Below are 56076 nucleotides of genomic sequence, written 5' to 3' on the forward strand. Positions count from 1 at the left end.
TCGCGACGAACGAGAACACCGGGCCGCCCTGGCCGGCCGTATACATGCCGAGCGCGGCGATCAGCAGCACGCACGCGACCCACGCCTGCTGGAACTTGAAGCGTGCCGCGAGCATCGCGAACAGAGACATCGCGGCGATCGAGATCAGCCACGGAATCGAGTTGAACAGGCCGACCTGGAAATCGTTGAAATGGCCCATCTTGCGGATGATGCTGGGCAGCCAGAAGGTCGCGCCGTAAATGGTCAGCGACACTGCGAAATAGATCAGGCAAAAGATCAGGATTTGCGGATCGCGCAGCAGCGCGCCCAGCGATGGCTTGACCGGGTGTGCGGCGGCGCGCTGGCGTTGCTCTTCGTCGACAGTATCGAGAATCGCGTCCTGCTCGGCGCGGCTGAGCCAGGCGGCGTCGCGCGGCTTCGAGTCGAGCCACAGCAGGATGAAGCCCGCGAGCACGACCGAGAACATGCCTTCGATGATGAACATCCACTGCCAGCCGCGCAGCCCGGCGCCTTCGATCAGCATCAGCCCGCCGGAGATCGGCCCGGACAGCACCGATGCGAGCGCCGAGCCGCTCAGGAAGATCGCCATCGCCTTGCCGCGCTCGTTGCTCGGCAGCCATTGCGTGAAGTAGTAGATGACGCCGGGAAAGAAGCCCGCTTCGGCTGCGCCGAGCACGAGCCGCATCGCGTAGAACGACGTCTCGCCGCGCACGAATGCCATGCCTGCCGCGGCCAGCCCCCACGTGAGCATGATGCGCGCGAGCCACAGCTTCGCGCCGTAGCGCTGCAGCAGGATGTTCGACGGCACTTCGAAAATCGCGTAGCTGATGAAGAAGAGCCCCGCGCCGAGCCCATAGGCCGCCGCGCCGATGCCGAGATCGGCGCTCAGATGCTGACGCACGAAACCGATGTTCACGCGGTCGATGTAGTTGACGATGAACATCACGACGAACAGCGGCAGCACGCGCCACTTGATCTTACGCACTGCGCTCGCCAGCGCGCCGGCGAGCTCGGGCCGCGCCGTGGCGGCAATCGGGCTAGTCATGGGGGTTGTCTCCTTCGATTGCGACGCGCGTTGCGCGTCGCGGGCCTCGTTGGCTCGGATTGGAAGCGAGAATTAAAAGCGCGGATTCTTGCCGGTGAAGCCCGGCTCGTACTTGCGCATCTGCGACAGGTCATCGCGATTGCGCACGCCACACGACAGATACTGCGCATGCAGCTCGGCGAGGCGCTCGCGGTCGAGCTCGACGCCGAGGCCCGGCGTGGTCGGCACGCGCACCGAGCCGTTGTCGAACTTCACGCGGCCGCCCTTGATGACTTCTTCTTCCTGCCACGGGTAGTGCGTGTCGCACGCATAGGTCAGGTTGGGGATGCTGGCCGCGACGTGCGTCATGGCCATCAGGCTGATGCCGAGGTGCGAGTTCGAGTGCATCGACATGCCGAGATCCCACAGCTTGCACATGCGCGCGAGCGTCTGGGTGGCGCGCAGGCCGCCCCAGTAGTGGTGATCCGACAGCAGGACCTTGACCGAACCCATCTCGGCGCCGCGCCGGAAGTCTTCCATCGTCGTGATGACCATGTTGGTCGCGAGCGGCAGGCGCGTGTGCTTCGCCAGTTCGGCCATCCCTTCGAGACCCGGACACGGGTCTTCGTAGTACTCGAGCAGCTCGTCGAGTTCGGGGGCGGCGGCGATGCTCGTTTCGAGCGTCCAGTTGGCGTTCGGGTCGAGGCGCAGCGGCACGCCGGGGAATGCCTGGTGCAGCGCGCGCATGCAGGCGATTTCATGCGCCGGTTCGAACACGCCGCCCTTCAGCTTGATGCTCTGGAAGCCATACAGCTCGATCATCCGACGCGCCTGCGCGACGATCTGCTCGGGGCTCAGGCCTTCGCCCCACGCATCGGGCGCATAGGGCTTGTCGATGTGCTCGGCGTATTTGAAGAACAGATAGGCGCTGTAGGGCACGGCGTCGCGCACCTTGCCGCCGAGCAGGTCGACGATCGGCGCGCCGACGATCTGCCCTTGCAGGTCGAGCATCGCCACTTCGAGCGTGCTGATGACTTTCGGCGCGTTCTTCGCCGAGTGCGAGCCGGGCGCGAGTTCGAATTCGACCGCGCCGGGGCTCGCCTTGACCGTGGCGCGCACGCGCTCTTCCATGCGATTGAGGTCGAACGGCGACAGGCCGATCACCAGCGACTTCGCCTGCTCGAGCACGCGCAGCATCGGTTCGTCGCCATAGGTCTCGGAGATGCCGACGCGGCCGTCGCTCGTCTCCAGCTCGACGATGGCGCGCAGCGCCCAAGGTTCGTGGATTCCGGCGGCGTTGAGCAGCGGGCCGTCGCGGAAGGCGATCGGGGTGATGCGCACCTGCGTGATGGTGATGTCGCGAGTCATGATGGCAATCGGCATAAGAGGAGTTTGATGGGACGGATAGTAAAGCACTAATGTATTAGTGCGTCAGTGGGGTAAATACTCATGTCCACTTTGTGGCGAATTCCGCTCGCAAGCCCGCTGGAAGGGGCGGGCGTCGGCTATAGTACTAGTGCCTCAGCGGGCCGCCACACGGGTCCGCCTGCTTCCATGCTTCAGTTTCTGCCATGAAAAACCACGCTCACTCGTCGACGGTCACCCGGCTCGACCGCTCCCGCCACGCCGCGCCGCAAGTCTTCGAACGACTGCGCGAGATGATCCTTTCGCTCGAACTGACACCGGGCACGGTGCTGTCGCGCACCGAGCTGGCGAACCGGTACGGGCTCAGCCAGACGCCTGTGCGCGATGCGCTGATGAAGCTCGGCGAGGAAGGTCTCGTCGACATCTATCCGCAGCACGCGACCGTCGTCAGCCAGATCAACGTGACCTCCGCGCTGCAGGCGCACTTCCTGCGCCGCTCGATCGAACTCGAAGTGGTGCGCACGCTCGCGGAGCAGCGCGACGCCGCGCTGATCGCGCAACTGCGCGTCACGATCGCGCGGCAAACGGAATTGCTCGACCTGAAGAACTACGAACAGTTCTCGCTGCTCGATCAGGCGTTTCATCGGCAGATGTACGAGGCGGCGGGCGTGCCGCAGCTATGGGATCTGGTGCGCAGGCTGAGCGGCCATATCGACCGGCTGCGGCGGCTGAATCTGCCGGTGGAGGGCAAGACCATGGCAGTGGTGCGCGATCACACGGAGATCGTCGACGCGATCGACAACGGCGATGTCGCGGCCGCGCAGGCGGCGCTGCGCAAGCATCTGTCGGGGACGCTGAGTCAGATCGATCAGATTCGCACGAGTCATCCTACTTTTTTGGCGGACGAGTGAGGGCTCACTGAATCGCTGCGATGGCTCGATCACCGTCGTCCTGAATGGACCGACGGTGGCGGCCGCATCCGATACCGCTTCGTTGGCGTCGGATACATCCACTTGCCTCGCACTGTGACGACGACCCCGCGACGGTCCTAGGACCATGGTCCGATTGACTCGACATCCGCACGTGGCACCCTTGCACGAAGGGGCCAGCAATCTCAGGTATTGAGCGTTTGGGTTCGCGGGCGCCCGCTGGACACTGAACCAGCGACAGCACGGGAAGGCACACACCACGTCCATCAGATCGAGGGGAGAGCCGATGCGAGCCCGCCGATATGTAGCGCTTTGCATGTTGCCGTTCGTGATCGTCGGCTGCAACACGCCTCCGATCGCACCGGGCAAGCCGGTCGATATCCCGACTGCTCTCGAGCAGGTTCTCCAGGGCCTGTGCAATTTCCGCAAAGATCAAGCCGGCCGGAAGCAGGATCTCGGCGCTGCAATCGACTCGGTCACCGTGGAGCTCGACCTGACCGTCGATGGGTCGAGAAATCCGCCGGTGGCGGTCGCGCCGGATATCCAGTTCATTCCTACCGTTAGCTATGGTCAGATCATGACGGCAAACAGAGGGAGCAGACTCGTGATCACCCTGAAAAAAACGGGCAGCGGCGTTCAAGGCGGAGACTGCGATATCACTGCGCCGGCCAAGTAGGGACCGCTGCCGCTCGCCAATGGGCTGGCCTATGGCTTTGGTTTGCGATAGCGGTCTTTGCCAATGCAGACATCGCGAATCGAACAACCGGACGCGGTGTCAGCGCTGCACTTCAACCTTCAGCGATGCTCTCCCACGCGCCCGATTGAGCCGAGCGGAACACGGCATCGATCACCCGCATGTTCGCGCGCGCATCTTCCAGCGGAATAGCTTGCGGGCCTCCAGTCAAGATCGCCTCCGCAAACGTGGCCGCGGCTACGCCATATTGATCGCACACCGGAATTTCCAGCCAGCGATCAGTCGCGACACCGTCGCTATTGTGTTCACTGATCAACAGGCGCGTCGGTCGATCGTTTGGTGCATTGAATGGAATCTCGACTTCGATGCGCCCTTTGGTACCGTGAAATTGCATCCGTTGATAGGGATACGTTTGAGTCGAGTAAAAGAAGCTCGCCTGCACGCCGTCGAAGTCCATCAGCACCGAGCCGAGCCGGTCCACTTTGAATGCAGGATCCTGCTCCAACAGCGCCACTACGCGCCGTGGCTCACGGCCGATCGTGAAGCGCGAGGTCGTGATCGGATAGCAACCGATATCGAGCAGACCGCCGCCACCTAGCTCGCTCTTGTTGCGGATATTGTTTTCGTTCGTGTTGTGATAGGTGAAACCGCCTGTCACTGCCCGCAATTCGCCGATCGTACCTTCGTCGATCAAGGTCCGCACTTTCAACCACTGCGGGTGCGTGCGAACCATGAAGGCTTCCTGGATGTACCGGCCATTCGTGTCGCGAGCGGCGATCAGTCGTTCGACCTGTTGAGCGTCCAGGCTGATCGGTTTCTCACACAGCACGTGCTTGCCCGCCTCGACCGCTTTAATCGTCCATTCCACGTGGAGATGATTGGGCAATGGAATATAGACCGCGTCGATTTCCGGGTCCGCGAGGAGCGCCTCGTAGCTGTCGTATGCGACAGCCAGACCATATCTGGCCGCGGCTTCCCGCGCCTTCTCCAGGGAGCGTGACGCGATGCCTTTCACCCGACACTTCGGCGCGTTGTGGATGGGCACGACCACCTTGTCGTTGATTTTTGCGGCGCCCAAAATTCCCCAGACTATTTGATCCTTTGCCATGACATTCCTTTTTCCGATTGCGTATCCGATGAGTCGTGCAGGCTGACCATTCGCGTGAGCCCGCATATCGCGGGAGTCCGCGAACGATCAGAGGCTCGCGATCGTATCAGTTTAACCTTCGCCCGGCGTTGCTAGACCTCGGTCCGCCTGAGCAGATAGTCGAGGCCGCCCACCCGATACCACCGGTATCCGAACGGCTCGAGAACCACTGCGTGGCAGCCGTCATCGTTAGCGTCGCTGTGGTCGTCGGACAGAAGATTGATCAGCGACCCTCGGCCCGGTTCGTTGGAGCTTAGACGGAACTCGACGGTACACGCGTCGGCGCGGAAGTTATGCAGAAACAGCACGGAGTTGTTACGCCAGTGATAAATGAGCGCGAGCACATCGTTTCGCGAAGTGGGCAGCACTTCGAAGTCGCCCCAGCTGACTTCGGGCACTTCCCGGCGCATGCGAATCATCCGCTCCGTCCAGTTGAGAAACGAATTGGGATCGCGTCGCTGCTTCGCCACGTTGACCCGCTCGAAGCCATAAGCCCCGCCGGAGATCACCGGAACGGGCGGCTTTGGATGGCTGGTGAAGCCGCCTTGCGGCTCGCCCGACCATTGCATCGGCGTGCGCGCGCACTGACGCTCGGGCCTGCGCAGGTCGTCGCCCATGCCGATTTCATCGCCATACCGGAACACGGGCGTACCGGGCAAGCTCAGCATCAGGCTGTAGGCAAGTTCCAGACGGCGTCTGTCGCCCGCCAGCATCGGCGCAAGTCTGCGGCGGATGCCGCGCCCATACAGCTGCATGTCGCGGTCCGGGGCGAACGCGGCGAACACGGCGGCGCGCTGGGCGGGCGTCAGACGGCCCAGATCGAGTTCGTCGTGATTGCGCAGAAATACTCCCCATTGCGCACTGGGCGGCCGTGGCTTCGTCGCCAGCAGCGCGTCCTTCAACGGCTTCGTGTTGCCCGTCGCGAGCGTGTAGAACGTGTTTTGATTGACCCGGAAGTTGAACATCATCGGCAGGCGCTCGCCCGCGTCGCCGAAGTAGTGAAGATCCGTTTTGGGCAGCACGTTGGCTTCGGCCAGGATGATCGCGTCACCCTGGCGCCACTGCAGAAACTCGCGGAAGGTTCGCAACATGTCATATTGCTCGACCGGGCGGCGCACTTTCGGGCCCTTCGTCGCGATGACGAAGGGCACCGCGTCCATGCGGAATCCGGACACCCCCAGCTGGATCCAGAAGCCCATGATCTTCAGCAGTTCCGCCTGCACGTGGGGATTCGACGTATTCAGGTCCGGTTGAAAATCATAGAAGCGATGGAAGTACCAGCGTTTCGCCCGCTTGTCGAAACTCCACGTCGACTTCTGCACGCCCGGAAACGCCACGCCGCGTTGCGCATCGGGCGGTTTCGTATCTGACCAGACATACCAGTCGCGATATTTCGATGTAGGGTCGCTGCGTGCTTCGAGGAACCACGGATGCTGGTCGGACGTATGATTGACCACCAGATCGATGATGACGCGCAAGCCACGCTCGGCGCACGCATGGGTGAACTCGGAGAAATCGCCGAGCGTGCCGTACTTCGGATCGACGTTGTAGTAGTCGCAGACGTCGTAGCCGTTGTCGCGCCCGGGCGACGGGTGGATGGGCATCAGCCAGATCGTCGTCATGCCCAGCCCCTGAATGTAATCGAGCCTGCGCATCAGACCCTGGAAGTCGCCGACGCCGTCGCCGTTCGCGTCCATGAAAGTGCCCACCGAGAGGCAATAAATGATCGCGTTCTTGTACCAGAGGTCATTGAGCATAGATTTCGCGCGTAGCGCCAAAACAATCGATCGTGAAGGGGAACTGCAATGTCGGAACTGGCATGGTGGCAACGCGGCGTGATCTATCAGATCTATCCGCGCTCGTTTCAGGACAGTAACGGCGATGGCATCGGCGATCTGCCCGGCATTAGCGCGCGCCTGGAATACGTCGCGGCGCTGGGCGCCGATGCGGTGTGGATCTCCCCCATCTACCCGTCGCCGATGGCCGACTTCGGCTATGACGTCGCGGACTACTGCAACATCGATCCGATGTTCGGCACGCTGGACGGATTCAAGCAATTGATGGGCCACGCACATCGGCTCGGTCTCAAGGTGCTGCTCGATTTCGTGCCGAATCATTCGTCGAACCGGCATCCGTGGTTCGAGGAAAGCCGCTCGTCACGCGACAATCCGAAGCGGGACTGGTATCTGTGGCGCGATCCTGCGCCCGATGGCAGGCCGCCGAACAACTGGTTGAGCCGCATGGGCGGCTCGGCGTGGGAATGGGACGAGGCGACGGGGCAGTACTACTACCACGCGTTTCTGCGCGAGCAGCCTGACCTGAACTGGAGAAACCCACAAGTACGCCGCGCGATGGATCAGGTGCTGCGCTTCTGGCTCGATCTCGGCGTGGACGGTTTTCGCGTGGACGTGCTGTGGCTGTTGATCAAGGACGCTCAGTTTCGCGACAATCCGCCCAATCCCGGATATCGGCCCGGCGAGCCGGATCATCATCGGCTCTTGCAAAGTTACACGGAGGATCAGCCGGAAGTGCATGAAATCGTCCGCTCGATGCGAGCCACACTGGACGAGTACGGAGACCGCGTGTTGATCGGCGAAATCTACCTCGGTGTCGCGCAATTGGTGAAGTACTACGGCGTGAACGGCGATGGCGCGCACATGCCGTTCAATTTCCAGTTGCTCTACGCGAGTTGGAATGCGCAGGACATTGCCCGCATGATCCGGGACTACGACAACGCGTTGCCCGCATACGCATGGCCGAACTGGGTGCTGGGAAACCACGACAATCCGCGCGTTGCGTCGCGCGTGGGCACGGCGCAGGCACGCGTGGCCGCTGTGCTTTTGTTGACGCTCCGTGGGACGCCGACGCTGTACTACGGCGAAGAAATCGGCATGACGGATGGCTATATCCCGTCAGATCAGATTCAGGACCTGGCGGAGCTTCGGCAACCGGGCATCTGCCAGGGGCGTGATCCCGAGCGCACGCCTATGCAGTGGGATGGCTCGCTGCCGAATGCGGGCTTCACGGACGGCAAACCTTGGTTGCCGATTGCGACGGCGACGAGCGTGCGCGAACAGGACGGCGACATGTCGAGCATGTTGTCGCTGTATCGGCGGCTGTTGGCCTTGCGGCGCAGCAACGCCGCTCTTGTGCAGGGGACGTTAGAGAACGTCGTTGCTTACGGCGACGTGCTGACCTATGAACGGCGATACGGCAATCAAAGCGTCTTCATCGCGCTGAATATGGGCGTCGAAGATGCCACCGTGCAATCGCGTACGGGCATGGTGGCGCTATCGACGGTTAGCACGCGCATCGGTGCGAGCTTTGTCCAGGGTGCCAATCTGCTTGCCGCTAACGAGGCGGTCATCGTGATCGTTTGAGCATGCTTCTGGCGGCTTCACGCCGCGCTCGCGCTCGACCGTCGAAACCGATCACGCAGCGTTCATTGGTGCGGCGCCGGCACTTTCATCCATCGATTCCATCGATGAAACGGCGCTGCGGATGCGACCGGCGATTCGCGCGTCGAGCGGTGTGTACACGAGCATGCTCAGGTCCGGCCGACCATCGACGGCGAACAGCGAGTACTCCATTTCGATGCTCCCGAACACCGGATGCAGCAACCGCTTCACGTGCTGTACTTCGCTGTGGCCGAACACCTGGTTTTCGCGCCACATGCGTTCGAAGTCCGGGCTGGCGCGGCATAGATCGTCGACCAGATCGCCCACCTCGGAAGCGAGCCCCGCGCGCGCCACGTCCGCGCGGAACGTCCCCACGACGAAGCGCGCGACGCTCTCCCAGTCGTGCTGTTTTGCGCGCACGTCCGGGTCGCCGAACAGGAAGCGCAGGATGTTGCGCTGACCCGGCGGCAACGCGCTGTAGTCGGTCAGCACGACCGCTGCCGCGCGATTCCACGCGACGACGTCCCAAGTCGCGGTCTTGATGATCGACGGGCTGGCGTCGAGCGAATCGAGCACGCGCTGCAAGCGCGGGTCCACTGCGTCGGTGGACCGGTAGCGCACTTCCGGCGGCCGCCCGAGGCCCAGCATGAAAAGATGTTCGCGCTCGGTATTCGTCAGCATCAGCGCCGCGCAGATGCGCTCCAGCACCGCGGCGGAAGGCGCGCCGCCACGGCCCTGCTCGAGCCACGTGTACCACGTCGAGCTGATATTCGCGCGCTGCGCCACTTCTTCCCGGCGCAATCCGGGCGTACGCCTGCGGCCCGAGAAGCCGAAGCTGGCCGGATCGAGCCGGGTGCGCCGGCTGCGCAGAAAGTCTCCGAGGGATTGAGCGGGGGTGTTCACTACGATGATTAACCTGTTAGTCGCTTTACCGGGATAAGCTCACTACTTCAATAGCATATTGAATGATCGCATAGTGCGGGCGTGGCTATCCTGGAGACTTGACCATGCGAATCTTTCTGACGGGCGCAACCGGGTTTATCGGCTCGGCTTTGGTGCCCGAACTTATCGAAGCCGGACATCGGGTGATCGGCATGACCCGCTCCGATCAGGGTGCGCAGGCGCTCAGCGCAGCCGGTGCGGAGGTCCATCGCGGCACGCTCGAAGACACCGACAGCCTGCGCAGCGGCGCCGCGAAGGCGGACGCCGTCATCCACCTCGCGTTCGATCACGACTTCTCGCACTTCGTGGAGAACTGCGAGAAGGACAAGCGTGCGATCGCGGCACTTGGCTCGGCGCTGGCCGGCTCGGATCGGCCGCTTCTGATCACGTCTGGCACGGGCGTCGGCAGCCGCGATAACGGGCAGCCGGCCACCGAGGACGTGTTCAACACCAGTCACCCGAACCCGCGCATCGGCTCCGAGCTGGCGGGCAATGCGCTGCTGGAGGCCGGTGTCAACGTGTCGGTGATGCGGCTGCCGCAAGTGCATAACCCGTTCAGGCAGGGCCTCATCACGCCGCTCATCCAGATCGCGCGGGACAAAGGCGTGGTCGCCTACGTGGAGCAGGGACGAAACCGCTGGCCGGCGGGGCATCTGTCGGATGTCGTGCGGCTGTACCGGCTTGCGATCGGGAAGGGCGAACGCGGCGCGCGCTATCACGCGGTCGGCGAAGAGGGCGTTAGCGCCCGCGAGATCGCCGAGGCGCTGGGGCGTGGCCTGAAGTTGCCCGTGGTCTCGATACCGCGCGAGGAAGCGCAGGCGTACTTCGGATGGATGGCGATGTTCGCCGCGCTCGATATGCCGGCATCGAGCGCGCAGACGCGGGCTCGTTTGGGCTGGCAACCGACCGGCCCGACGCTGCTGGCCGATCTGAACGAAGCGCGCTACGTCAAGATGTTGGCGTAGCCTTCGCGGTCGCTGTCATGACGAGACGTTCGAGCAGTCGATCAGTTGTTTGAGGACAACCGAAACGGATTGACGGCCCACATTTCGCCGGCACGCAGATGCTGCCGTCTAAGCGCGAGCCATCGCGCAAGCGGCGTGAGACTGATGCCTGGCGGGACCGAGCCGCCGAACGACTCGGAGACGAACGGCGCGTCATCTTCCGGGCGACGAACGACCTGAACGATGTGCGTGATGCCGCGTGGACGGGGATGATTTATCGCCCACGCGGGTTCTCCCATTTTCAGACCGATGGTCGCGCAACGCGGGAGGGTAAGGGCGGTGATCTCTTGCCCTTCGAGAATGAACCCGGTTCGGGTCTCGATTTCCTGAATGATCCGGTCCGACCAAACCTGCAAGGCCTGCACCGCGTCAGCACTGAATACCGCGCGGCCAGCAGCTTCATTCTCCGCTTGCATCGCGCTCGTGACAAGGAGTCGGGTCCATCCCGAGCAGTCGATGACCGGAGGGTCGGCCGCGAGTCCATCCGACTTTGCGCCGCGCCGATATCCGACTCGCCCCGTGTGGAGCTGCACCAACCGCCACATCGTCATCTCGCCCGCGCTCAATGTCATGGCCCAGACCTTCTCGTTGTCAGCAACAGCCAGCAGCAGCCTCTAACTGCACGCAATCGCCATCATAGATGTCTCACCACACCGCTCGCCAGCTTGCGCAGCTCGTCGAATTGCGTGACGAGTTCGACACACAGAATGAAGGCCAGCATCGCCGAAGGTCCAGGGTAGCGTTCGATCCATCGCAGCAACGGCGTCGCGTAGCGCGTGCGGATCGCATCTCGCGTCATGATCAACGTGATCGCGATTCCCACCGCGGCGCCCACCAGCAAATCGGTCGGGTAGTGAAAGCCGAGCCAGGCGCGCGGAAGGCAAATGAACAGCACGGTATAGAGAAGCGCCAGCGCACCAATGCCTCGCCACACGAGGAAGATGCCGGTGGCGACCGCCATCCACAGCATCGCGTGATCACTGGGGAAGGAGCTCCAGTTGGTCAGCACCGCGTCCTTGAGATCGCCGCTGGCAAAGCGCAGATGCAGGTCGGTGTCATAGACGGGACGCACTCTGAACGGCAGCCAGTGCGTCAGCAGTCTTCCGACGAAGAGCGCCACGAGGCCGCTGACGATCGTGGCGAGAACCATTTCTCGCCGCCATTCGCGGTCCTCGTCTTCCTCGAACCACATCCACCACAGCACCGGGATGAGTACGAGGCCTTTGAAGGTGTACAGGTCGGCAACGGCTTGTATGGATAGGGTCGCGAAATGACCGAAGTGCAGGTGGGACAGATACGTTTCGATGGACGAATCGAAGCTATTCATTATTTTCTATTTCTAAGAAGATTTGAGCCGGTCGCGATGAGGCTCAGCATAATTCATTGCATGCACCGCGTTTTTGGGCGCTTACTTTCACTGACACTTTTTACTGCGGAATTTCATCGCTAACTTTCAGTGACCCGCTGACCGCCCACGACGATGGGATTCGTCAGTGAAAAGCGCCTTCGAAGTCGTCGTGCCGTACGCTGATTCACCGCGCATGACGCGGCGATACACTGTAGCCGGCTCTTTCAAGGAGGCCGTCATGAAGCTGGTCGACTGGAACATTCAGTGGGGCTTAGGCGTCGACGGCCGTGTCGACCTCGGCCGGATCGTGCGGGAAGCACGCGCGTTGTGCGACTTCGATGTCCTGTGTTTGCAGGAAGTCACGCGCGGCTTCAACGAAGAAGCGGTGGCCGGCGGACTGAAAGGCGCGCCATCGTCCGATCAGTTCGCCGAACTTGCCGCTCTGCTGCCGCGGATGACCGTGCTCGATGCGATCGGCTCCGATCTGCCCTCGCTGGGCGCGAGCCGTCATCGGCGGCAGTTCGGCAATGCCATCGCGACCCGCTTACCGGTTCGTCAGGTGCTTCGCCATTCTCTGCCGTGGCCCGCCGACCCAGCCAGGCCGTCGATGCTGCGCGTCGCGCTCGAAGCGGTGCTGGAAGCCGACATCGGTCCGCTTCGTGTGATCTGTACGCACCTCGAGTTCTATTCGGAGAAACAGCGGCTCGCGCAAGTGGAACGATTGCGCGAGTTGCATCACGAAGCGTGCGATCACGCGCGCTCTCCCGCGCGTGGTGAAAAGCCGGACAGCCCGTTTGCCGATACGGCGCGCCCGCTCAGCGCCATTGTCTGCGGAGATTTCAACAGCGCCTTCGAAGACACCGCCTATGGACGGATGCTCGAACCGATCGCCGACGCTCCGTCGTTCGTCGACGCGTGGACCTGCGCGCATTGCGGCGAGCCGCGTGCCGCGACGGTTGGCCTATACGATCACGAGCAATGGCCCGAAGGGCCATTCGCGTGCGATTTCGTTTTCGTCACGCAAGACCTGAGCACACGCGTTGCATTGTGCAATGTCGATCCGCACAGCCGCTCGTCCGATCATCAGCCGATGTGGCTTGAACTGCGCTGAAAGGCCTGGGAATTGCCACTCTCTGATCCGCGCAGGAAAATCTGACCGCCGCAACTTTTGCGGGAATGCTTAAGGATCTGTTAAGAGTTGTTCTGCGATCGTTGAGCCTATCTCCAAGCCATGAAGATAGTGAGCATCGCACATGAATAGCAGCCAGTCGCAAATTCGCGCGCACGCAGTCAGCAAAGTCCCGCAGATCACGCTGGGCTTCTGGATCATCAAGATCGCCGCCACGACGCTTGGCGAAACGGGCGGCGATTGGGTAACCATGTCGCTCAAATTGGGTTATCTGATCGGCACCGCAATATTTGCGGTTATTTTTATCGGGCTGGTCGCCGGACAGATCAGGGCCGAGCGGTTCAATGCCGCGCTGTATTGGGCGACGATCGTCGCAACGACCACGCTCGGTACCACGTTGGCCGACTTCTTCGACCGCTCCGTGGGAGTCGGCTATCCGGGCGGTGTAGCCATCGTCTTCGCGCTTCTTCTTGCGAGCCTGGGCGTCTGGTACAAATCGGAAGGGACGGTGGCGGTGCAGAGCGTGACCACGCCCAAAGCCGAGTGGTTTTACTGGGTGACGATCCTCTTTTCGCAGACCCTGGGCACGGCGTTGGGCGATTGGGTGGCGGGATCGGACGAAGGCGGTCTGGGGCTCGGCTATGAGTACGGCGCGCTGATTTTCGGTGCGGGTCTGCTGATCGTCGGCGCGCTCTATTACTGGTCGCGCCTGTCGCGGACCGCCATTTTCTGGGCGGCGTTCATCCTGACGCGGCCGCTCGGCGCAACCTTGGGGGACTTGCTCGATAAACCCATTTCTCAAGGCGGGCTCGAAATCAGCCGACTCTATGCGTCGGTGGTTCTGGTTTCGTTCATGGCACTTTGCGTGGTCTTGTTACCGCAGCGTCCTGCCGGGCGAGCGATACGGTAGCGGGTGGCAGGCGGCTACGAATGTTCGGTAATAGCCATTGCGTGCCCGGTTCGGCCGCGCGACAACGACGCGCACAACGACCGCATCGACGCATCGATAGCTTGCCCGGAATACCTCCGTTCAATCGAGGCCGACGTGAAGAATTGCTGGACCAGGAAGAGTCCGTTCCTGAGCATGTGGTTAAGCGGCGCCAATACCGTCGCCAACTCAGCGGGTACGAGCGATAGCGGCAGCTAAACGCGCGGCGATCTCCGCATACTGGAGCGCTGTACTCACGCCGCCGAGGCCGAAAAAAAGAAGAATCGCACACCGACGAGTTGACTCGTCCGCTGTCGGACGAATTTGCCGCCTCGCTTGCACTATGGCACACAGGGCGTAACCGGATCGGGCGCAACGCCTATTTGCAACCCAGCCAAATTGTCGCCAGTGTCGCCTGGTCCAAACCGTCAAGCAACGAACCGGCGCGAAAACGGCAAAGAGAAGGAGCGCCATAGTCGGCGCTCCGTTCACTCATGGGTTACAGCAGGCAGGCTTACTGGATCGGAGTCAGGTAAGAGCCCGACAGGAAGCGTTGCGAACTCGGAATGGTCGCCGTGTAGGCCTGAATCGCGGCTGCAAGCTGCGGACGAATCAGGTTACGGTTGTAGTCGTAGATCGAATAGCCGTCACCTTCCCCGTTGCTCGGGTCGCCGTTGCGCACGACATACCAGAACGCCTTTGCCACCGAACCGTTGTTCATCAGAACCTTCAACTGGTTGAATGCGGCCGTTTGTCCGGCGTCCGTACCGTTGGTGCCATTGTTGGTCTCGGTCAGCCAGATCGGCTTCGCGCCGCTGCTGACGAGATTCGACACAGTGGTCAGGAATGCCTGCACCATCATGTCATATTCGGTGCTGCCGAAGTAGGGGTGAACGTCGACGACATCGATCGTGGTGTTCAACGGGCTGGAAGCACTCTTCGCGTTGTTACCCATTGCGTTGATGTAGTCGGTCGCCTGGATCAGCTCGCTGCCTGCGGGCGGTTGCCAGCCGTTATTCGGGTACGCCGAGTTGTAGAAGTACGAGATGCCTTGAGTGTGCAGAACCGTTTTGTAGCCTGCGGACTGGCTTTTCGTGTTCAGGATCTGCCTGGTTTCCGAATAGAGCGTCTTGCTTCGATTCAGAATGTATCCCGAGACACCGTTCGGATCGCCGTAAGATGGGTCCGTAGCGGAGAACGACCAATTGGTTTCATTGAACAGTTCGATGTCGGCCGTAAAGGGCAGAACGACGTCCATGAGCGAGCCGAGATACTTCGTGAACGTGGCGTCGCAGAAGTCGAGTCGCGGTGACGATGCCGTCGGCGGATTCTGGGTGGCCGAGCATTGGTATGCGCTAGCCGGCGCGTACATACCCACCTGGAAGAGAATCTTCATGCCACGGGTGCGTGCGGCGTTCAGAAGCGACTTCAGAAAAGCCACCTTGTTGGGGTCCAGCGTGCTGCCGTCGGCCAGCGTCATGAAGTCCCACGAAGCACCTAGGCGAACCGTTCCGACGCCCAATCCGGAAATCAGATCCAGGTCCTTCGAGCATTCGCCCAGTGCCGTCTGATCCGCACTCCAGAGATTGCAGTTCACGTCCATTGCAAACCGGTCGCTTCCGCTTCCGGTAGGCGGCGGTTGCAGCGATGCGAGTTGCGTGGTGGTGGTGGTGCTGGTGGTTGTGGAGCCAGTGGAGCTGGTGGTACCTGTGGAACTAGTGGTGCCTGTGGTGCTCGTGCTGGTGCGGGTGGCACCCCAACGTGTATGGGCGAACGCTGGCATCGATTGCCCGCACAACAGGGCTACAACGGTGATTACGGAGTAGATTCTGAGTTTCATTGACTTGGTTATAAATTGCTACTGACCGGGGATGGTCCGAGAACGTTGAATTTACGTTTGCCGATGACCATCAGTTCCTGAAAGCGATGGCGCACGTAACGCAAACACGTCAAAGGCGTGAGTCAACTGTCGCTGACATCACGATTGCAAATGGTCTTGAACGGGATATGCAGGATCCGTATGGATCGTCGCGAAACGGTTCAGTCGCCTTGTCCCGCCCTTTGCACCACGGCGCGGTTATAAGGCTGACCGTTCGCCTGAACCGGCGAAGAACCATTGCTGTAGGGCACTACGCCCTTGCTGTACGCCTCCGTAGCCGCGTTCGCGACTGCGTTGGCAGAGAGGGAGTTGGCGGTCACTGATTGCGTGCTGCCATCATCGCTTGTTTCGCCGCCACAACCTGAAACGCTTAGTACTCCGGCGATAAATGCAAGCGCTGAAGCAGTCTTTGCGATCTGAGGAAGCTGACGAAATGACGTTTTTAGTCTTCGAGAGAGTCTGTTAAAAGAGGGCATCTGTCTATTAGGCCAATAGAACCTGGCCGCTAAAACGAACAACGTTCGCGTGATAAGGACGTCGCCACGAAAAATTACGCAACAACACAAAGCACAACTAAAAAACGATCGGATTTTTCGAGAGCGCCCGCGGTCGGACTCGCATGCGGAACTGGTCTTATTTAATCATCAGACTTAATGTGATGTACCGAAAACCCAGCTTCATAATTTTAAATCGGAAGACTGGTGATTAATCGCAAATTGCGAAGTTCTGCCGGTTCGAATCAATATCGATCACGGTTTTGTCTAAGTGATCTGATGAATACGAATGATACAGAATTGAAACAAAATATGCCCCAACGGCTGTAACTAAACGTAACCGAGAGACTTGTGCTACCGGATAGATCCTATCGGTAATGTGTCCTGCTTCCCTTCCCACGCTTATCCAGAGGGGTTCCCATGCGCCAGTGCTGAATTCGCTGAACAGCAAGAGAACCGTTACAAAATTGTTACCTGGCGTTCATAGACAGGCCTGGGCGTTACTTTTCCGCCAATCTATAGTTCTTGGCAGATGGCTGAGGGTCTAATTAAATGCCCCAGTATGTTTTTAGAAAGAAAGACAATGCGGTCGCGGCATTTAGGTGGGCGGCATCGATCGTGTCAAATAAATCGCGGAATGCGAATTTTGTCACGGTTCGTTTTTGTGCTTTGGAGCAAGCAGACGGCTTGGGGCCAGGGGGACCTGCATATCATCGCCAGCGAAACACGTGCAATGGCTCGTCGCTGTCGCGTGCCCCCGGCGATGAAAACGAGCCCGCGATCCATTTTCGCGACTTCGCCACTTCCACTGCCTCACGACGAATCTCGTTCTTTATCTTTCTCTTGCCCGGCAAGAGATGCAGTCATGGTTGATGATTCCACTTTTCGCAGACCCTCGGTACGACGTTAGGCGATTGGGTGGCGGGATCGGACGAAGGCGGTCTGGGGCTTGGCTGAGTACGGCGCGTTGATTTTCGGTGCGGCTCTGCTGATCGTCGGTGCGCTCTATTACTGGAAGAAAAGAACAAAAGGCACGCCGCTGAGCGTACTCGAGACCCTTCCCACCGTGGGGCTTAATCGCCCTTTGCTCGCCAAAGCCGAACAGGCCGGAGCTGCCACGCACGTGGCGCCGTCACCCCCGAAAGCCATTTGAATCCCAACGTAAAGCTTTCAAAAGGCAAAAGCCTTTGCTACCATCGCGCCTCATGAATGCGAATCACTCGCATTTACAACCGAGAGGCGTTTGCTCGCTGGTAGACATGAAGAATCAAAAAAACACACGACCAACAAGGCTCACACTCCATCATCCGATGCAGATTGCAGTTTGGCTGGCCTTTGCCGGCGCCGCGCAATCGGCCTTCGCGCAGAGCGCCGCCAGCGGGGGCGTCGCGGCGCCGGCCGCTGGTTCAAGTGTCACCACGTCGGCAGCGCCACCGGCTAGCGGCGGCGAGCAGGCGCTACCGGCCGTCAACGTCAACGCGGCTGCCCAGACGGATTCGCCGATGCACTTGAGCACACCCGTGGCGGTCGGTGCGCTCGGCACGCGTTCGCAGCTCGACACGCCGTTTTCGACCACAGTCGTGACCGGCGAAGAACTCGCCGACCGTCAGGCGAACAAGCTCGGCGAGGTGTTCGCGGTCGACTCATCGGTCACCGACAACAGCAATGCATATAGCGCGTGGGCCACGTACATCTCGATTCGCGGCCTGCCGATCGACTGGCAGAACGGCTTTCGTATCGACGGCAATCCGTTCATCTCGTACGGCATCACGATGCCTTATGAAAACCTCGAACGCGTCGAACTCCTGAAGGGCCTTGGCGGTTTCATGTACGGCTTCGTGCAGCCGGGCGGCGTCGTCAACTACGTGACGAAGAAGCCGGCGGACCAGCCGGTGACGAGCGTGTCGGCCGGCTACCGGATGGACAGCGTGTTCAGCCAGCACGTCGACCTGAGCCGGCGTTTCGGTCCCGACGACATGTTCGGCGCGCGCATCAACTACACGCACGAGGCGGGCAAGACTTACAACGCGGGCGATATCAATCGCAATTCGCTGGCGGTGTCGCTCGACGGCCGCCTCACGCGCGACCTCGACGTCTACTTCGACGCGATTTACCAGCAAAGCCGCTCGAGCGGCCAGACCCCGGCGATCTACACAGGCAGCTATACGGGCACGAGCCTGCCCGCGACGATCAGCGGCGGCACCAATCTGCTCGGCGGCACCGATCAGCATCTGAACACGAACCTGCAGCTGTACACGGCGGGCGTCAGGTATCAGCTCACGCCGGACTGGTCGTTCGACACGTCGGCGAGCTACAGCAAATCGGCGCGCGACCGCAACGAAAGCACGCTGACCCTGCTGAACCAGGCGGGCGACTACGCCGACAGCCGCTGGAACGGCGATGAAGGCCACCAGGACATCTACTGGCAGGGCGTATTCGAAGGCAAGGTGAAGACCGGCATCTTCACGCATCAACTGGCGCTCGGCGCGTCGTGGCAGTACCAGACGAACGACTACAGCGCCGTTTCGTACTACTTCACGCTGGGCGCCGGCAACTTGTATGAGCCGAACCCGTGGCGCTATTATTCGGGCGCCGGTCTCGACAAATATCGCGCGAACGAGATCACGCAGAAGGCGCTGTTCGCGAGCGACACGATCCAGCTGACGGATCGCTGGTCGCTGCTCGCGGGCCTGCGCTACACGAACTACGATCAGCAGTCGTACAACGTCAACGGCTCGCTCGCGTCGTCTTACGGGCAGAACGGCGTGCTGACGCCGACCGCCGCGCTGATGTACAAGCTCGAACCGCACACCACGCTTTACGCGAGCTACGTGGAGTCGCTCGAGCAAGGCGCGATGGTGGCCGACATCTACGCGAACGCCGGCGCGTTGCTGCGTCCGCTGCGCTCGCGTCAGTACGAGGTCGGCATCAAGAGCGAGCATGAGCGCTGGAGCGCGACGGCCGCGCTGTTCCGCATCGAACGCGGGGCCGCGTACGCGAACAGCCAGAATGTCTACGTGCAGGACGGCAACTCGATCTACGAAGGTCTCGAAGCGGGCGGCAGCGTGCGCGTCGGCCGCAGCTGGCAGGTAACCGGCAACCTGATGCTGCTCGACACCTGGTACGCGAAGGGACAGACCTATAACGGCAACCGCGTGGCCGGAGCGCCGCAGTTCGTCGCCGCCGGCCGCGTGACCTACGACGTGCCCGCCGTGCCGGGCCTGCAGGTCGGCGCGGACGCGAAGTACACGGGTAGCACGAAGGTGCGTCCGGCCGGCAATCTGGAGACTGCCGGCTACATGATCGTGAACGTCGGAGCGAACTATGTGACGCGCATCGGTGGGCACGACGTGACGCTGCGTGCGGCGATCGACAACGTCACGAATCGCCGCTACTGGATGTTCCAGTATTCGGACTACATCGCGCCGGGCGATCCGCGCATGGTCAGCCTGAACGCGAAGATCGATTTCTGATTCGAGTTGCGAGGTTGCGTGGTATTGCGGGCCGTGGCGGGCTCACTGCGCACTGCTGGCGCGCATGGCCCGGTATTCCCGCTGCACGATGTCCATCAGTTCCGCTACCGAAGTCAGCGCGCTCTGTTGCTCGTAGGTTACGCGGCCGCGCTGCATCAACATGATGCGATCCGCGATACCGAGCGTCTGCGCATAGTTGTGCATGATCATGATGATCGACAGGCCGCCCTTTTCCTTCAGGCGCATCAGCAGGTCGATGATGAGCCCGGCCTCGCGCGCGCCCATCGCGGCGAGCGGCTCGTCGAGCAGCAGGATCTTCGCGTTCGAATTCACGGCGCGCGCCACGGCGATCGCCTGGCGCTGGCCGCCCGATAGACGCTCGACGGGCAAATCCACCGAAGGCACGTGTACGCCGATATCGTCGAGGCATTGCGCCGCGCGCTCGCGCATCTGCTTGTGGTCGAGCAGCCTGAACGGTCCGCGTCGCACGATTTCGCGGTTCAGGAACATGTTGTGATAAATGCTCAGCGAATTCGCGAGCGCAAGATCCTGGTACACGCATTCGATGCCGAGCGACCGCGCATGATCGACCGAGCGCAACAGCGTCTCCTCGCCGTCGATGTGGAGCGTGCCGCTCGTTTGCTGATGAAAGCCCGTGAGGATCTTCACGAGCGTGGACTTGCCCGCGCCGTTGTCGCCGAGTATGCCGAGAATCTCGCCCTTGCCGAGCGTGAGGGAGACGCCGTCGAGCGCCGTCACCGCGCCGAAGCGTTTGACGAGGCTGTCGCCGCGCAGCGCGAGCGGGGCGTTCGCCGCGCTGCTCGCAGCGGCCGTGGCATTCACGCCGACGGAGGAGGTTTGCGACTGGTCCATCAGTTTCCACCCTTGCGGCGAATGCGCCCGACGTGGATGTTGAAGATCATCGCCGCCAGAATCGCGGCGCCAAGAATGATGTTGAACGTAAACGCGTTGATGCCGATCAGCGTAAAGCCGTCGTTCAGAATGCCGAGCACCGCCGCGCCGATGAGCCCGCCCACGATGGTGCCTGAGCCGCCCGTGAGCGGCGTGCCGCCGATCACGGCGGCGGCCACCGCGAGGAACATGATCTGGTTGCCGCCCGCTTGCGGGTCGATCGAAGTAATGCGAAAGGCTTCGAGCATGCCGGTGAAGCCCGCGAGTACCGCGGCAAGAATGAAGTTGCCGAGGCGCAGCCGCCTCACGTGAATGCCGGCCTCGCTCGCGCCGAGCGGATTCGCGCCCGCCGCCTGCGTATGCAGGCCCCAGCGTGTGTGCCGCAACAGCACGTGCATCGCGAACGCAATCACCAGGGTCCAGATGATCTCGCTGTAGCCCCACGCGCCCATGAACCCGGCGAACGTGGGCGACCCCGGCGTGGGGGCGGGCGTGCCGCGCGAGATGGTGAGCGTGATGCCGTTGATCAGAAAGAGGGTGCCGAGCGTCGTGACGAACGAGGGCAGCCGCAGCCACACCGTCACCGCGCCGTTCGCGAAGCCGACGACTCCCGCCGCCACGAGCCCCGCGATCACGGCGAGCCACATCGGCGCGCCCGCGTCATTGGCGAACACCATCATGAATGGCGCGAACGCGAACACCATGCCCGCCGACAGATCGATGTCGCCGCCGATCATCAGCATGATTTCGCCGAACGCGATGATCGCCACCGGCGCGATGAACTGCGACAGGTTGACGAGGCTCGCGTTGGTGAGCAGGAAATCGTGGTTCGCGAATTCGAAGTAGGCGGCCAACAGCACGGCCACGAGCAGGATGCGCAGCTCGGCCGCCCATTGGGACGCGAATGAAACGCCCGCGCGCCGGGGCGCGCGGACCGTTTCGGTGTTGCTGGTCTGGTTCACTGTATTCATCAGGCTTTGATTGCACCGGACCGCGGCACGATTTGCTGCTTATCGGTTTTGCCTTCGAACCGCGTCGAGGTATTGAGGTACGGCTCGACGTTGTCCTTGGTCACGAATTTCAGGCCCGTGTTGACTTCAGCCGGCCCGACGAGGCCGCCCGAGCTGAGGAACACGAACGCCTGCATCACCGTATAGAAGCCCTGGACGTAGGGCTGCTGATCGATGGTGAAGTCGAGGAAGCCCTCGTGGATCAGCTGGATGGTGGTGGGCAGCAGGTCGAAGCCGCCGCCGTGCACGCCCTTCGACGGCAGGTTCGATTCCTTCATCACCTGCGCGACGCCCTGCGTGCTGCCAGCATCCACCGCGAACATGCCCTTCAGGTCCTGGTGGCCCAGATAGAACGACTTGATCTTCGACAGCTCCTCGTTGACGGTCGCGCCGGTGGCCACGGTCTGGATGTCGATCTTCTTGCCGGACTTCTTGATGGCATCGCTCGCACCGTCAAGACGCGGCTGGATGTTGAGCTGGCCAGGCGTGGCAATGAACAGCGCGACCATGCCGCTGTCGATCAGGCTCACAATCCGCTCGCCCATCTGGTAGCCCGACTGGTACAGGTCCTGGCCGATATAGGCGAGGCGCGGATTCTTCTTGCCGCGCGGCGCGTCGGCGTTATAGGAGAACACCGGAATGCCGGCGTCGAGCGCGGCCTGGATCGGCTTGTCGAAAGCGCTCGGATCGACGATCGGCACCGCGATGGCGTCGGCCTTCGCGGCAATCGCCGAGTTCACCGCGCGGACCATTTCGCCGGCGTCGGAGGTGGCCGAGCCGGTCCATTGATAGTCCATGTTGAGCAGGCCGCAGGCATCCTGAATGCCGTACTGCGTGGGCACGAAGAAAGGGTTGGTGGTGACGTGATTGACGAACACGATCTTCCACTTCTTGTGCGACGGAAAAGCCGACTCCGCCGCCTGCGCGCTGCCGATCAGCCCGCCCGCGCCGCCTAGCGCACCCATCAGCGAAAGCGCCGCGCCGAGTCCGGCGCCTTGCATCAGCCCCCGCCGCGTCGTGCTGATACCGCTACCGCCGTGTTCCTGATCGTCATCCCGTTGCTGTGCCATCTCATCCTCCGGTTCTTGTCTTCGTTGGTCGATGTGGTCGACGTTGCGTCGATCGTGTGCAGATGCTGGACGGCACCGGGAGTGCGGCGGGGCAGCGAGACTTTGGCGTGGCGACGTGCATCCCCGATTCGGAGGCGCTCGATACGCGCCGTGCGGTACCGCAAAAATGTTAGTGCAGTGCGGTTGCACCGCCTAATCCATGTATACCCGTAACTATTCCGAAGATTGGGATTGCCGGTTCAGAACGCATGATTAGGGGCGGCCGGCGGGCGCGAATGACGGTGTCCGCTGCTACCGATCGACCTGCGAAAGCGCAGCGTGGCAACGCGTGGCGCACTGCAGCAGAAAAGACCCGAACGGCACGGCGCCGGTGACGACGCGCGTTTACCACGAACGGTGGGTCGCCCGGATCGGCGCGGTTCAGCCAGACGAGATCAGGCAGGAACCTGTAATGCGCGTGTTAGCGCAGCTTCACGATGCGCGGCGCTCAAAGCTCCCCGCCCGCCAACACCGTCCCCACATGCGCACGCAAGGTCGGCAGCACTTCACCTTCGAACCACGGATTGCGCTTGAACCACGCGACATTGCGCGGCGACGGATGCGGCAGCGGCATCAGATGCGGTCCAAACTCGGTCCATCTGACGAGCGTATCGGTCAAGGTCGGGCCAAACGAGTCGCCGAGGCCAAAGCGCTGCGCGTATTGCCCGATCAGCAGCGTCAATTTCACCGAACGCATTTGCGCGAGCAATTCGCGATGCCAGCGGGCGGCGCACTCGGGGCGAGGCGGCAGGTCGCCGCTCGCGCCGCGACCCGGAAAACAGAAGCCCATCGGTACGAGAGCGATCTTCGAAGCGTCGTAGAAGGTCGTGTCGTCGACGCCGAGCCACGTGCGCAGACGCGCGCCGCTCGCGTCGCTCCACGGCACGCCCGACGCATGCACGCGCGCGCCTGGCGCCTGCCCGATGATCAGAATGCGCGACTGCGTGGACGCGGCGAGCACGGGGCGGGGCACGTGCGGCAGCACGGGTGCGCACAGCGTGCAGGAGCGGATCTCTTGAAGCAGCGTGTCGAGCGACGTGTCGTGTTGCGACGGACGTTTGGTGGTAACAGCCATAAAGCGGTGCGGGGTGACTGACGTGCAGTCGTGTCGTGGGCCGGCTCAGTTCTGCGCCTGAGCCGGATAGATCAGCGTGCCGTCGGCCTGGGGCTCGACGCCCGGTGTCATCGTGGCGGCGTTCGTGTGATGCGCGTCCATGATGTGCAGCACGGTTTCGTCGTGCATCAGCAGATAGTCCGCAATGATACGCCGGTGGCAACGCCACCAGACCGCCTCCGAGCACATGATCGCGCAGCGCTGCCGATGACCGAGCGTCAGCAATTGTGCCAGTCCTTCGCGGAACGCGTCGCTCATTGCATAGTCGGCATAGTTGCGAAAGGCCGGATGGGTCCAGTAAGCGTTCGGCGATGGCGCATCGTCCTTGCGTTTGCCGCGGCGTCCGCCGAGTGCGGCGAGATGCACGTAGTCGATGTGTTCCGGCGCGAGCGAGGCGGGCAGCGTGTCGCGATTGAACTGCGGGTTGGTCCGCGAGCGCGGGATACTGCGCACGTCGACGAGCAACGCGATCTGCTCGCCTTTCAGCAGATCGACGAATTCCTGCAACGGATGCGTCGAGTGGCCGATCGTGAAAAAAGGGCGTTTCGCTTTCATGCGTGCCTCGCCGACCCTGATAGCGGCGACTACAGATTTACAACGTGTGACGCGGTAACGTCAACCGCGGTCAACCGCGGCTCGATTCAGATGCCGCATGTGCCATGCCTGACGAGCGCGCGCGTGTACGCGCTCGGTCGCGAAGCCCGGGACCCGGGCGACCGAGCCGGGTAGCCATCATTCTGGTATCGAGTGCAACCTTGCTCCCGCGAGTCAGAGTTGCAACAATGCACCCGCGACGGCGCCCGCGCGGCCCGCAGTCGCTTCCGCACTTTCTTTCGACCTGCTTGCACCATGACCGACGGCCTGCCCAATCCTCAACGTGCGTTTGCGTACCTCGCGATCGCCATCGCGATGACGATGTCGGTGCTCGACACCTCGATCGTCAACGTCGCGCTGCCCACCATCAGCAACGACCTCGCGGTATCGCCCGCGAACGCGATCTGGGTCGTCAACGCGTATCAGCTGGCCATCACGGTGTCCTTGCTGCCGCTCGCGGTGCTCGGCGACAGCCGTGGCTACAAGCGGGTCTACTGCTACGGACTCGCGCTCTTCACGCTGGCGTCGTTCGCCTGCGCGAATGCGCACACGCTGCTGGTGCTGGCGGTCGCGCGCGTGTTTCAGGGTTTCGGCGCGGCCGGCATCATGAGCGTGAATATCGCGCTGGTGCGCTTCATCTTTCCGAAGGCACGGCTTGGCGTCGGCGTCGGTTTATCGTCGCTGGTGGTGGCCGTGTCGTCGGCGGCGGGGCCGAGTATCGCGTCGGCGATTCTGTCGGTCGCGCACTGGCAGTGGCTGTTCCTCGTCAACGTCCCGCTCGGCGTGCTGGCGCTGTCGATCGGTGCGCGCACGTTGCCCGCGACGCCGACCTCGGGCGCTCGCCTGAGCGGCTTGAGCGTCGTGCTCAACGCGCTCAGCTTCGGGCTGCTGATCTCCGGTCTGGCGGCTTTCAACCAGGCCGGCGCGACGCAGCGCGCCGCCGTGATGGTCGCGCTCGCACTGGTGGCCGGCGTACTGTTCGTGCGACGCGAAAGCCGGCTCGCGACGCCGATGCTGCCCATTGACCTGCTGCGCATGCCGGTGTTTTCATTGTCGATGGCGACGTCGATCTGCTCGTTCGCGGCGCAGACGATGGCGTACATCGTGCTGCCGTTCTACTTCGAGCAGACGCTGAAGCTGTCGGAAACACAGACCGGTTTGCTGATGACGCCGTGGCCGCTCGTGACCGCGTTGATCGCGCCAATCGCGGGCCGACTGTCCGACCGGATGCAGCCGGGACGCCTCAGCAGCATCGGGCTCGTCGTGTTCGGCTGCGGCCTCGCGTTGCTGTGCCAGCTCGGCGAGACGGCCACGCGGTTCGACATCGTGTGGCGGCTCGCGGTCTGCGGCCTCGGCTTCGGTATCTTTCAGTCGCCGAACAATCGCGTGATCATCGGCAGTGCGCCACGGCATCGCAGCGGCGGCGCGTCCGGCCTGCAATCGATGGGACGTCTGCTCGGCCAGTCGAGCGGCGCGGTGGTGGTGTCCGTCGTGTTCGGGCTCGTGCATGGCCGGCACCTCACGCTGATTGCCGGCATCGCCGCGGCGCTGGCGTTGATCGCCGCCTGCGTGAGTTCGGTGCGGCGTATGACGGAGCACAGCGACGCGCCGCAGGAGCAACAGACCACGCCGACGCGGCCGGTCTCCGAGCGTTGACGTGGACCCGGCGTCATTGCGCCACCCGTGCGTCTACGCGAGATTCGAGGGCGCCGCCTTCAGCACGTCGACGTGCTTCGGAATCAGGCCGAGATCGAGGAACGTATCGGCGATCTGTTGCTGCTCGCCGAGAATGCCGCGGGTAATCGGCTGCGTGCCGAACTGCTGACGCCGCACCACCACGTCCACGACCTGCTTCGGCAGACCCCATAGCTGCGCGAGTTCGCTCGCGAGCTGATCCTTGTTCTGCTGGCCCCACTGATCGACCTTGTCGAGTTCTTCGATCAGGATCCGGATCACGTCGGGATTGTTCGCCGCATAACTCTGCGACGAAAAATAGAACGCGCGATTGCCGACCACGCCGCTTGCATCCGCAATCACGCGAGCGCCGAGCGATTGCTCCGCCGCGGCGAAGAACGGATCCCAGATGACCCACGCGTCGATCGACGCGCGCTCGAACGCGGCGCGTGCATCGGCCGGCGCGAGGAACACCAGCTTCACGTCGCCGTATTGCAGGCCATGCTGACGCAGCAGCTTGACGAGAAAATAATGGACGTTGCTGCCTTTGTTGAGCGCGATCCGTTTGCCCTTCAGGTCGGCGACCGAACGGATCGTCGATTGCGGCGGCACCAGCACGGCTTCCGACTGCGGCCGCTTGACGGTCGCCGCCACATAGACCAACGGGGCGCCGGCGGCTTGCGCGAAGATCGGCGGCGCTTCGCCGACGTCGCCGAAATCGATCGAGCCGACGTTCAGCGCTTCCAGTTGCACGGGGCCGGCCGCGAACTCGGTCCACGTCACCGATACGTTCAGCGGTGCGAGCCGCTTTTCGAGCGTACCGCGGCCCTTCAACAGATTCAGATAGCCCTTCTGGTTGCCGATGCGAAGCGTGCGCGCGTTGCCTTGCGCGAACGCAAGCGGTGCCGCCGCGGCCGCTGCGGCGCCGAGAGAAAGTTTCAGGAAGGTGCGGCGGTCGTGGAGCGTGCGGGTAATGGACATGACGGGCGATACGATCAGGTGGGCAATCAAGAAGGTGGGATGCGCGGCGGCCGAAGCGCCGCCGCTCGTGTCGTGCGTGATTCGCGCGTTAGGTGTGCGTCAGCTCAGTGCTGGGGCGCGCCATCCCATGCCGGCAGCGTGGCGCCGTGATAGACGGTCAGGATCGCCGAAGCGACGTTGGCCTGCTGGTAGCTATCGACGATCGTCTTCACCCACGCCGCGTTCGCGTCTTTCGCATTGACCGCGATGAAGTTGCGATACGGGTTGCCCGGCACCTTCTCCTGCGCGATGCGTTCCTGCGGAATCTTGATGCCCGCTTTGATCGCCCAGTCGGTATTGACGACGGCCGCGTCGAGGTCGCCGATCGCACGGCCGACGATGCCCGCGTCGAGTTCCTTGATCTGGATGTGCTTCGGATTGTCCGCGATGTCGCGCGCGGTCGGCAGCAGACCGACGTCCGGGCGCAGCTTGATCAGTCCGTTCGCCTGCAGCAGAAGCAGCGCGCGGCCTTCGTTGCTCGGATCGTTCGGCACGCCGATCGTCGCGTTCTGCGGCAGCGCCGCGACCGACGTTACTTTGCGCGAGTAGAGACCGATCGGCTGCACATAGGTATAGCCGACGGGCACGATCTGATAGTGGCGCGCCGCGATCTGCGCGTCGAGATACGGCTTGTGCTGGAACGAGTTCGCATCGAGGTCGTGTTCCGCGAGCGCTTCGTTAGGCTGCGTGTAGTCGGAGAACGTCGTGATCTTGACGGTGATGCCCTGCCTGGCGGCATTGGCCGCGACCGCGCGCCACACGTCTTCGTCCTCGCCGGACATGATGCCGACGCGCACCGTTTGTCCCGCCGCGAGCGCGGGTTGCGCGCTGACGATGCCGCATGTAACGAGAACGGAGAATAGTGCGGCCCGGAGTGCTTTGGTCGTAGTCATGTTTTGAAAGCGATCGAAGTGATGGTCCGCAGATCGTAGAGAGGCATTCGTTAGCGCACAAATAATATCGAGCGCTATCGTTATCGCGATTCAGCGCAAGCGGCGGGATGAGGTGCATTGCGCTTCTGGGAATAAGCTAAGTGCAATTCGACGCCATTCGTTAGGGCGTATCCGGACCGCGTGAACAGACTCTTTCAGCCGTCCAGTTCGCCGCGCTGGAATGAAGCGAGCCGTAGCGAGGTTTGCGGACGCTGGCTCGTGCGAATGCAGGCTGGCGCGGATTTCGTTTCAGGTGGCGTGCTGGAACAAAGGTGCGGTCTCGCGCGCGTCGTCCGTCATTTGCTTTAGAACGACACCCTCGTTCTAGCCTGGCGGCGGCGGGGAGCGGCTATGGGAGCCGGAAGGGAGGCGCCGTCTACGGACCGCGACGGCAGACGGTCTTCAGCAGCTAGCGCATCAAGCCTGCGGCGGCAACAGCGCAGCAAGCAGTCGACGCAACTGCGCCGACTCGCTCGCCGACAGCCTTTCAGTGAGAATGCGCTCGACCTGCTCGACGCGCGGACGCAACGCAAAGAGCTGCTTCTTACCGGCAGCGGTGAGAAACAGCACATAGCTGCGCTTGTCGACAGGATCGTCGGCGCGCTCGATCAGGCCGTTGCGCACCATGCGCGCAACGAGATCGGCAATCGTCGAACGATCCACATCGAGTTTGTCTCCGAGTTGCCGCTGACTGACGCCGGGTGTCTCGTGCAAGACCTCGAGCGCCGCGTACTGCACGCTCGTGATCTCCGTGGAAACCTCGCTCAGCCAGACCGCTGCATGGCGCTGTTGGGCACGGCGCACCAGGCTGCCAGTAAATTTGGGGAGCGCGGCGGCGTCTTCAGGTTTGGTCGGCAATTTCGGAGTGTCGGATTTCGTTGTGGTTTAACGCACGCGAAAGATGGGCCGGAAGAAGGCGTTCAACTCCGCGTACGCATTCAAGGGGAGAACATGGGCCACGTATTGATCGGGACGTACCACGACGAGTGCGCCTTGTTCGCGATCGATGCCGCGCTCGTCGAAGATATCAGTCGTCGCGTCGCTCGTAAATGCCTTTTCGTAGTCGATCAGACCGTGCCGACCCTTGCGCGGCAGCAGCAGGGCGGGGATGTCCTGCAAACGCACTTCGCGATGCGGCTGTTGCAGCACGGCGCGCAGATCGAAAACGCTGTCGACGTCGGCTTCTTTCGGCGTGAAGCGCCGCAATACGGAATCAGGCGATTTGTCGAGATGCTCGCACAATGCATCGAGCGCGCGGCGCGATGCGTCCGCGAATGCGTACAGGCGCCAGCGGCCGTCCGCTTGCGCGGCGTGCCCGAGGTGGAACGGCTTTGCATCGGCGAGGCGAACCACCGGCGACGAGTGAAAGCGCGTGCCGATCGCGAAGCCTTTGGCGAGCGCCTGATGCGTCGCTTCACCGGTCAGGGTGGCCGGGCGGTAACGCGTAGCGACGCCAGCCGTGTAGCGGCCCGCACGAACGAAGTACGCCTGAAGCTCGGCGGGATCGACGCCGCCCGCCTCGGGCCGGCTGGGGTCCTTCGGCGGCGCGGCCATCATGGCCGACCATTCCTTGTCGAAATCGATCAGTTCCTGCGCGATGGGTTGGCGCTCATCCGAATACGTGCGGAGCAGATCGGCGTCGCTACGTCCCTCCAGCACCGCGCCGAGCTTCCAGCCTAGATTGAAGCTGTCCTGCATCGACACGTTCATGCCCTGGCCTGCTTTCGCGCTATGCGTGTGGCAGGCATCGCCGGCGATGAACACACGAGGTTCGCGCGAAGAGCCGTCGGCGGCGATCGCGTCGTCGAAGCGGTCGGTGAGGCGCTGCCCGACCTCGTAGACCGAGAACCACGCCACTTCTTTCACGTCGAGCGTATAGGGGTGGAGGATGCGCTGCGCCGTCTCGATGATGCGATCGACCGTGATCTGCTTGATGCTGTCGCGGTTCTCCGGGGTGACATCGCCGAGGTCGACGTAGAAGCGCACGAGATATCCGCCTTCACGGGGGATGATCAGCAGGTTGCCCTTGCTCGCGGACTGGATTGCAGCCTTCAGCCGAATATCCGGAAAGTCGCTGACGGCCAGCGCGTCCATCACGCCCCACGCATGGTTGGCCGCGTCGCCGCGCAGCGTTTGTCCGATGGCGGTGCGCACCCGGCTGCGAGCGCCGTCGCAACCGACGACATAGCGCGCACGCACGGTCACGGTCTCGTCGAGCCGCGCGGGGTCGGTGTGCCGCAGCGTGACCAGCACCGGGTATTCGTTCGTATCATCGCGCTGAAGGTCGACGATTTCGAGGCCATAGTCAGGTTCGATCCGGCGCGCGGAGCGGCGCATCACGTCGAGCAGATATTCCTGGATACGCGCCTGATTGACGATCACGTGTGGAAATTCAGAAAGGCCTGTTTCGGTGTCCTGAACTCGACCGGTACGACCGATCGCGCCGCGGTCATTTGCATCGGGTCGCCAGAAGACCGTTTCATTTACCCAATAGGCTTCTTGCAGCAGACGTTCGCTGAGGCCGAACGCATTGAACATTTCGACCGTACGGCACGCTACGCCATCGGCCTGTCCCATCTGCAACGGTCCGTCGCGACGCTCGACGATGCGCGTGCTGATCGAGGGGAATTGCGACAGCTGCGCCGCCAGCACGAGTCCGGCAGGACCGCTGCCGACGATCAGCACATCGACCGTGTCGGGCATCTGCGCCGCATGCGCATGGCTGATGGCCGGCTCGATCGTCGGATCGCCGACCCGGAAACCGTTGAGATGAAATTGCATGACGTCGTCCTCCGTTCAGTAGATATCCTGCTGAACGGAAATATACTCCGTACACCAACCATTTTAAAGCGCTTTGTGCGTGGATGGATGTTTACCCTGGCTGGGAACCGCGCTGGTGGAATGGCCGTAACGGCCGGGAATGCCGCGTCAGTCCTGCGTCATGCTCGTTGCGCGGTACCTCGACCGGCGGCGGGGCGAAGCACCGTCATGGCGGGTGTAATGGGTGCGGGTGGGGTCGGTGATCGAGCTATCGACCGTGCCGACCGCCGCCATGTCCCCCCCAGTAGCCGCCAACGCCGATGCCCAGACTGACGGACGGCGCGGCGTAATACCCTGGACCATAGCCATAGGCGGGAGCCGGCTCGTAACCGTAGCCATAGCTGGGCGGCGGGGCGACGACGCAGCCAGCCAGGCCGATCGATAGGAGCATTGCAAGAAGTAGCCTAGTCATGATCATTTCCTCCGATTATCGAGGATGAACAGTTCCAGCAACTACCGTACCCAAGGGCGTACCCTTCCATCACGGTTCATCAAGCAGCGGATCTTAGCCGCCGATGATCTCGCGCAGCACATGACGCGTCTCGAGCTGTTCGGACAAACACCCGCTGACCCATTCGCTCATCTGCTGGAAAGAGGGATCGTTGGCCATTTCTTCGCCGAACTCGCGCAGCAACAGCAGATTGACCACCGCACGAAAGAACTGCCGCTCGTCGTCGACACCTGCCGCGCGCAACGTGTCGATCCGCACCCGAATCGCGTCAGGCAGGCTGCCCGCGGTCGACAGCGGTTGACCGGCCCGCATGGAAGCTGCCGCGCTGCGGCCGGAGGCAGTCCGCTCTTCCCGTTGCTGTTTTTCGGCGAGTTGCTGCCGCAGCAACTGCATTGCCTGAGTGAGGGTCGAAATGGGATCCATGGCGCGGCCGCGTATCAGTGACGGGTCTGGTTGTTCTGATAGCCCGACAGCAGCAGATGGTCGTGTTGCGCCGTGGAACTGTCTTCCGTGTGATCCGCTCGCTCGGCCTCGGTGGTCAACTTCTCGATTACCGCGCGGACATAGGCGTTGACCAACGGATGCTGCTGATTGAGTTGCATGCCGCGATTGAGCTTGTCGAGCGCGTCATCGAACCGATCGTCGGCAAGACTCAGCAGGCCATCTTTGAGCACGCGCAACGCGTCGTCCTCGGCCAGCCGATCCAGCGGCAACCAGCTTCGCGATGCCTGTGCAACGAGCCCGTTCAGCAGTTCGAGAAGCCCCAGCATGAAGCTGGCGATGTGAAGATCCGGCGCGAGGGTCACCGCCTGAACGAAATCGGTGCGCGCTTCGCCGTGTCGGCTCTGACTGGCGTAAACCGAGCCGCGCAGGAACCACAGTCGAGCATCCAGCGGCCAGCCGGCGAGCGTTTCGTTCAGCACGTCGAGTGCGTGTTCATCGGTGCCCTGCATGGCGGAGAGGACGGACGACATGATGCCATCGTTGCAGTGCGTAGGGGAATCGTGTTCATGAGTCATGGTTTTAGCCCGTGATATGCAGATGCTGGGTATTGCCGAGCAGGTCGCGCAGATCGAGCAGCGCACCGCGATGCAACTGTGAGATGCGGCCTTTGGTTACGCCGAATATGTCGGCAATCTGCTCCAAGCCCAGTCCATGAAAATAATGGTAGCGGATGATCTTCTGCTCGCGCGCCGGTAATCGTGCGACGGCCGTATGCAATTTCTCGGTTGTCTGCCTCCATGCGATGGTCTGATAAGCGGTTGCAGATGGCGCGGCCTGCGGGGCGGACTCCTCGACTATGCCGGTATCGTCGAGCATGAAGCCGATCGCGAGGCCCGCGGCGAGCGTCGCGAGAGCCTGGAAGGTATCGGATTGCTTGCCCGTGCCAGCGGACGCTGCCAGAGATGCAATACGCTCGCGCTGTATCCGTTTGCGCAGAGCGATCTGTTCCTGCGCATCGCTCAGGCGCTGTACGCCGGTCAACACGTTGCCTCTGAGGCGCGGCGTGCAGAAGGTGCGAAACGACACGCCGCGCTCGGATTTGAATCGGTCGATCGCTTCGAGCAGACCGACGCAGGCAAGCTGCAGAAAGTCCTTGAACTCGACGTCGTCGTGATGCCGCCCTGCGTACAGTTGAGCGGCGAGCGCCCGCGCGTAGGGCAGAAAGTGGGCGAATACGGCTTCGCGCGCTTGCGGACCGCCTTCGTCGCGTAGCGCGGCCCACAGGCCCTCCTCCAACACGGACGCCAGGGTTTCGCCGTGCACTTCATTGGCGTTCGCATCCTGCAGCGGCAGCTTCATTTGAAGCTGCCCAGCACGCCGTGCAGCACGAGGCTCCAGCCGTCCACCAGCACGAACATCAGCACTTTGAGCGGCAATGAGATCGTCGCGGGCGGCACCATCAGCATACCGAGCGACAGCAGCACGCTCGACACGACGAGGTCGATCAGCAGAAACGGCAGCAGGATCACAAAGCCGATCTGAAACGCGACGCGTAGTTCATTGAGGATGAACGCGGGCGTCAACTGCAACAGGCTGACATCAGCTGGTGTCTGCGGCAGTGGCTGTTGCGACATTTCGTACATCAGCCTGAGCTCATCCTCGCGCACCTGGCGCAGCATGAAATCGCGTATCGGCGCGGTACTGGTGTCGAGCGCGTGAGCCAGGTCGATCTGACCGTGCATGAATGGCTGCAGCGCGTCGTGGTTGACTACCTGCAACGTCGGCAGCATCGCGAACACCGTCAGGAACAGCGCGAGGCTGATCAGCACGGGTGTCGGCGGCGTTTCCGGCATGCCGAACGCGTGGCGGATCATCGACAGCACGATGACGATGCGAATGAATGCCGTCATCGACACGATCAGTGCGGGGGCGACGCTGAGCAGAGTGAGTAGTGTCGCAATGCGCACCGTTTCAGATACGCCCTTGCTATTCGCGATGAGTCCGGTCGCGGAACCAGATAGCGACAGCATGCCTGCGTCGGCGCTGTGCGCGATTGGCGCTGCGGCCGCGAATCCGGCATACAGGCAGATGCCGCCTATCGACAGCGCGATCAGCCAGCGCCGTGCGTCGAACCGACTTCGTTGCATCATGCTTCACGCGCTCCGTCGCGCCGATCGTGGGCGTCCAGCAGCTTGACACCGCTTGCATCCGAGGCGAGCAGCACGACGCGGCTGTCGTATTCGATCAGGTGAAGCGTCACGCGCGGGCCGAGACGCAGGGACGCGGCTGCTGCGATTCGCGGCGTGCCGCTCGACCACGAACCGCCCGTGCCGATTCGCTGGCTGCGTCGCAAAAGCAGGATCGCAACGATACCAAGCGCGACGCAACACGCGAGCGCGATGCCGACGCGCATCACGTCGACGCCCGCGAGTGCGAGGCCGGTTGCCGATAACGCCTGTTGGCCTGCTGCCGCGTCGCTGGCGCCTTGCAGCCATGCGGCCGGAGTTGAAGCGGTCATGGATGCGTCGAAATTTCAGTGATGCGGATGCCGAACTGCTCGCCGAGCGCGACGATCTCGGCGCGCGCGACAGTCTTGTCGTTGAGCAACACGTCGACGGTATCGCCGAGATGACGATCGAGTTCGACCACCGCACCGGATTGCAGTGCCAGCAGTTCCTTGATCGACATCTCGGCTGAGCCGAGGCGGATATCGACGGTGACCTTCACTTCTTCGAGCAGCGCCAGCTGCGGATAGGTCGTGTCGCGTTCGTCGTAGTGCGGTTCTTGTTCGGGAAGATCGACACGCGTGACGAGCGCTCGAGTGGATGGGGTACTCAGGGTCATGGGGTAGCGGGCGCGGCTATCGAAGTTAGTTGAATGGAAAATTTGCCGCCGTGCTGTCCGGGCATGCCGGCGGCGATGGGGATGGGTCGTCCGCGATCTGACTGTGCCAACTGCAATGCGATCGGCTCGGTAATCGTATGGTCGAGCCGGATCACGTCGCCAACGGCGAGCGTGGCCAGTTGCGGTACGCTCAGTTCGCACTGCCCGAGCATCGCATGGAGCGACACGCGGCTCGATCCGACGGCGGTGCTGCGAAGCGATTCGGCCCGTGTGTTCGCTGCATGCACCGGCGGATTGCTTAAGGGCAGACGCGACCACAGCGTCGGTGCGCCGCAGACGAGCGTGAGGACGCTCTCGCCGCTCGCGTTGCGCAAGCGGAAGCTGGCCCCGCCGTAGCGAAGCCGCGGCGTATCGACGTTGCTTGTCTTGATGAGGTCCGCGGCAGTCTCGCGTTCTGGCGACAGCGCTGCGCCGATTGCGTCGAGCAGCTCGTCGACGAGCAGTGTTCCGACGTCCGCGAGCACGGGTGCGCATGCGTGCCCGGTCAGCGCGAAGGACTTCGGCAGATCGAGCGCCTCGTTGACCAGCATGGCGATCTGCCGAGGCTCGGCGAACAGCCAGACGTCGTCGCCGATCGACCACGACTCGCATTGGTCCGAACACCGCACGCTGTCGGACGGATCGAGTAGCGCCACGGCTTCGACCATCAGCGCGGGCGTGGCCAGCCATGCCTGCTGCCACGGAGCAAGCGCGCTCGTGAGCCACGCCGCGCCGGCGGCGAGGTCGCGCCCGCCAAGCGGCCTCCAGTGGATCGGCTCGACGCTCATCCCTGACCTCGCATCTGGAACAACTGCATGATCATTTCATTGGCGGTACTGATGACCTGCGACGACGCCTGGAAGCCGCGCTGAATCAGGATCAGCTGCCCAAATTCGGTCGACAGATCGACGTTCGACGCCTCGGTCGCGCCCGCGATCAGTTGACCTACGCCCGCGCCGTTGCTGGCGCGATATTGCGGCGGTGACGCGTGCGATGCATCGAACAGACCATTGCCCTGTTGCACCAGTTGCTGCGAATTCGCAAAGCTCGCGAGCGCGATCGCGCCGAGCTTGTCGGTTTGCCCGTTGGAATACTGCAGCACCAGTTGCCCGTCTATATCGACGTTCATCGACGACAACGTGCCGGTCCCATAGCCGTCCTTGTCCGACACACGCAGGCTCGAGAAGCTGCCAGCGGAGAAGCTGGTGACGCCGGTCGAAAAATCGAGCTTGACGGTGAGCGGCGGCGCGTCGGGGGAAGTCAGCGTGAAATCGATCTGGTCGCGCCCCGGCTCGGGAATACCACCGTTGAACTGCAGCGTGCCCTGCTGGACCGGTATGTTGTTTTCGTCGGTCACCGTCACCTGCCAGCGGCCGGGAACGATGCTCGAATCGGGCGCGAACGCGAGCGTCAGCGCGTGCTCGCCGCCGTTCGCGTCGTAGACGTTGACGTTCGGAATCGAGAAGTTGGTCGAACCCGACGACAGGTTGTCCGAAAAGCGGATCACCGTCGTCGCTTGCGGCGGGCTGATCCGTTTGCCGGCGAGGGAAATCGGACCGAGGCTGCCCGACGCGGTCAAGGCGGCGAGTTTCAATCCCGTTGCCTTGTCCTCGATGAAGCCGTCGTCGCCGACGGCGAACTGACCGGTGCGGGTGTAACGCGCGGTGTTGCCATCGAGCAGCGTCAGAAAGCCGTTGCCCTGAATGGCAAGATCGAGCTGGCCATCACTCGCGCGCAGATCGCCCTGCGCGAAATTCAATGACGAGTAACCGTACTCGACGCCGCTGCCGAATTGCATCGTGTTCATCGCGCCTGGTTCGGCTCGCGCGAACTGTTGACCGTAGTACAGATCGGCGAAGCCTGGCGTCGAGGTCTTGAAGCCCGCGGTGTTCAGGTTCGCGACGTTATTGCTGATGGTTTGCAGGCCTTTCGCGTACGCCGTCAGCCCGCTCATGCCGATGTAAATGCTTGCTAGCATAGAAATCTCCGTTAAGAACCCGTCGTCTGGCGCACCGCGACGATCTGCGAAATATTGGCGTTCGTCAGAAATTCGCCACTCTCGGTTTCGATCGTCAACTGCGGTTGAGAATCCTTGAATGACACGCTCTTGACTACGCCGCTCAGCAGCGCTGTGTCGGTCTGCACGTCGACGTTGCGGCCGAGCAGGCCGAGCGTCTGCGTGGCCGACTGGACCGACAGCAGGTTGTCGATCTTGTCGGTCATCTGGCGTGTCTGTTCGAGCGACGTGAACTGCGCGAGCTGCGAGACGAACTCGAAGTTGTCGACTGGCTTGAGCGGGTCCTGATAGGTGAGCTGCGTCAGGATGATCTGCAGCAGCGATTGCATGTCGAGACCGATCGAATCGATACGGTTGCCGACGTCGCTGGTCGGGCTGATCGGATTAGTAGCCATGAGCGATGCCTTGCGATGTGGTCGGAATGTGTTCGACACCGTTGACGGTGAGCCGCACGGCGCGCGGCATGGCGCGGCGCAACTCGTCGCGGGCGTGCTGGGTGAGCGCTTCGGTTTCGTCAACGTTCGCGTTACCGAGGTTGATGCGCAACGCGACCGACACGCCGGCTTCGCCGGTCATCACGGTCAGGCGATAGGGCGTTGGCGCGCTGCCGGCATTAGCAGCTCGCGCGGCGATCGATGCAGCGGGCGAAGCGGTGCGAGGCACCCTGTGCGGTATGGCGTGGTCGCGCGACAGTACCTCGTGAACAGTGCTTCCCGATGGTGCGAAAGACGAAGTCCCGACCACGATCGGCCACACCGCGCTGCGCATTGCGTTGGCGCCATCGCGATCCAGCATCTCAGGCCCGGTGCCGGGCGCATGCGGTTCAACCTCGACGCGAGCGGATGCCACCGATACGTAGCCATGGGGCTCACTCACATTGTCAGCGGACGGAGAGCGAGCATCGGAGCGTGGATCGAACGCAGGCGCGCTGTCGTCGCGCCCCGCTGGTGCACGTCGCTGTGGTGCGAGCTTCGGATCTTCGCTCATCGCGCCGGCCTTCGCGCCCGACCACATGCCTTTCTCCATCACCCGCAATACCTGGTCGAACGCGGTGGGCCTGGCATCAGGAGCGGTGCGCGAACCTGATGCCGACATCGTTGCATCGCGCCACGGCGAGAATGCAGTGAGCTTCATGGGCGCGTCTCCCGCGACAGATACATGTCCTCGATCCGGCTCGCACTCTGTTCTTCGCGTTGACGTTCGAATTGCCGCCCGGCCCTGGCGGCCACGCCACGAGCGTGCTCGGCTTGCTGTTCCTGGCGCGCCAGCACTGCGCGCTCTCGTTCGACACGGCTTGCGGCATCGCGCGTATCCCGTTGCGCGTGCAGATGGGCGGTGCGAACCGAGGCGAGCGCGCCGGCCCAATTGGACGCGACCTCCGGCGACAAGCCGTCGCGCGCCTGCAACGCATCGCGCCATTGCGCGACATGGGCATCGACGCTCGCACAAAGTGACTGCTCGCGCACGCGACTGCGCTCATGGAGTTGGACGACTCGCACCGTTTCCAGGCGCGCGCGTTCCACTTGCAGTCGACGCAAACCGGCGATTTCTCGCGCCATTTCGAATTGGCGACGTTTTTTCATGGATGACTCTTCATGCAGCGTCCCGCAGCAAAGCGGCGAGCGCGTTGACTGTCGTCGTGCGCGGCGTCGTCACATCCGGCGCCTGGCGCAGGAAATCGAGCAGTGCGGCGCGCTGTTGCAGCGCGCGGTCGAGCGCCGGGTTGCTGCCCGGCGCGTAAAGTCCCGATTCGACGAGCGTGCGCGATGCTTCGTACGCGGCAAGCTGCGCGACGGCTTCGGCGGCGAGCCGCCGTTCATTCGGCTCGGCGACGTACTGCATCACGCGGCTGATGCTGCGCGGCACCTGGATGGCCGGGTAGTGACCCTGCTCGGCGAGTTCGCGCGTCAAGACGATGTGGCCGTCGAGCAGCGCGCGCATCGTCTCGGCCATCGGATCGTCGATGTCGTCGGTCTCGGTGAGCACGGTCATCAGCGCGGTGATCGCACCGCTGTTCCTGATCGCGCCGCATCGCTCGACAATTTTCGGTAGCGCGGCGAACACGCCCGGTGTGTAGGCGCGAACGGTCGGCGGTTCGCCAGCGGCCAGGCCGATCTCGCGCAGCGCGAGCGCATAGCGCGTGACCGAGTCGAGCAGCAGCAGCACGTGCGCGCCCTGCGCGCGAAAATGCTCAGCCACCGACAGCGCCACCAGCACACTGCGGGCGCGCATCACAGCGGGCTGATCTGAGGTCGCGACCACCATCGTCGAGCGGGCGCGCGCGCTGTCCGACAGTGCTCGTTGCCAGAACTCCTCCGCTTCGCGGCCCCGTTCGCCGACGAGGCACAGCACGCAGACGTCGGCTTCGACGTGGCGCGCAAGGCTCGCGAGCAGAGTCGTCTTGCCGACGCCGCTGCCCGCGAAAATGCCCACACGCTGACCGACGCCAAGCGTCAGCAGCCCGTCGAGCGCGCGAATGCCGGTTTCGAGCGGCTCGACCGGCGACAGCCGATCCAGCGGCGGCGTGCTCACGCCGGCGAGCGGCCATGAGGCGTCGCTCGCGGGTAGCGGTGCGCCGCCGTCGAGCGGCCGGCCCAAGGGATCGACGACGCGTCCGAGCCAGCCGGGCCCAACGGAGATCGTGTCTCCAACTCGCATCGCGCACACCGGGTCGCCGACGCAGATCGCGGCCGTCGACGTGTACGGCGCCAGCGTGACGCGGCCCACCTCGACTTTGACGACTTCCGCCTCGCATTGCCGCGGACCTGGTGCGCCGAGTGCGCAGTGCGAGCCGAGCGGCACGCCGGGGCCGTCCGCTTCGACGAACGTCGGCATCACGCGCGTGACCGTGCCGATCCGGGTTGCCGGATCGAGCTGCCGCATGGCGGCGACGTAGCGGTGGAGCGGCGCGCGGTCAGTCATCGGCGCGAAGTTCATCGAGCGTGCGATTCATATGCGAGAGCTGCCGGGGCAGGCTCACGTCGAGTCGACCGAGCTTCAGATCGATCAGGCAAGCGCCGGCAGCCAACTGCGGAGCGGCGTCGACCGTCAGTGCGCTCTGACGTGTGAGCGTGGCAAACGCGTCGCGCAATGCCTCGGCGTCGGGAAAATCGTGCGCGGACACGCGCACGCCAATCGCCGATCCAGCCGCGACCTGCGCGAGGTGATGGCGCGCGGTTTGCACGACGAGCTCCGCATACGCGGCGCTGTCGCCGAGGGTTTTGTGCAGCGCGGCTTGTGCGACATCGAGCGCGAGGCTTTCGATCGCTTGCAGGCGTTCGCGCAACGTAGCGAGCGCCGCGTCAATACCGGCGGCGAGTGCTTCGCGGCGCTGCGCGTGATCGAGCTTGACTTGCGTTACGCCTTTTTCGATGCCTTGTTCCACGCCCTGCTGCCAGGCGGCGCGCTCCCGTTCTTCAAAGTCGCGGATTTGCTCGGCATGCGTTTGCGCGTGCTCCGCGAGTTCGCGTCTGAGTTCGTCGATCTGTACCTGCGCCGCGACGGGTTCCGGCGGTTCCGCGGCGGCGGCGACGGGAACGAGCGGGGCCCGACCGAGCGTCTTGCGAGCGCTGTCGAACGACACCTGCGCGGCTTTGAGCAACAGACTCATGCGGACCGCCCGATCCAGCCGCGAAGCCTCTGGCGGAGTCGCGGCAATTCGACCTGCGACGGCATACCCTCGTCATGAAGGACATCGGCGAGTTGCGCGCAAGCGGCGAGCGCAGCGGTCTTCAATGCCGCGCGCGCACGCTCCGTGATGTCATACGCGAGACCATGCGGCATGAGCACCGCGCGGCGCTCGGGCGGCAACGCAGCGATCACGGCCTCACGGGTCGACGCGCTCACGCAGGACATCAGCCGGCAAAGGAGTTCGTTCGGCAAGGTCACGGCGAGTCGTTCAAGCTGCGATGCGGCGAGTTGCGTGTCTTCAGGCGCCTCACGCTCGCCGGAAATCGCAGTGCTGTCGTCCGTCGCTGGCTCCGTTATGGCCACCACCAAATTGCCGGGTGCGACGCGCGCCGCGTCGGCGAGCAGCGGTCGCAAGCGCGCGCGTTCCTGCTGCGACAGCGCGCTCCAGATCGCCTCGATGTCGTCGATCGCAAGTTCGCTCAGATCGGCAACCACGCGCCTCAGACGGCGTTCGCGCGATGCGTCGTGCTCAGGCGTGGCCATGCGGCTCTCCTTCTTCTGCGAGCAGCGTGCGCAAACGCAGGACATAGACTTCGCGCTGCTGCGGACTCAATGCGCGCGACCGCGAGCGGCGGGAGACTCGGCGCCGACGCACGGCGAGCAACGTAGCCATGATGCCGACGAGCAATAAGGCGGAGCACAAGGCGGCCGGATGAGTCGAGATCCATTGCGCGAGATCCTGGACCACGGCTTGCAGTTGGCGCGAGTAGGTGTCAGTTGCGGCGCGCAATGCGACGGGTTCGGATGTATCGCGAATCGAAGTACCGGCATCCAGATCCGCGCCCGTTTCGGGCTCGACCGGTGCCGCTACGCCTGCATTCGCGGGCGTCGTTAGCGTTGCCGCGCTCGTCGTCGCATCGCCGGAATGGCGCACATAGACGGACAGCACATCGCCGCGCGCGGCGTCGAAGCCGATTGACGCGCCGAGCATTGCGTTGATGCGTGTCATGTCGTCTTGCGGCAGGCCATGGTCGAGCACGATGCCGACCGACAGCCGCCGGATCGAACCGGGTTCCGATACCGTCTGCTCGAGACTGCGATCGGTCCTCGTGCCCTCGACGGACGGCAATGCGGGCAGCGGCGGCGTGCCGGAAGGCGGCAACGTGTGTGCGCTTTTCGTCGACGGCAGCGGGGGCGTGGAGCTGGCCGAACTGTCGGCGTTGACGATCGGCCGGGTGACACCCGACTCGCGCGTCGTGCGCGTTTGCGCGAAGTCGAGCGCGGCGTCGACGCTGACGCTGACATGACGGTCGCCAACGAGCGGGGCAATCTGCGCAAGAATCTTGCGCTCATAGCGCTGCTCGATCGCCTGCTTCAATGTGAAATGCGGGTCGTCGGTCACCGCGGTTTCGCCGGCTTTGGCGCCCGCGACGTCGCCGCGCTGATCGAGCACCGTGACGTCGTTCGCGGACAGTTCGGGTACCGCTGCGGCCACCAGCCGCTGGATGCCGCGCACGGTCTCGGGAGCAAGCGCCTGGCCGTCGCGCATGAATAGCGCCACCGACGCCTTGGGACGCGCCGCATCGCGCCGGAACAGCGACGACTCGGGCAAGGTCAGATGCACGCGCGCGAGGTCGATCTCATCGAGCGTCATGATCGTGCGCGCGAGTTCGCCTTGCAACGCGCGCTGGTAGTTGACCTTCTGCGCGAACTCGGTGAGGCCGAGATCGGAGTTGTTGAACAGCTCGAAACCAACCGCGCCATGCAGACGCAGATCGCTGCTCATCAGCTTCAGACGCAGCGCGCGCGTATCCCCGGCGGGCACCAGAATCGCGGAGGTCTTCTCATCGATGCGGTAGGGCACCTTCTGCTTGTCGAGTTCGGCCACGACCGCGGACGCGTCCTGAGGCTTCAGATCGCGGAACAGGACCTGATAGCCGGGCCGCGACAGGAAGAACGCGGCCGCCATCATGCCGCACAGCAGCAGTGATAACGCGCCGACCATCATGAATTGCCGCTCGCGCGACGCATCGGTAAATAGCGATTTGAAGCGGGACATACTGGCTTCCATTTCAGAGTTGCATCCGCATCAGTTCCTAGTAGCCCTCGACGAGGCGTGAGCGGACCTGCAACGCGAACTGGAGTGACATGCGGGCCTGTTCCAGTGCCATCACGACCTGATGCGGCGGCAGGTCCGCGCCAAGCGCGAAATCGGTCACGGCTGCGTTGGCGGTGCTGAGCTGCGTGTCGACGGATTGCAGGCCATCGACGAGCAGCGCACCGAAGCCGGATTGCGTGCTCGCGCCGAGGCCGGGCTGTACTTGTGACGCAAGCGACGGCGTCAAGCCGGTCTGCCATGTCGGCGCGAGAAAGCCCGGTTCGAGGGCGGCGATTTCAGCGATGCTCATCAGTGGCTTCCAAGTTCGAGCGCACGCATGTACATCGAGCGTGCCGCGTTGAACATCACGGTGTTGGCTTCGTAGACGCGCAGCGTCTGCACCATCAGCGCCATTTCGCCGGCATGATCCAGACCGGGGTAGGACACGAAGCCTTTTGCGTCCGCATGCGGATGCGACGGGTCGTAGACGAGGCGCGGGGGCGCGTCGACCGTCTCGATGCCGTACGTCTGCGCGCCCCCGAGCCCCTGCGTGGCAGTCAGTCCCGCAGCGCCGTTCGCACTGGCCGTGCCGCCGTTGCCGAGCAGACTGGAGAAGTCCGCAGAGGCGAGGCGCGGCCCCGATACGAGCCGTTGCGGCTGATAAGGCGCGCCGCTGGCCGTGCGCGTCGTGCCCGCGTTGGCGAGGTTCTGCGCAATGACTTCCATGCGTTGGCGCTCGACGTCGAGTCCGGAGCGCGCGATCGCGAAGATGGAATCGCTCATCGGTTCAGCCTCCGGCGATCGCGAGCTTCTCGATCTGCATCGTGCGATCGAGCATGCCGAGCAGCATCGCGTAGCGTGCCGACGTTTCGGATGCCGTCGCAATCTCATCGCCGATCCGCACGGTATTCGAGGCGAGCGGCAGCGGTACGTCGATGCGCGGCGCGACACTTGCAATACGCGCGAGCACGCTGGCTGGCGTGTCGCCCGGGTGAGGCGCGGCAGCGTCGCGCAACGCATCCTCGAACGATACGCGTAGCGGCGTGAAATTCGCCGAGCCGGCGTTGGCCACGTTCTGCGCGGTGGCGGTTTGCCGTGCGAACAGCCCGTCGAGGGCCTTGCCGGCGATGGCGGCGACGAAGTTGATGGTCATCGCGGTTGCTCCTGTTATTGAACGATGATGTCGGCGTGCAATGCGCCCGCCGCCTTGATGGCTTCGAGAATCGCAATCACGTCGCGTGTACTGACTCGGCTGCGCGACAGCGCCTGCACGAGTTCGCCGACCGAGCCGTGCGGGAACGTCGCGGCGACGGTCTGGCCGGGTTCGTCGACGGAAAGATCGCTGTTGCCGATCACGAGACTGCGTACGCCGCGGCCCGCGATGCCGATCTGCTCGGGCTGCGACGCCGAGTATTCGGTTGTGACAGTCACACGAATATCGCCGTGCGAGATCGTGATCGGCGAGATGTGCGTGTCGCCGCCGGCGACCACGGTGCCCGTGCGTTCATTGATGACCACACGCGAGTCCTGATCGGGCACGACGCCGAGCGTCTCCACGCGCGCCACATAGCTGTTGAGTGCGCTGCCTTCGCCGGGAGCGCGGATCTGCACGGTTTGCCCGTCGAGCGAGCGTGCGCTGCCGGCGCCGAACGTCTGGTTGATGCGTTGCGCGATGCGCTCGGCCGTGGTCGCGTCCGCGTTGCGCAGCACGAAGTTCAGATAGCCGTCCTGCGTGACGAGCTCAGCGCGCACAGGTACTTCGACGATCGCGCCTTGCGGCACAGTACCGACCGTCGGATGATTTTTCTGGCGCAGGTTGCCGTTGGCGTCGAAGCGGTAGCCGCCGACCGTGATCGGGCCTTGCGCGAGGGCGTAGGTCTTGCGGTCGGGGCCGCGCAGCGGCGTCATGATCAGCGTGCCGCCCGACAGGCTGCGTGCATCGCCCATCGATGTGACGTTGATGTCGATCCGGTCGCCGACGTTGGCGGTGGGCGGCAGCGAGGCCGTAATCATGACCATGGCGACGTTGCGGCTCTGGATCTGGTCCTGGGTCAGATTCAGATCGAACTGCGACATCATGTTCACCATGGCCTGGCGCGTGGCCTGATTGCGCGGCGTGTCGCCCGAGCCCGCCAGACCCGACACGATGCCGTAGCCGACGAGCAGGTTGTCGCGCCAGCCGAGAAAGCGTCCGAGGTCTTTGAGGCGTACTTCGTTGGCCGCGTGCGCCGGCCCGCTGACGGTGGCCCACGCGCAGACGAGCAGCAGCAGGGCGCGGGTGAGCCGCGTCGCGCGGGAAGAGAGTCGCATTACCATAAGCCCAACCATGCAAGAAAGCGGGGAATCAGGCCGGGCTTCGACCGATCGGTGATGAAGCCTTCGCCGACATAGTCGATCTTCGCGTCCGCGAGGCGGCTCGACTGCACCGTGTTGTTCGCCGCGATGTCGACCGCGCGTACGCGGCCTTGAAGGTGAATGAGCGTCTTTTCGCCGTTGACGTCGATGGCCTGTTCGCCCGCGACGATCAGGTCGCCATTGGCTTCAGTCGACTCGACGCGCGCGCTGATCTGCGCGAGCAAACGGCCCGTGCGCTGGATCTGTCCGCGTCCGCCGTAGTTGTCGCCGAGGCCGATCTGCGCGGCGTTGCCGCCGGCCCACATCGTCGACACGCTGCCTTGCACGGCGACGTTCGTTTTGGTCGACGTGTCTGCGGTATTGCTCGCGGTTGAGTTCTCGTAGACGAGGATCGTGACGATGTCGCCCGGGCGCGACGCGCGGCGGTCCGAGGTCAGCGACTGGTAGGTGTCGCTCTGGAACAGGTCAGCGGCGTGGGCGGGCGTCAAAGTGCACCAGGCGATGCCCACGGTTGCCAGCGTTGAACGGATCTTGTGTTGCATGAATGAGTTACTTCGACAGCGAGGTGGTTGCGGGAATGGCTACGATGTCGCGATCGCCTGTCGCGATCATGGTTGCGCGGCCACTAGCGCTGTCCGTTAATGCAATGCCGGTTCGCGAGACGGTGACGGCACCCGTCCGTACGACGGCCACGACGCTTTCGCCCCGGCTGACCTGAGCGAGACGTTGTGCGGGGATGCCGGTTATGACGTCGCCGCGCATGAGGTCTCGAGCCGCACGTGCGAGGTGTGCTTTGTCATCGTAATGAACGCCAGGTGCGACCGCTTTTTGCTGGCAGGCGATATCACTGACGCTGTCGAACGTGATTGCCTCGCCCTTCGCGAGATCGCGAACGAGTTCGACGCAGCGTGCCGACGGTGCAGACCGGACTTCGCGCGCCGGATCAGGCGTAGCGCGAACGGGGCGGCTGATGATGATGGCAGGTTGTCCGTCCTGCGTCGCAAGCCATGGCGTGAGAGCCGGAATCTGCCGTCGAGCCGCTTCGGCGAGACGACGCGGCTCGATGGCAACACTCGCTTCCGCTTCGCGCAATCTCGCGACGACGAGCCCGGCCGCCTGCTTTTGCAGGCCGAAAGGCAGAGCGCCCAGGTCCGCGACATCGCCGAATCGCACGATGCTGCTGTCGAAGTCGGCGACGTTGCGGAGTGTGAGCGTTGTGCTGGACGCATGAGTCGCTGCGCTCACCACCATGCAGCCAAGCGCGATGGTTAACGGGTCGAGCCAGCGCAAACGGGTAGACGACATAAGACCGGGCGCATGTGGATTGAACACGTGGCGGCCTTATCTGATCGAGAGTGCGAAGCCGGCGACTACCTCACGCAACGGAAAGGTTGACCAGTCGGTGAAGTTCAGTACGCCACCGATCTCCTCGCCGTTGGGGCCGTAAAACCGGCCACTGATCCTTCCGGTCGATGGATAGCCGTCGTTCGACTTGAGATCGCATGAGAACATGTTGTTGACGGCATCGATGTCGGCGTCGCAGGCGAACAGAGGCAGTGACATTTCGGCTTCGGCGGTACTCCAGTCATTTACCACCGAGATCCTGGTCACCTTCGGCACCTGAAAAGAGATCGTCCTCCGGGCCATATCGGCCGTGCCCTGAATGACAGCCCCAGCGAGCGGAAGGAGCGGCGAGCTTACCCAGTCGGACTCATAGCGCGACTTGCCGACTAGCGGTCCGGCATACATGCGCGAGCGAATCTGGCCAAGGTCTTCCGGGCGGGTCTGGCTGCCGAATGCGAATCCGCCCGACGTAACCGAATAGTCGGTGTAAACGCCGGTTCGGACTGCTTCCCAGGCGCCGGCCGCGACATAACCGCTTCCGTTCTGTCCGCGAATGACCGCGAACTTCAATGGACTACCGGATGAGATGTCGTAGTTGACGCCAAGAATCTGCTTCTGAGTATTTGTCAGCGAGACCGCGAGTTCGTTGAACGTCGGCGCGGTGGGTGCGCCGTCGACGCTGGCCGTGGCCGGCATGCTTGCGCCGAGCTGCGACAGATAGCCGCCAGCAACCGTCGATCCGGATATCTGCCGGAGTTTGATATCTCCGGCGACCGGGTTCGCAATGTTGGCGATCACGGCAACAGGATCTGGCGGAACGATGTACTTGAGCGTCGAACGAGCGATCATCACCACGCTTTGCACACCTTCGATCGGCCCGAGCGGTAAGTCGGCCATCTTCACGTATCCCGGCTTTTGCGGCGGGACTTCACCGTCGGGCACTGGCGTGGCGCCTGTGTTGTCGGGAGGCAAGATTGGCTCGCCCGGTGGTGTGACGGCAGGCGTTGTTGGGCCAGACATGTTGACGCCGCCCGGATCCCGGTCGGGATCCGAGGAAGCGTTCAGTTCGCTGGCGTTGGGTGAACGCGCATCGTCCGGGTTATCGCCGCCACAGCCGATGAGAGCGAGCGTGCAACACGCTGCAAGGAGGGTCTTTTTGAACGTAAATTGCATGGTGCGTTTTTTGGATTCCTGTAGCTGTCAAATGTCGATCAATGCGTTCCAGCGCTGCTTACCGCTTCAACCCATTCGCAATCGCCATCAACTCATCGCCGGCCTGCACGAGTCGCGCGTTCGACGCATAGGCACGCTGGTACAGCATCAGACTGACGAGCTCATCCGACAGCGACACGTTCGACGCTTCGCTAAACCCCTGCGCCAACGTTCCCGCGTTGTCTTCGCCGGGGCGCACGCGGCTCACTGTGATGCCGTCGTCCTGAATGCGATAGACACCGTCGCCGGCCGACTGCAACGTGCGTACATCGGTGGGCATCACGAGTTCGATTTCGCTGAGGTCGACCGGGTCCACCTGGTTCGGCAGAATTGCCTGCACCTGGCCGGTGGCCGAAATAGTGATGCCGGACGCGTCGCGCGGAACGGAAATCATCGGCTTGAGCGGCAGGCCGTTCGGCGCCGTCAGATAGCCGTCGGTCCCAACGTGCAGCGTGCCGCCGCGCCACAACGTGGCCGGACCCGAGTCCGACGCCAGTTCGATGAAACCGTCGCCGCGAATCGCGAGATCGAGCGCGCTGCCGGTCGGGCGCAACTCGCCCGCCGAGAAAACGTGCGGCGACGGATCGGCTGCCACACCCGCGGCGGTGGCGATGGTTTCGTTGACCGCGGCGCGGCTGAGTGGCGCGGCCGCCGACGTCAGCAACTCGCTGAAGGACACCGTGCCGCGCTTGAACGCGGGCGTGTTCATGTTCGCAATGTTGTTCGCGGTGACGTCGACGGCTGTCTGCTGCGCGTTCAAGCCCATCGCACCGATATAGAAAACGTTGTTCACGATTACATGTCTCCCAAACGCTGTAAAACGGTGCCGACCATGTCGTCATACGCGTGCACGAGCTTCTGGCCGGACTCGACGCGGCGCATTGCGTCCATCATCTGCATCATGTCGTTGCCGACCGACACGTTCGACGATTCGATAAAGCCCTGGGTGATGTGCGGCTGTTCGCTGTCGATGGCCTGCGCGTCAGCCGCATGGAACAGGCCGTCCGCGCCGCGCCTGAGTTGCGTCGGATCCACGAAAGTCGCCACACGTATCACGGCCGAAGGCGAACCGTCGTCAATCAGCGTGCCGTCGCTCGCGAGTTGCCAGTTGTTCGAACGCAGGACTACGTCGCCGCCGCCCGCGGCCTGCAACGCCCATCCCTGGGAGGTGACGAGACGGCCGTCGGCATCGCGCTGGAATGCGCCGAGCCGCGTGTAGGCCGGGCCATCTGCGGTCATCACCTCGAAGAAACCGGTCCCGCCGATCGACAGATCGAGCGGATTCCCGGTGTGGACCAGCTTGCCGGCGGAGAAATCGGTTGCGATGCCGGTTGGCGGCCGCGTGAGCGCGGCGGACCCAGGGACGGTTCCGCTGAGTCCGGCCGCAAGCACGTCGTCGAATGCGATCTGCCGCTTGTAGCCCGGCGTGGCCACGTTCGCGAGGTTTTGCCCGGCGGTTTCGATCCGGCGCGTTTCGTGCGAGATCAAGCTGGCCGCGACAGTCATCATGTTGTCCATCAGAAGTCCGTTTTAGTTGGCAGGCGGGTGGGCGGGCGGATCGACACTCAGGCGGCGAGCGGTGTGGCGTTCGAGGTCTGCGCGGCGCGCGCGGGAGCCCGAGGCGCGGCCGCATCGAGACTGACCATCGCGAACGATTTGAGGCTGATCGAGTGCGGAACCTCGTTCATCGACAGCACCGCGAGGCGTGGCGCGACACGATGCGTGAAGGTCTTCAAATGGCGGCGAATCTCCGGACGGCACAGCAACACAGGTTTGAGGTTTTGTCGCATCATCGCGTCGACCTGCGCGGCAAGCCGCGCGAGAAAACTTTCTGCCAGACGCGGATCGAGCACGAACGCCCCGGCGCCGTCGGCGCCTTGCAGGTTCTGCACGATCGAGTTTTCGAGCGCGGGGTCGAGCGTCAGCACCGCGAGCGCATCGTGGTCGCCCTGGATCGCCTGACAGATGCCGAGGCCGAGCCGCTGGCGCACACGCTCGCTCAACGCGGCCGGGTCTTTCTCATGCCGACCTGCGTCGACCAGCACTTCGACGATCAGACCGATATTGCGGATCGCGACCTGCTCGGTCAGCAGGTTCTGCAAAACGCGTTGCACGTCACTGACCGCGAGCACGTTCGGCACGAGTTCCTCGACGAGGCCAGGTGTGCGGGAGCGCACACTCTCGAGCATCGCCACGACTTCCGTGCGCGACAGCAACGCAGGCACGTTGGCCTTGATGACCTCGGTGACGTGCGTGATCAGCACGGTCAGCGGATCGACCGCGGTATAGCCGAGCGAGCGCGCGCGTGACAGGTCGGCCGTATCGATCCATACCGCAGGCAGTCCGAATGCCGGATCGTGAGTGGCGATGCCTGACACATTCTCGCCTTTGTCCGACGAGTGAATAGCGAGTGTCTTGTCCGGATACAGCGTTGCCTGACCGAAGCGGTCGCCGAACAGCAGGATCCGATAGTCGTTGGAACCGAGCTGCGCGCCGTCGCGAAACACGACGGGCGGAATCGAGACGCCCATCTCGGCTGCGTACTGTTTGCGAAACGCCGCGATGCGTTCAGCCAGCACGCTTTGCATCGGGATCCATGCGGCCGTCAGCGCGGCGCCGAACGATACTTCTATGGCAGGCAGGTCGGACGGTTCATTCGGCGTGGGCGCGAGTCCGCTTTCTCCATCTGCCGCGGATCCGTCAGCCGGTGCCGCACTTCGATTGCGGCGCGCGATCCACCACGCGCCGCACGCGATAGCCGCCAGGATCAACACTGGCCACTTTGGCATGCCCGGCAGCGCGAGCAGGCCGGTCAGCGCGACCATCACGAGGATCTGGATCTTCGGGAATTGCACGAGTTGGCGCAGCACCTCGTTGCCGAGTTCCCCATCGGCAGATGAGCGTGTGACGATGATGCCGGTCGCGACGGATATGATCAGCGCGGGCACCTGTGTGACGATGCCGTCGCCGATCGTCAGCAGCGTGAAAGTCTGCATCGCCTGGCCGAGCGGCATGCCCATCTGCGCGACCCCGACCGCCCAGCCACCGAGAATGTCGATCAGCAGGATCACGATGCCGGCAACCGCATCGCCTTTGACGAACTTGCTTGCGCCATCCATCGAACCATAGAACCCGGCTTCCTTTTCGAGCGCCTTGCGCCGCCGCTTCGCTTCGTCCTGATCGATGAGACCCATGTTGAGATCTGCGTCGATACTCATCTGCTGGCCGGGCATCGCGTCGAGCACGAAGCGTGCGGCGACTTCCGACACGCGCTGCGCGCCGGTCGTAACCACCACGTATTGCACGACGATCAGGATAAAGAAGACGATCAGGCCAATGACGAAGTTACCCTGCACGACGAATGCGCCGATTGCCGCGATGACCTGGCCCGCTTCGGCGCCGGACAGAATCAGCCGGGTCGCGGCGATGTTCAACGACAGGCGGAACAGCGTCGCAATCAGCAGCAGCGAAGGGAACGTCGAGAACTCGACGGGCCGTGACACGTAAAACGTCATCAACAGGATCGTGAACGCAAATGCGAAATTGACGATGATGAAGAGGTCCAGCGCCCCCGCCGGAATGGGCGTAAACAACAGCAACAGGATCGCGACGACGGCAAAGACGAGCGCGAGATCGGAATGGTTGCGTAGACGTGATTGAAGCGTCATGCGGACACCGCCTGCGACGGCGCGCGTCGCGCCTGCAAATAGATCGCCGCGGTATCGCGATACAGGTCGCCCGGCACCTCGCGGTCGAGCGCTGCCTTGAAATAGAGCGCGCGAGCGAAGCGTGGTGACTCGATGACCGGTACGCCATAGACGAAGGCGAGCTTCTTCAGACGCAACGCGAAATCGCCGGCGCCTTTGGCGACGACATGCGGCGCGGCCATCCGTGACGGATCGTATTTCAGGCCGACCGCATAGTGCGTCGGGTTCGCGACGAGCACGTCCGCACTACGCACCGCCTTCATGCTGCGCGAGCGCTGCAGCAATTCGCGCTGCAACTGGCGGCGGCGCTGCTTGATGCGCGGATCGCCTTCGCGCTGTTTCATTTCCTGCTTCTGCTCGTAGCGGCTCATACGCATCTTCTTCGCGAACGCGTGCCGCACCAGCACCTGGTCGATCAACGCGAACACAGAGGCGGCCGCAAGAAGCAAAAACAGCAGGTGGATGCCGCTCATGAGCAGCGTCTGCGCAATGCGTAGCGCGGACAGGTCTTCATGCGCGAGCGAAACGGCCGCATCGACGATCGTGAAACGGATGATCGCGACATAGACGACCATCTTGAAGCACGCCTTGGCGGCTTCGATCAGTGTCTGCATCGAGAAAACACGCTTGAATCCCTGCAGCGGATTCAGCTTGCTGGTGTCGAGTTTCAGTGCGCCGGAGGCGAACAGAAAGCCGGTCTGCATGACCGCTGACAACAGCGCGCTACCCATTGCAATTGTGATGAGCGGTGCAAGCACATGCGCAGCCTGCGATAGCAGCGTGCCCGCGACGACCAGCATTGCGCCGCCGCTTGCGCCGAGCGCCGCCGCTTCGCTCAGCGCTCGTGCGCTGAGCGAAGAGAGACGCGCAGCCATTTCTCCGCCCCACACCGACAGATAGCCCGTGCTCGCAAGCAGACTCAGCACCATGCCGAGCTCCTGGCTGCGCGGCACCATGCCTTTCTTGCGCGCCTGCTCGAGCTTGTAGGCGGTGGCCTGTTCCGATTTGTTCTGTTCCGTGTCCGACATGGCTAATCCAAAGACGGTACGAACGCCAATGCGTGCGTGAGCAAACGCAATGTCGCAGGCGCGAGAAGACCAGCCGATAGCGCCATCGTGACGAGCGTCGCGATGGTCTTGATCTGCAGACCTAGCATCAGTGCATTCATTTGTGGCAACGCGCGAGACAGAAACGCGATCGATATGTCGATCAGAAATAGCGTGACCATCGCCACTGCAATGACCGACAGGCCCATGCCGAGCGCAACGCTGAAATAGGCGATTAGCGCCTCGGGAGTGACGGCGAGTCGAGCGTAGCCGACGGGAATGACGCTTGTTATTGCCATTAAGAGCCGGAGCAGTTCGAGATGACCGCTCGAAGCAAAAAACAGCAGGCCCGCGACGAGCGTGAGTATCGTGCCGAACAGCGGCGCCTGCGCGCGCGAACCGGGATCGATCACCATCGCGAGACCGTAGCCCGCCTGGACGTCGAGCACGCGGCCCGCGAACGTCAGCGCGGCAAACGCGGCCTGGAATGCGAAGGAGATCGCGAGGCCCAGCATCAATTCAGCTGCGGCGGCGATGAGCAGCGCTGCGCCATCCGTGTAGATGTCGGGTGTGATGTTGTGTGCAAGACAAGCGGCGAATGCCAGCACGAGGCATACGCGTACCCGCACGGGCACCTGCGTTTGTGAAAACGGCGGCGCGAGCACGAATACCGGGCCGATTCGTAACGACAGAAGAAGAACGCCGAGCGTCCAGATCGTGCTGGATTCGATTGCCATTGCGTTAGCCGAGATTCGGAATGCTGCGAAAAAGCGATGCGGCGAAGCCCGTGAGACGCGCAAGCATCCATGGGGCGAGCGCAACCGTCACGATGACGGCAACCGCGAGTTTCGGCACATAGCTCAGGCTCATTTCCTGCAATTGCGTAACGACCTGAAAGACGCTGATCAGCAGACCGACCACGAGCGTGGCAATAACAATTGGCCCGGCAATGAGGAAGCTGTTCCAGAACAGCTGCGTCATCATTTGGAGTGCCTGGTCTGCCGACATGAATGCGGTCCCGTGTTTATGTGGAACGCATTATCGTGAGTTTTCTTTCTAATTGGAAGCTTTGAGATTTGAGATAATTAGCTTTGCGAACAAACACTCAATGTAATCAGGAAGATGCGGATTTATATCAAAATTATCGCGCGCCGGTTGTTTTTAAGATGTCTTCCATTTCAAATATATTTGACTATTCGTTAAGGCATCGGAAGTTAATTCGGACGATTCTTAAATCGTAAAGAATGAATGCGCGCGAGCGCCTGTGCAATGGTCTTTCCCTGGGCGTCGACAGGGCGGTGAAGTGCGGCGTCGAGAATGACGTTGGCAACGTCCTGATGCCCGGCCTGCGCTTCCAGCAGGCTTTGCGCTAGCGTTGCCGATAGACACGCGGGGTCGAGACGCAAGGCGATCTTTGCCTGAGTGCGCGCCTCGTCGAGTTTTCCCTCCTTGAGCGCTACAACGGCCAGCGAGCCTGGCACCTCCGCGAAGCCGCGATCGATGCGTCCGCCCTGCTCAAGGCGTGCACGTGCCTGCGCGAGATCACCGTTCAGCAGATGAGCCCACCCCGCCGCGACCCACGAGCCGGCATGATTTCCGAATGACTGGGCCGCCACGTCAATCTGCTGCGCCGCTTGCGCGAACTGGTGCTGTTCCAGTAGCGCAAGCCCGTTGCCCAGATGGGCGCGGCTGTTGGTCGGTCGCATTTCCAGTGCCCGGGCGAATAGCGCGATGGCATCGTCGGAATGCCCATCGTTAAGGGCGAGCAGGCCGCTTACCGTGAGGCCGTCGGAGACGTTCATCGCTCTCGCAGCGAACTCGCCCGCGCCCGCGATGTCTTCGGCATCGAATAGCGCGGTTGCGACGCACCCGCAGACTTCGGCGCCAACCTGCGGATGATCCGCGTGCCGAGCGCCAAATTCGATGACTTCGTCAAGCAGACCCAGATGGTGCAGTAAATGGAGCTTGAGCGTGATGGCCTGTGGCACGACGGCGAATATATCGTCTCCGAGCAGCGCGATTGCCTCGTTGCTGTGGCCCAGCAGGGCGTGTGCGTAAGCACTGTTATAGAGAATAACCGGGTCGCTCTGAAAGTCCGGTAATGCGGCGAATGCGCGGAGTGCTTCCTCGAAGCGGCCGCCAGCCATTGCACATAGCCCGCGCAGATGCATCGATGCGGGCGGTACGGCACCGAGTGCCTGCTGTCGTGCGAGAAGCTCTTCGCACAGATCGAGTCGCTGCTCGTCGAATGCGCACGCCGCGGCGTCGCCAAGTAGCGCTGCGTTGCCCGGATCGGACTCGATGTACCCAAGCAGGCGAGCGAGTCGTTCGGATATCGAAGCAGTGTCTTGTCCCGGAAAGATTGTCATGGCGTTTGCTGCGGTGATTAACCGGATCGGAAAGTAGGAGCGCAAAAGCGCAGTGATTTTTAGCATAGCAGTCCGTGAGTGCTATCGCAAAGATCGGACGGAGATGTGGGCGTCGCCGGGAAAACAATTCTGAGATAAATGAACGGACTGCCAACAAAATCGTAACAGCGTCGCGATTTCGCTAAACGGTTCGAAAAATCTGCGGATAACTTGTTCGGAAGCCCGCTCGGCGAACCGGCGCGGATGGCATAACGAACAGATACACGAGGCTTGGATGGTAGCGATCGTCACGGGTAATGGATTGGGTTTGCAGTCGTCGTCGGCACTGGGGTTGGGAGCGCGAGGGGAGATTGGTAACGCGTCGGTCGGGCAGACCGGAGAGCAGGTCTATGTCAACGCCGCGAACGGCAACCTGGTGATCCAGGACCGCGATCAGTTGCTGCTCGGGCAAGGGGTGAACAGCGCCGTCTATCGCGCGTATAACAGCCTGGGGCAGTTTGCCGGCGACAACTGGCGGCCGGGCGGGTCGCGCACGGTCGATGGTCTCACGGGTGCGCTGAATACTGCTGGAAGCACCGTGACGCTCACCGATTGGGACGGTTCGACAACGGTGTACCAGTACAACGCGTCATTGAACGTGTACGTGTCCACGGCGGCGATTGGGATCAGCGTCGCGCCGAGCGATTTCCAGCCCGGATTTTCACAAACCACCAGCACAGGTGCTCACGCGACACTGTCGTTCGATACGGCCGGTAATAGCTGGCAGTGGAGCGACGGCAGCAACCGCTTGCACGAAACCTACGATGCGGCTCAGGGCGGCCGCATCGTGGCGACTCGCGACAGCGACGGCAATACGGTGAGCTATGTGTACAACGCCGCGGGACAGCTCGCGCAGGTGACGACGGCCGGCGGCGATGCCACCTACCTGGACTACAACGCGGCTGGACAGCTCGTGGCTCTGCGCTCCGTCTATCTCGGTACGGGCAATGGGCTCGTGACGTCGACCGCGATTCACTATGCGTACGACTCGCAGGGACGCCTGTCGCAGGTGCTGGTCGACCTCAGCCCGGAGGACAACAGCATCTCCGATCAGCGGGTGTTCACGACGACCTACACGTACGACGGCGCAAGCACCCGGATCGCTTCGATCAACCAGTCGGACGGTTCGCAGGTGGCGTTCACCTACCAGTTGGTCGATGGCGAATACCGCGTGGCGACGATCGCCGAGAAGGCCGATAACGGCGTCGTGCGACTGACGACGCTCAGCTATGACGCGACGAACAGGAAGACGACCATCACGGATCCGCTCGGGTACAAGCAGGTCCTTACCTTTGACGGCGCTGGGCGGCTGACGAACATCCAGTCGAGTTCGTCTGCGGACGGACAGTGGGAGAACAAGAGTTTTTCCTACGACGCCAATGGCAACCTGTCGATGCTCTCGGATGGCAAAGGCAAAACGATCTACTTTTACTATGACGCCGCGGGCAACCTGACCCGGCAATCGGAAAGCGCAGCCGAGATCTCGCGCACCTACGGACCGCGCAATGAACTGTTGACGGAAACGGTTTGGAACAAGAGCAG

57 protein-coding genes (2 of these 57 running past the window's edge) are annotated in these 56076 nt (G+C 62.9%); 10 read left to right on the plus strand and 47 right to left on the minus strand.

All coding sequences use genetic code 11. The annotated features are described in order from the left end of the window. Positions 1-1045, minus strand: the 5' portion of a protein-coding gene (locus EVC45_RS14640) for an MFS transporter (RefSeq protein ID WP_129958689.1). Its footprint begins 284 nt before the window's first position; only the first 1045 of its 1329 coding nucleotides appear in the window; it begins with the start codon at positions 1043-1045; its stop codon lies off the left edge, out of view. A 72-nt stretch (positions 1046-1117) separates the two neighbouring features. Next, positions 1118-2392 carry a glucarate dehydratase family protein gene (locus tag EVC45_RS14645; RefSeq protein WP_211193420.1) on the minus strand — a complete coding sequence of 425 codons (1275 nt, stop codon included), beginning with the start codon at positions 2390-2392 and terminating at the stop codon, positions 1118-1120. 203 nt (positions 2393-2595) lie between these two features. Here EVC45_RS14645 and EVC45_RS14650 point away from each other — a divergent pair, with 203 nt between their 5' ends. Next, positions 2596-3300: a GntR family transcriptional regulator gene (locus EVC45_RS14650; protein WP_129958691.1), complete on the plus strand. Its 705-nt coding sequence runs from the start codon at positions 2596-2598 to the stop codon at positions 3298-3300. A gap of 334 nt (positions 3301-3634) precedes the next feature. Beyond that, positions 3635-3994, plus strand: a complete 360-nt coding sequence (locus tag EVC45_RS14655) for a hypothetical protein (RefSeq protein WP_248295137.1) — start codon at positions 3635-3637, stop codon at positions 3992-3994. A gap of 112 nt (positions 3995-4106) precedes the next feature. Here EVC45_RS14655 and EVC45_RS14660 read toward each other — a convergent pair whose 3' ends face one another. Continuing rightward, entirely contained in the window at positions 4107-5120 is a 1014-nt protein-coding gene (locus EVC45_RS14660) for a Gfo/Idh/MocA family protein (RefSeq protein WP_129958693.1), read from the minus strand. A 131-nt stretch (positions 5121-5251) separates the two neighbouring features. After that, positions 5252-6916 (minus strand): alpha-amylase family protein, encoded by a 1665-nt coding sequence (locus EVC45_RS14665; protein ID WP_129958694.1) that lies wholly within the window; start codon positions 6914-6916, stop codon positions 5252-5254. Between the two features lie 48 nt (positions 6917-6964). Between EVC45_RS14665 and EVC45_RS14670 the strand changes: the two genes are divergently transcribed. Further along, positions 6965-8539, plus strand: a complete 1575-nt coding sequence (locus EVC45_RS14670; protein WP_129958695.1) for an alpha-amylase family glycosyl hydrolase — start codon at positions 6965-6967, stop codon at positions 8537-8539. 51 nt (positions 8540-8590) lie between these two features. Here the strand turns inward: EVC45_RS14670 and EVC45_RS14675 are convergent, their stop codons facing one another. Beyond that, positions 8591-9460: a helix-turn-helix transcriptional regulator gene (locus EVC45_RS14675; RefSeq protein ID WP_129958696.1), complete on the minus strand. Its 870-nt coding sequence runs from the start codon at positions 9458-9460 to the stop codon at positions 8591-8593. Positions 9461-9564: 104 nt separating this feature from the next. Here EVC45_RS14675 and EVC45_RS14680 point away from each other — a divergent pair, with 104 nt between their 5' ends. Further along, on the plus strand, positions 9565-10464 hold the full coding sequence (locus EVC45_RS14680) for an SDR family oxidoreductase (RefSeq protein ID WP_129958697.1): 900 nt from the start codon (positions 9565-9567) through the stop codon (positions 10462-10464). A 41-nt stretch (positions 10465-10505) separates the two neighbouring features. On the opposite strand, the gene EVC45_RS14685 is transcribed toward EVC45_RS14680, so the two are convergent. Next, on the minus strand, positions 10506-11075 hold the full coding sequence (locus EVC45_RS14685) for a hypothetical protein (RefSeq protein WP_129958698.1): 570 nt from the start codon (positions 11073-11075) through the stop codon (positions 10506-10508). A 62-nt stretch (positions 11076-11137) separates the two neighbouring features. Then, positions 11138-11830, minus strand: coding sequence for a phosphatase PAP2 family protein (locus EVC45_RS14690; protein WP_129958699.1), 693 nt, complete (start codon positions 11828-11830; stop codon positions 11138-11140). A gap of 259 nt (positions 11831-12089) precedes the next feature. On the opposite strand from EVC45_RS14690, the gene EVC45_RS14695 reads away from it, so the two are divergent. Further along, a complete protein-coding gene (locus tag EVC45_RS14695) occupies positions 12090-12962 on the plus strand; it encodes an endonuclease/exonuclease/phosphatase family protein (protein ID WP_129958700.1) in 873 nt (290 codons plus the stop codon). 142 nt (positions 12963-13104) lie between these two features. Next, complete coding sequence (locus tag EVC45_RS14700) at positions 13105-13890, plus strand: hypothetical protein (RefSeq protein WP_129958701.1); 786 nt, start codon at positions 13105-13107, stop codon at positions 13888-13890. 532 nt (positions 13891-14422) lie between these two features. Here EVC45_RS14700 and EVC45_RS14705 read toward each other — a convergent pair. Next, complete coding sequence (locus tag EVC45_RS14705; protein WP_129958702.1) at positions 14423-15511, minus strand: glycosyl hydrolase; 1089 nt, start codon at positions 15509-15511, stop codon at positions 14423-14425. A gap of 1719 nt (positions 15512-17230) precedes the next feature. On the opposite strand from EVC45_RS14705, the gene EVC45_RS45625 reads away from it, so the two are divergent. Together EVC45_RS45625 and EVC45_RS14710 are read left to right on the plus strand one after the other, a co-directional pair. Beyond that, the gene (locus EVC45_RS45625) at positions 17231-17434 is read left to right on the plus strand and encodes a hypothetical protein (protein WP_168991477.1); all 204 of its coding nucleotides are present in this window, start codon (positions 17231-17233) and stop codon (positions 17432-17434) included. A gap of 157 nt (positions 17435-17591) precedes the next feature. Next, positions 17592-19754, plus strand: a complete 2163-nt coding sequence (locus EVC45_RS14710; RefSeq protein WP_129958703.1) for a TonB-dependent siderophore receptor — start codon at positions 17592-17594, stop codon at positions 19752-19754. Between the two features lie 42 nt (positions 19755-19796). Here the strand turns inward: EVC45_RS14710 and EVC45_RS14715 are convergent, their stop codons facing one another. The 5 genes from EVC45_RS14715 to EVC45_RS14735 all read right to left on the minus strand — a co-directional run bounded on the left by EVC45_RS14715 (position 19797) and on the right by EVC45_RS14735 (position 24454). Continuing rightward, positions 19797-20627, minus strand: coding sequence for an ATP-binding cassette domain-containing protein (locus EVC45_RS14715; RefSeq protein ID WP_129958704.1), 831 nt, complete (start codon positions 20625-20627; stop codon positions 19797-19799). Continuing rightward, a complete protein-coding gene (locus EVC45_RS14720; protein ID WP_129958705.1) occupies positions 20627-21637 on the minus strand; it encodes an ABC transporter permease in 1011 nt (336 codons plus the stop codon). Before EVC45_RS14720 ends, EVC45_RS14715 begins: the two co-directional genes overlap by 1 nt. Beyond that, positions 21637-22746 carry a sugar ABC transporter substrate-binding protein gene (locus EVC45_RS14725; protein WP_129958706.1) on the minus strand — a complete coding sequence of 370 codons (1110 nt, stop codon included), beginning with the start codon at positions 22744-22746 and terminating at the stop codon, positions 21637-21639. Before EVC45_RS14725 ends, EVC45_RS14720 begins: the two co-directional genes overlap by 1 nt. 487 nt (positions 22747-23233) lie before the next feature. Then, on the minus strand, positions 23234-23860 hold the full coding sequence (locus tag EVC45_RS14730) for a uracil-DNA glycosylase family protein (RefSeq protein ID WP_129958707.1): 627 nt from the start codon (positions 23858-23860) through the stop codon (positions 23234-23236). A gap of 45 nt (positions 23861-23905) precedes the next feature. Continuing rightward, entirely contained in the window at positions 23906-24454 is a 549-nt protein-coding gene (locus tag EVC45_RS14735) for a DUF488 family protein (protein WP_129958708.1), read from the minus strand. A gap of 294 nt (positions 24455-24748) precedes the next feature. On the opposite strand from EVC45_RS14735, the gene EVC45_RS14740 reads away from it, so the two are divergent. Then, complete coding sequence (locus EVC45_RS14740; protein WP_129958709.1) at positions 24749-26149, plus strand: MFS transporter; 1401 nt, start codon at positions 24749-24751, stop codon at positions 26147-26149. Positions 26150-26182: 33 nt separating this feature from the next. Here EVC45_RS14740 and EVC45_RS14745 read toward each other — a convergent pair whose 3' ends face one another. The 34 genes from EVC45_RS14745 to EVC45_RS14910 form a co-directional block, all read right to left on the minus strand. Then, on the minus strand, positions 26183-27148 hold the full coding sequence (locus EVC45_RS14745; RefSeq protein ID WP_129958710.1) for a sulfonate ABC transporter substrate-binding protein: 966 nt from the start codon (positions 27146-27148) through the stop codon (positions 26183-26185). A 104-nt stretch (positions 27149-27252) separates the two neighbouring features. Beyond that, positions 27253-28080, minus strand: a complete 828-nt coding sequence (locus tag EVC45_RS14750; protein ID WP_129958711.1) for a MetQ/NlpA family ABC transporter substrate-binding protein — start codon at positions 28078-28080, stop codon at positions 27253-27255. Between the two features lie 456 nt (positions 28081-28536). Further along, positions 28537-28977: a MarR family winged helix-turn-helix transcriptional regulator gene (locus tag EVC45_RS14755; RefSeq protein WP_129958712.1), complete on the minus strand. Its 441-nt coding sequence runs from the start codon at positions 28975-28977 to the stop codon at positions 28537-28539. Positions 28978-29004: 27 nt separating this feature from the next. Continuing rightward, positions 29005-30900, minus strand: coding sequence for an FAD-binding monooxygenase (locus EVC45_RS14760; protein WP_129958713.1), 1896 nt, complete (start codon positions 30898-30900; stop codon positions 29005-29007). Between the two features lie 247 nt (positions 30901-31147). Beyond that, positions 31148-31351, minus strand: coding sequence for a hypothetical protein (locus EVC45_RS14765; RefSeq protein ID WP_129958714.1), 204 nt, complete (start codon positions 31349-31351; stop codon positions 31148-31150). Between the two features lie 93 nt (positions 31352-31444). Then, complete coding sequence (locus EVC45_RS14770; RefSeq protein WP_129958715.1) at positions 31445-31813, minus strand: hypothetical protein; 369 nt, start codon at positions 31811-31813, stop codon at positions 31445-31447. A 14-nt stretch (positions 31814-31827) separates the two neighbouring features. Further along, complete coding sequence (locus tag EVC45_RS14775; protein ID WP_129958716.1) at positions 31828-32313, minus strand: tetratricopeptide repeat protein; 486 nt, start codon at positions 32311-32313, stop codon at positions 31828-31830. Between the two features lie 100 nt (positions 32314-32413). After that, positions 32414-33193 (minus strand): sigma-70 family RNA polymerase sigma factor, encoded by a 780-nt coding sequence (locus EVC45_RS14780; protein WP_129958717.1) that lies wholly within the window; start codon positions 33191-33193, stop codon positions 32414-32416. Beyond that, a complete protein-coding gene (gene fliP / locus EVC45_RS14785) occupies positions 33190-33984 on the minus strand; it encodes a flagellar type III secretion system pore protein FliP (RefSeq protein WP_248295139.1) in 795 nt (264 codons plus the stop codon). The genes EVC45_RS14780 and fliP overlap by 4 nt, the downstream gene beginning before the upstream one ends. Further along, on the minus strand, positions 33981-34352 hold the full coding sequence (locus tag EVC45_RS14790; protein ID WP_129958718.1) for a flagellar biosynthetic protein FliO: 372 nt from the start codon (positions 34350-34352) through the stop codon (positions 33981-33983). The genes fliP and EVC45_RS14790 overlap by 4 nt, the downstream gene beginning before the upstream one ends. Next, positions 34349-34678, minus strand: coding sequence for a flagellar motor switch protein FliN (gene fliN / locus EVC45_RS14795; protein WP_129958719.1), 330 nt, complete (start codon positions 34676-34678; stop codon positions 34349-34351). Before fliN ends, EVC45_RS14790 begins: the two co-directional genes overlap by 4 nt. Further along, a complete protein-coding gene (locus EVC45_RS14800; RefSeq protein ID WP_129958720.1) occupies positions 34675-35505 on the minus strand; it encodes a FliM/FliN family flagellar motor C-terminal domain-containing protein in 831 nt (276 codons plus the stop codon). The genes fliN and EVC45_RS14800 overlap by 4 nt, the downstream gene beginning before the upstream one ends. After that, positions 35502-36695 (minus strand): flagellar hook protein FlgE, encoded by a 1194-nt coding sequence (locus tag EVC45_RS14805; protein WP_129958721.1) that lies wholly within the window; start codon positions 36693-36695, stop codon positions 35502-35504. Before EVC45_RS14805 ends, EVC45_RS14800 begins: the two co-directional genes overlap by 4 nt. An 11-nt stretch (positions 36696-36706) precedes the next feature. Next, positions 36707-37129 carry a flagellar hook assembly protein FlgD gene (locus tag EVC45_RS14810; protein WP_129958722.1) on the minus strand — a complete coding sequence of 141 codons (423 nt, stop codon included), beginning with the start codon at positions 37127-37129 and terminating at the stop codon, positions 36707-36709. After that, the gene (locus EVC45_RS14815) at positions 37119-37868 is read right to left on the minus strand and encodes a hypothetical protein (RefSeq protein WP_129958723.1); all 750 of its coding nucleotides are present in this window, start codon (positions 37866-37868) and stop codon (positions 37119-37121) included. Before EVC45_RS14815 ends, EVC45_RS14810 begins: the two co-directional genes overlap by 11 nt. Further along, entirely contained in the window at positions 37865-38317 is a 453-nt protein-coding gene (locus tag EVC45_RS14820) for a hypothetical protein (RefSeq protein ID WP_129958724.1), read from the minus strand. Before EVC45_RS14820 ends, EVC45_RS14815 begins: the two co-directional genes overlap by 4 nt. Positions 38318-38327: 10 nt before the next feature. Next, positions 38328-39656, minus strand: a complete 1329-nt coding sequence (locus EVC45_RS14825) for a FliI/YscN family ATPase (protein ID WP_248295140.1) — start codon at positions 39654-39656, stop codon at positions 38328-38330. Then, positions 39649-40344: a hypothetical protein gene (locus EVC45_RS14830; protein ID WP_129958726.1), complete on the minus strand. Its 696-nt coding sequence runs from the start codon at positions 40342-40344 to the stop codon at positions 39649-39651. Before EVC45_RS14830 ends, EVC45_RS14825 begins: the two co-directional genes overlap by 8 nt. Next, on the minus strand, positions 40341-40907 hold the full coding sequence (locus tag EVC45_RS14835; protein ID WP_129958727.1) for a hypothetical protein: 567 nt from the start codon (positions 40905-40907) through the stop codon (positions 40341-40343). The genes EVC45_RS14830 and EVC45_RS14835 overlap by 4 nt, the downstream gene beginning before the upstream one ends. Continuing rightward, on the minus strand, positions 40894-42423 hold the full coding sequence (gene fliF / locus EVC45_RS14840) for a flagellar basal-body MS-ring/collar protein FliF (RefSeq protein WP_248295141.1): 1530 nt from the start codon (positions 42421-42423) through the stop codon (positions 40894-40896). Before fliF ends, EVC45_RS14835 begins: the two co-directional genes overlap by 14 nt. A 37-nt stretch (positions 42424-42460) precedes the next feature. After that, a complete protein-coding gene (locus EVC45_RS14845; RefSeq protein WP_129958729.1) occupies positions 42461-42772 on the minus strand; it encodes a flagellar hook-basal body complex protein FliE in 312 nt (103 codons plus the stop codon). Further along, the gene (gene flgC, locus EVC45_RS14850; protein WP_129958730.1) at positions 42772-43245 is read right to left on the minus strand and encodes a flagellar basal body rod protein FlgC; all 474 of its coding nucleotides are present in this window, start codon (positions 43243-43245) and stop codon (positions 42772-42774) included. Before flgC ends, EVC45_RS14845 begins: the two co-directional genes overlap by 1 nt. Before the next feature lie 4 nt (positions 43246-43249). Continuing rightward, a complete protein-coding gene (locus tag EVC45_RS14855) occupies positions 43250-43615 on the minus strand; it encodes a hypothetical protein (RefSeq protein ID WP_129958731.1) in 366 nt (121 codons plus the stop codon). Between the two features lie 14 nt (positions 43616-43629). Further along, entirely contained in the window at positions 43630-44772 is a 1143-nt protein-coding gene (locus tag EVC45_RS14860; RefSeq protein WP_248295142.1) for a flagellar basal body P-ring protein FlgI, read from the minus strand. After that, positions 44772-45359 carry a flagellar basal body L-ring protein FlgH gene (locus EVC45_RS14865; protein WP_129958733.1) on the minus strand — a complete coding sequence of 196 codons (588 nt, stop codon included), beginning with the start codon at positions 45357-45359 and terminating at the stop codon, positions 44772-44774. Before EVC45_RS14865 ends, EVC45_RS14860 begins: the two co-directional genes overlap by 1 nt. Before the next feature lie 7 nt (positions 45360-45366). Then, the gene (locus tag EVC45_RS14870; RefSeq protein ID WP_129958734.1) at positions 45367-46122 is read right to left on the minus strand and encodes a flagella basal body P-ring formation protein FlgA; all 756 of its coding nucleotides are present in this window, start codon (positions 46120-46122) and stop codon (positions 45367-45369) included. A gap of 36 nt (positions 46123-46158) precedes the next feature. Next, a complete protein-coding gene (locus tag EVC45_RS14875; protein ID WP_129958735.1) occupies positions 46159-47334 on the minus strand; it encodes a transferrin-binding protein-like solute binding protein in 1176 nt (391 codons plus the stop codon). A gap of 58 nt (positions 47335-47392) precedes the next feature. Further along, complete coding sequence (locus tag EVC45_RS14880) at positions 47393-48166, minus strand: flagellar hook-basal body protein (RefSeq protein WP_129958736.1); 774 nt, start codon at positions 48164-48166, stop codon at positions 47393-47395. A gap of 2 nt (positions 48167-48168) precedes the next feature. Beyond that, positions 48169-48891: a flagellar hook-basal body protein gene (locus EVC45_RS14885; protein WP_129958737.1), complete on the minus strand. Its 723-nt coding sequence runs from the start codon at positions 48889-48891 to the stop codon at positions 48169-48171. A 47-nt stretch (positions 48892-48938) separates the two neighbouring features. Beyond that, a complete protein-coding gene (locus EVC45_RS14890; protein WP_129958738.1) occupies positions 48939-51041 on the minus strand; it encodes a flagellar biosynthesis protein FlhA in 2103 nt (700 codons plus the stop codon). Beyond that, positions 51038-52108, minus strand: coding sequence for a flagellar biosynthesis protein FlhB (locus tag EVC45_RS14895; protein ID WP_129958739.1), 1071 nt, complete (start codon positions 52106-52108; stop codon positions 51038-51040). Before EVC45_RS14895 ends, EVC45_RS14890 begins: the two co-directional genes overlap by 4 nt. Positions 52109-52110: 2 nt before the next feature. Then, the gene (locus EVC45_RS14900; protein ID WP_129958740.1) at positions 52111-52863 is read right to left on the minus strand and encodes a flagellar biosynthetic protein FliR; all 753 of its coding nucleotides are present in this window, start codon (positions 52861-52863) and stop codon (positions 52111-52113) included. Between the two features lie 4 nt (positions 52864-52867). Further along, positions 52868-53110, minus strand: coding sequence for a flagellar biosynthetic protein FliQ (locus EVC45_RS14905; RefSeq protein ID WP_248295143.1), 243 nt, complete (start codon positions 53108-53110; stop codon positions 52868-52870). Between the two features lie 230 nt (positions 53111-53340). Then, on the minus strand, positions 53341-54561 hold the full coding sequence (locus EVC45_RS14910; RefSeq protein ID WP_129958742.1) for a tetratricopeptide repeat protein: 1221 nt from the start codon (positions 54559-54561) through the stop codon (positions 53341-53343). A 208-nt stretch (positions 54562-54769) separates the two neighbouring features. On the opposite strand from EVC45_RS14910, the gene EVC45_RS14915 reads away from it, so the two are divergent. Next, positions 54770-56076 carry the 5' portion of a LysM peptidoglycan-binding domain-containing protein gene (locus EVC45_RS14915; RefSeq protein ID WP_129958743.1) on the plus strand. Its footprint extends 12913 nt past the window's final position, so 1307 of the gene's 14220 nt are visible here — the first part of the coding sequence; it begins with the start codon at positions 54770-54772; its stop codon lies off the right edge, out of view.

It is taken from the genome of Paraburkholderia sp. UYCP14C, assembly GCF_004197395.1.
Lineage (GTDB): Bacteria > Pseudomonadota > Gammaproteobacteria > Burkholderiales > Burkholderiaceae > Paraburkholderia.

What these genes read in the sequence shown, in the direction of transcription:
- EVC45_RS14835 (WP_129958727.1), bottom strand. Translation starts at nt 40,907, where the DNA reads ATGGCCACGCCTGAGCACGACGCATCGCGCGAACGCCGTCTGAGGCGC.
- EVC45_RS14665 (WP_129958694.1), bottom strand. Translation starts at nt 6,916, where the DNA reads ATGCTCAATGACCTCTGGTACAAGAACGCGATCATTTATTGCCTCTCG.
- EVC45_RS14830 (WP_129958726.1), bottom strand. Translation starts at nt 40,344, where the DNA reads ATGAGTCTGTTGCTCAAAGCCGCGCAGGTGTCGTTCGACAGCGCTCGC.
- EVC45_RS14910 (WP_129958742.1), bottom strand. Translation starts at nt 54,561, where the DNA reads ATGCTAAAAATCACTGCGCTTTTGCGCTCCTACTTTCCGATCCGGTTA.
- EVC45_RS14895 (WP_129958739.1), bottom strand. Translation starts at nt 52,108, where the DNA reads ATGTCGGACACGGAACAGAACAAATCGGAACAGGCCACCGCCTACAAG.
- EVC45_RS14815 (WP_129958723.1), bottom strand. Translation starts at nt 37,868, where the DNA reads ATGAAGCTCACTGCATTCTCGCCGTGGCGCGATGCAACGATGTCGGCA.
- EVC45_RS14900 (WP_129958740.1), bottom strand. Translation starts at nt 52,863, where the DNA reads ATGGCAATCGAATCCAGCACGATCTGGACGCTCGGCGTTCTTCTTCTG.
- fliP (WP_248295139.1), bottom strand. Translation starts at nt 33,984, where the DNA reads ATGATGCAACGAAGTCGGTTCGACGCACGGCGCTGGCTGATCGCGCTG.
- EVC45_RS14680 (WP_129958697.1), top strand. Translation starts at nt 9,565, where the DNA reads ATGCGAATCTTTCTGACGGGCGCAACCGGGTTTATCGGCTCGGCTTTG.
- EVC45_RS14770 (WP_129958715.1), bottom strand. Translation starts at nt 31,813, where the DNA reads ATGGATCCCATTTCGACCCTCACTCAGGCAATGCAGTTGCTGCGGCAG.
- EVC45_RS14820 (WP_129958724.1), bottom strand. Translation starts at nt 38,317, where the DNA reads ATGAAAAAACGTCGCCAATTCGAAATGGCGCGAGAAATCGCCGGTTTG.
- EVC45_RS14800 (WP_129958720.1), bottom strand. Translation starts at nt 35,505, where the DNA reads ATGAGCGTCGAGCCGATCCACTGGAGGCCGCTTGGCGGGCGCGACCTC.
- EVC45_RS14720 (WP_129958705.1), bottom strand. Translation starts at nt 21,637, where the DNA reads ATGAATACAGTGAACCAGACCAGCAACACCGAAACGGTCCGCGCGCCC.
- EVC45_RS14905 (WP_248295143.1), bottom strand. Translation starts at nt 53,110, where the DNA reads ATGATGACGCAGCTGTTCTGGAACAGCTTCCTCATTGCCGGGCCAATT.
- EVC45_RS14890 (WP_129958738.1), bottom strand. Translation starts at nt 51,041, where the DNA reads ATGACGCTTCAATCACGTCTACGCAACCATTCCGATCTCGCGCTCGTC.
- EVC45_RS14875 (WP_129958735.1), bottom strand. Translation starts at nt 47,334, where the DNA reads ATGCAATTTACGTTCAAAAAGACCCTCCTTGCAGCGTGTTGCACGCTC.
- EVC45_RS14670 (WP_129958695.1), top strand. Translation starts at nt 6,965, where the DNA reads ATGTCGGAACTGGCATGGTGGCAACGCGGCGTGATCTATCAGATCTAT.
- EVC45_RS14655 (WP_248295137.1), top strand. Translation starts at nt 3,635, where the DNA reads ATGTTGCCGTTCGTGATCGTCGGCTGCAACACGCCTCCGATCGCACCG.
- EVC45_RS14735 (WP_129958708.1), bottom strand. Translation starts at nt 24,454, where the DNA reads ATGAAAGCGAAACGCCCTTTTTTCACGATCGGCCACTCGACGCATCCG.
- EVC45_RS14645 (WP_211193420.1), bottom strand. Translation starts at nt 2,392, where the DNA reads ATGACTCGCGACATCACCATCACGCAGGTGCGCATCACCCCGATCGCC.
- EVC45_RS14695 (WP_129958700.1), top strand. Translation starts at nt 12,090, where the DNA reads ATGAAGCTGGTCGACTGGAACATTCAGTGGGGCTTAGGCGTCGACGGC.
- EVC45_RS14825 (WP_248295140.1), bottom strand. Translation starts at nt 39,656, where the DNA reads ATGACTGACCGCGCGCCGCTCCACCGCTACGTCGCCGCCATGCGGCAG.
- EVC45_RS14805 (WP_129958721.1), bottom strand. Translation starts at nt 36,695, where the DNA reads ATGCTAGCAAGCATTTACATCGGCATGAGCGGGCTGACGGCGTACGCG.
- EVC45_RS14765 (WP_129958714.1), bottom strand. Translation starts at nt 31,351, where the DNA reads ATGACTAGGCTACTTCTTGCAATGCTCCTATCGATCGGCCTGGCTGGC.
- EVC45_RS14730 (WP_129958707.1), bottom strand. Translation starts at nt 23,860, where the DNA reads ATGGCTGTTACCACCAAACGTCCGTCGCAACACGACACGTCGCTCGAC.
- EVC45_RS14710 (WP_129958703.1), top strand. Translation starts at nt 17,592, where the DNA reads ATGCAGATTGCAGTTTGGCTGGCCTTTGCCGGCGCCGCGCAATCGGCC.
- EVC45_RS14725 (WP_129958706.1), bottom strand. Translation starts at nt 22,746, where the DNA reads ATGGCACAGCAACGGGATGACGATCAGGAACACGGCGGTAGCGGTATC.
- EVC45_RS14740 (WP_129958709.1), top strand. Translation starts at nt 24,749, where the DNA reads ATGACCGACGGCCTGCCCAATCCTCAACGTGCGTTTGCGTACCTCGCG.
- EVC45_RS14705 (WP_129958702.1), bottom strand. Translation starts at nt 15,511, where the DNA reads ATGGACGTGAACTGCAATCTCTGGAGTGCGGATCAGACGGCACTGGGC.
- EVC45_RS14650 (WP_129958691.1), top strand. Translation starts at nt 2,596, where the DNA reads ATGAAAAACCACGCTCACTCGTCGACGGTCACCCGGCTCGACCGCTCC.
- EVC45_RS14660 (WP_129958693.1), bottom strand. Translation starts at nt 5,120, where the DNA reads ATGGCAAAGGATCAAATAGTCTGGGGAATTTTGGGCGCCGCAAAAATC.
- EVC45_RS14860 (WP_248295142.1), bottom strand. Translation starts at nt 44,772, where the DNA reads ATGCGACTCTCTTCCCGCGCGACGCGGCTCACCCGCGCCCTGCTGCTG.
- EVC45_RS14745 (WP_129958710.1), bottom strand. Translation starts at nt 27,148, where the DNA reads ATGTCCATTACCCGCACGCTCCACGACCGCCGCACCTTCCTGAAACTT.
- EVC45_RS14750 (WP_129958711.1), bottom strand. Translation starts at nt 28,080, where the DNA reads ATGACTACGACCAAAGCACTCCGGGCCGCACTATTCTCCGTTCTCGTT.
- EVC45_RS14690 (WP_129958699.1), bottom strand. Translation starts at nt 11,830, where the DNA reads ATGAATAGCTTCGATTCGTCCATCGAAACGTATCTGTCCCACCTGCAC.
- flgC (WP_129958730.1), bottom strand. Translation starts at nt 43,245, where the DNA reads ATGAGCGATTCCATCTTCGCGATCGCGCGCTCCGGACTCGACGTCGAG.
- fliF (WP_248295141.1), bottom strand. Translation starts at nt 42,423, where the DNA reads ATGTCCCGCTTCAAATCGCTATTTACCGATGCGTCGCGCGAGCGGCAA.
- EVC45_RS14700 (WP_129958701.1), top strand. Translation starts at nt 13,105, where the DNA reads ATGAATAGCAGCCAGTCGCAAATTCGCGCGCACGCAGTCAGCAAAGTC.
- fliN (WP_129958719.1), bottom strand. Translation starts at nt 34,678, where the DNA reads ATGACCCTGAGTACCCCATCCACTCGAGCGCTCGTCACGCGTGTCGAT.
- EVC45_RS14865 (WP_129958733.1), bottom strand. Translation starts at nt 45,359, where the DNA reads ATGCAACACAAGATCCGTTCAACGCTGGCAACCGTGGGCATCGCCTGG.
- EVC45_RS14845 (WP_129958729.1), bottom strand. Translation starts at nt 42,772, where the DNA reads ATGAGCATCGCTGAAATCGCCGCCCTCGAACCGGGCTTTCTCGCGCCG.
- EVC45_RS14855 (WP_129958731.1), bottom strand. Translation starts at nt 43,615, where the DNA reads ATGACCATCAACTTCGTCGCCGCCATCGCCGGCAAGGCCCTCGACGGG.
- EVC45_RS14760 (WP_129958713.1), bottom strand. Translation starts at nt 30,900, where the DNA reads ATGCAATTTCATCTCAACGGTTTCCGGGTCGGCGATCCGACGATCGAG.
- EVC45_RS14885 (WP_129958737.1), bottom strand. Translation starts at nt 48,891, where the DNA reads ATGGACAACATGATGACTGTCGCGGCCAGCTTGATCTCGCACGAAACG.
- EVC45_RS14780 (WP_129958717.1), bottom strand. Translation starts at nt 33,193, where the DNA reads ATGAAGCTGCCGCTGCAGGATGCGAACGCCAATGAAGTGCACGGCGAA.
- EVC45_RS14685 (WP_129958698.1), bottom strand. Translation starts at nt 11,075, where the DNA reads ATGACATTGAGCGCGGGCGAGATGACGATGTGGCGGTTGGTGCAGCTC.
- EVC45_RS14870 (WP_129958734.1), bottom strand. Translation starts at nt 46,122, where the DNA reads ATGTCGTCTACCCGTTTGCGCTGGCTCGACCCGTTAACCATCGCGCTT.
- EVC45_RS14810 (WP_129958722.1), bottom strand. Translation starts at nt 37,129, where the DNA reads ATGGCTACTAATCCGATCAGCCCGACCAGCGACGTCGGCAACCGTATC.
- EVC45_RS14790 (WP_129958718.1), bottom strand. Translation starts at nt 34,352, where the DNA reads ATGACCGCTTCAACTCCGGCCGCATGGCTGCAAGGCGCCAGCGACGCG.
- EVC45_RS14715 (WP_129958704.1), bottom strand. Translation starts at nt 20,627, where the DNA reads ATGGACCAGTCGCAAACCTCCTCCGTCGGCGTGAATGCCACGGCCGCT.